General features: G+C 63.5%; 60 protein-coding genes and 1 pseudogene (2 of these 61 only partly in view). 44 read left to right on the top strand and 17 right to left on the bottom strand.

Translation table 11 applies throughout. The features are described 5' to 3' along the window. The 37 genes and pseudogenes from flgF to ACLKMW_RS12805 all read left to right on the top strand — a co-directional run. Positions 1 to 294 carry the final stretch of a flagellar basal-body rod protein FlgF gene (gene flgF, locus ACLKMW_RS12985; protein WP_415724878.1) on the top strand. It extends 429 nt beyond the left edge of the window, so the window shows 294 of its 723 coding nt (coding positions 430–723); its start codon lies off the left edge, out of view; it ends in the stop codon at positions 292 to 294. Positions 295 to 307: 13 nt separating this feature from the next. Continuing rightward, positions 308 to 1720: a flagellar protein export ATPase FliI gene (fliI, locus tag ACLKMW_RS12980; protein ID WP_415724877.1), complete on the top strand. Its 1413-nt coding sequence runs from the start codon at positions 308 to 310 to the stop codon at positions 1718 to 1720. Continuing rightward, positions 1701 to 2336 (top strand): hypothetical protein, encoded by a 636-nt coding sequence (locus ACLKMW_RS12975; protein WP_415724876.1) that lies wholly within the window; start codon positions 1701 to 1703, stop codon positions 2334 to 2336. Before fliI ends, ACLKMW_RS12975 begins: the two co-directional genes overlap by 20 nt. Positions 2337 to 2420: 84 nt before the next feature. Next, positions 2421 to 2801 carry a flagellar basal body rod protein FlgB gene (gene flgB / locus ACLKMW_RS12970; protein WP_415724875.1) on the top strand — a complete coding sequence of 127 codons (381 nt, stop codon included), beginning with the start codon at positions 2421 to 2423 and terminating at the stop codon, positions 2799 to 2801. A 4-nt stretch (positions 2802 to 2805) separates the two neighbouring features. Beyond that, on the top strand, positions 2806 to 3222 hold the full coding sequence (flgC, locus tag ACLKMW_RS12965) for a flagellar basal body rod protein FlgC (protein ID WP_415724874.1): 417 nt from the start codon (positions 2806 to 2808) through the stop codon (positions 3220 to 3222). Further along, positions 3222 to 3548, top strand: coding sequence for a flagellar hook-basal body complex protein FliE (locus tag ACLKMW_RS12960; protein WP_415724873.1), 327 nt, complete (start codon positions 3222 to 3224; stop codon positions 3546 to 3548). Before flgC ends, ACLKMW_RS12960 begins: the two co-directional genes overlap by 1 nt. A gap of 12 nt (positions 3549 to 3560) precedes the next feature. Next, positions 3561 to 4349, top strand: a complete 789-nt coding sequence (flgG, locus tag ACLKMW_RS12955; RefSeq protein WP_415724872.1) for a flagellar basal-body rod protein FlgG — start codon at positions 3561 to 3563, stop codon at positions 4347 to 4349. 4 nt (positions 4350 to 4353) lie between these two features. Continuing rightward, the gene (flgA, locus tag ACLKMW_RS12950; protein ID WP_415724871.1) at positions 4354 to 4827 is read left to right on the top strand and encodes a flagellar basal body P-ring formation chaperone FlgA; all 474 of its coding nucleotides are present in this window, start codon (positions 4354 to 4356) and stop codon (positions 4825 to 4827) included. Next, complete coding sequence (locus ACLKMW_RS12945) at positions 4824 to 6029, top strand: flagellar basal body P-ring protein FlgI (RefSeq protein ID WP_415724870.1); 1206 nt, start codon at positions 4824 to 4826, stop codon at positions 6027 to 6029. The genes flgA and ACLKMW_RS12945 overlap by 4 nt, the downstream gene beginning before the upstream one ends. A 10-nt stretch (positions 6030 to 6039) precedes the next feature. Beyond that, positions 6040 to 6561 (top strand): MotE family protein, encoded by a 522-nt coding sequence (locus ACLKMW_RS12940; protein WP_415724869.1) that lies wholly within the window; start codon positions 6040 to 6042, stop codon positions 6559 to 6561. Next, positions 6558 to 7259, top strand: coding sequence for a flagellar basal body L-ring protein FlgH (gene flgH, locus ACLKMW_RS12935; protein WP_415724868.1), 702 nt, complete (start codon positions 6558 to 6560; stop codon positions 7257 to 7259). The genes ACLKMW_RS12940 and flgH overlap by 4 nt, the downstream gene beginning before the upstream one ends. Positions 7260 to 7263: 4 nt before the next feature. Continuing rightward, positions 7264 to 7752 (top strand): flagellar basal body-associated FliL family protein, encoded by a 489-nt coding sequence (locus ACLKMW_RS12930; protein WP_415724867.1) that lies wholly within the window; start codon positions 7264 to 7266, stop codon positions 7750 to 7752. Further along, positions 7749 to 8492 (top strand): flagellar type III secretion system pore protein FliP, encoded by a 744-nt coding sequence (gene fliP, locus ACLKMW_RS12925; protein WP_415724866.1) that lies wholly within the window; start codon positions 7749 to 7751, stop codon positions 8490 to 8492. The genes ACLKMW_RS12930 and fliP overlap by 4 nt, the downstream gene beginning before the upstream one ends. Positions 8493 to 8671: 179 nt before the next feature. Continuing rightward, positions 8672 to 9064: pseudogene (locus ACLKMW_RS12920) on the top strand (flagellin N-terminal helical domain-containing protein); the annotation flags it as partial. Between the two features lie 339 nt (positions 9065 to 9403). Further along, positions 9404 to 9925, top strand: coding sequence for a flagellin (locus ACLKMW_RS12915; protein ID WP_415724936.1), 522 nt, complete (start codon positions 9404 to 9406; stop codon positions 9923 to 9925). A 128-nt stretch (positions 9926 to 10053) separates the two neighbouring features. Next, positions 10054 to 11685, top strand: a complete 1632-nt coding sequence (fliF, locus tag ACLKMW_RS12910) for a flagellar basal-body MS-ring/collar protein FliF (RefSeq protein ID WP_415724865.1) — start codon at positions 10054 to 10056, stop codon at positions 11683 to 11685. Then, on the top strand, positions 11685 to 12323 hold the full coding sequence (locus ACLKMW_RS12905) for a hypothetical protein (RefSeq protein WP_415724864.1): 639 nt from the start codon (positions 11685 to 11687) through the stop codon (positions 12321 to 12323). The genes fliF and ACLKMW_RS12905 overlap by 1 nt, the downstream gene beginning before the upstream one ends. Further along, positions 12320 to 13558, top strand: coding sequence for a MotB family protein (locus tag ACLKMW_RS12900; RefSeq protein WP_415724863.1), 1239 nt, complete (start codon positions 12320 to 12322; stop codon positions 13556 to 13558). The genes ACLKMW_RS12905 and ACLKMW_RS12900 overlap by 4 nt, the downstream gene beginning before the upstream one ends. Next, on the top strand, positions 13555 to 14781 hold the full coding sequence (locus ACLKMW_RS12895; protein ID WP_415724862.1) for a chemotaxis protein MotC: 1227 nt from the start codon (positions 13555 to 13557) through the stop codon (positions 14779 to 14781). The genes ACLKMW_RS12900 and ACLKMW_RS12895 overlap by 4 nt, the downstream gene beginning before the upstream one ends. Continuing rightward, positions 14778 to 16052, top strand: coding sequence for a flagellar hook-length control protein FliK (locus ACLKMW_RS12890; protein ID WP_415724861.1), 1275 nt, complete (start codon positions 14778 to 14780; stop codon positions 16050 to 16052). Before ACLKMW_RS12895 ends, ACLKMW_RS12890 begins: the two co-directional genes overlap by 4 nt. Next, positions 15991 to 16578, top strand: coding sequence for a transglycosylase SLT domain-containing protein (locus ACLKMW_RS12885; protein ID WP_415724860.1), 588 nt, complete (start codon positions 15991 to 15993; stop codon positions 16576 to 16578). The genes ACLKMW_RS12890 and ACLKMW_RS12885 overlap by 62 nt, the downstream gene beginning before the upstream one ends. Before the next feature lie 144 nt (positions 16579 to 16722). Continuing rightward, on the top strand, positions 16723 to 17394 hold the full coding sequence (locus tag ACLKMW_RS12880) for a response regulator transcription factor (protein WP_415724859.1): 672 nt from the start codon (positions 16723 to 16725) through the stop codon (positions 17392 to 17394). A gap of 76 nt (positions 17395 to 17470) precedes the next feature. Then, positions 17471 to 18787 carry a flagellar hook protein FlgE gene (locus tag ACLKMW_RS12875; protein ID WP_415724858.1) on the top strand — a complete coding sequence of 439 codons (1317 nt, stop codon included), beginning with the start codon at positions 17471 to 17473 and terminating at the stop codon, positions 18785 to 18787. A gap of 31 nt (positions 18788 to 18818) precedes the next feature. Continuing rightward, positions 18819 to 20285 (top strand): flagellar hook-associated protein FlgK, encoded by a 1467-nt coding sequence (gene flgK, locus ACLKMW_RS12870; protein ID WP_415724857.1) that lies wholly within the window; start codon positions 18819 to 18821, stop codon positions 20283 to 20285. A gap of 4 nt (positions 20286 to 20289) precedes the next feature. Beyond that, positions 20290 to 21342: a flagellar hook-associated family protein gene (locus tag ACLKMW_RS12865; protein ID WP_415724856.1), complete on the top strand. Its 1053-nt coding sequence runs from the start codon at positions 20290 to 20292 to the stop codon at positions 21340 to 21342. 21 nt (positions 21343 to 21363) lie between these two features. Then, complete coding sequence (flaF, locus tag ACLKMW_RS12860) at positions 21364 to 21711, top strand: flagellar biosynthesis regulator FlaF (protein WP_415724855.1); 348 nt, start codon at positions 21364 to 21366, stop codon at positions 21709 to 21711. Beyond that, positions 21708 to 22139 (top strand): flagellar biosynthesis repressor FlbT, encoded by a 432-nt coding sequence (gene flbT / locus ACLKMW_RS12855; protein WP_415724854.1) that lies wholly within the window; start codon positions 21708 to 21710, stop codon positions 22137 to 22139. Before flaF ends, flbT begins: the two co-directional genes overlap by 4 nt. Positions 22140 to 22143: 4 nt before the next feature. Beyond that, positions 22144 to 22554 carry a flagellar hook assembly protein FlgD gene (flgD, locus tag ACLKMW_RS12850; RefSeq protein WP_415724853.1) on the top strand — a complete coding sequence of 137 codons (411 nt, stop codon included), beginning with the start codon at positions 22144 to 22146 and terminating at the stop codon, positions 22552 to 22554. Beyond that, the gene (gene fliQ, locus ACLKMW_RS12845; protein WP_415724852.1) at positions 22551 to 22817 is read left to right on the top strand and encodes a flagellar biosynthesis protein FliQ; all 267 of its coding nucleotides are present in this window, start codon (positions 22551 to 22553) and stop codon (positions 22815 to 22817) included. Before flgD ends, fliQ begins: the two co-directional genes overlap by 4 nt. Positions 22818 to 22955: 138 nt before the next feature. Next, the gene (locus ACLKMW_RS12840; protein ID WP_415724851.1) at positions 22956 to 24599 is read left to right on the top strand and encodes an MFS transporter; all 1644 of its coding nucleotides are present in this window, start codon (positions 22956 to 22958) and stop codon (positions 24597 to 24599) included. A 325-nt stretch (positions 24600 to 24924) separates the two neighbouring features. Continuing rightward, entirely contained in the window at positions 24925 to 27012 is a 2088-nt protein-coding gene (gene flhA, locus ACLKMW_RS12835; protein ID WP_415724850.1) for a flagellar biosynthesis protein FlhA, read from the top strand. Between the two features lie 65 nt (positions 27013 to 27077). Then, a complete protein-coding gene (gene fliR, locus ACLKMW_RS12830) occupies positions 27078 to 27761 on the top strand; it encodes a flagellar biosynthetic protein FliR (RefSeq protein ID WP_415724935.1) in 684 nt (227 codons plus the stop codon). 2 nt (positions 27762 to 27763) lie between these two features. Continuing rightward, a complete protein-coding gene (locus ACLKMW_RS12825) occupies positions 27764 to 28153 on the top strand; it encodes a hypothetical protein (RefSeq protein WP_415724849.1) in 390 nt (129 codons plus the stop codon). A gap of 65 nt (positions 28154 to 28218) precedes the next feature. Next, complete coding sequence (locus ACLKMW_RS12820) at positions 28219 to 28776, top strand: rod-binding protein (RefSeq protein ID WP_415724848.1); 558 nt, start codon at positions 28219 to 28221, stop codon at positions 28774 to 28776. An 18-nt stretch (positions 28777 to 28794) separates the two neighbouring features. Then, a complete protein-coding gene (locus ACLKMW_RS12815; protein ID WP_415724847.1) occupies positions 28795 to 29211 on the top strand; it encodes a hypothetical protein in 417 nt (138 codons plus the stop codon). Continuing rightward, positions 29208 to 29726, top strand: coding sequence for a hypothetical protein (locus ACLKMW_RS12810; RefSeq protein WP_415724846.1), 519 nt, complete (start codon positions 29208 to 29210; stop codon positions 29724 to 29726). Before ACLKMW_RS12815 ends, ACLKMW_RS12810 begins: the two co-directional genes overlap by 4 nt. 240 nt (positions 29727 to 29966) lie before the next feature. Then, positions 29967 to 30248, top strand: coding sequence for an SCP2 sterol-binding domain-containing protein (locus tag ACLKMW_RS12805; RefSeq protein ID WP_415724845.1), 282 nt, complete (start codon positions 29967 to 29969; stop codon positions 30246 to 30248). Between the two features lie 56 nt (positions 30249 to 30304). Here the strand turns inward: ACLKMW_RS12805 and ACLKMW_RS12800 are convergent, their stop codons facing one another. Continuing rightward, complete coding sequence (locus ACLKMW_RS12800; protein ID WP_415724934.1) at positions 30305 to 30856, bottom strand: GNAT family N-acetyltransferase; 552 nt, start codon at positions 30854 to 30856, stop codon at positions 30305 to 30307. 190 nt (positions 30857 to 31046) lie between these two features. Further along, positions 31047 to 32180: an ornithine/lysine decarboxylase gene (odc2, locus tag ACLKMW_RS12795; protein ID WP_415724844.1), complete on the bottom strand. Its 1134-nt coding sequence runs from the start codon at positions 32178 to 32180 to the stop codon at positions 31047 to 31049. A gap of 585 nt (positions 32181 to 32765) precedes the next feature. On the opposite strand from odc2, the gene ACLKMW_RS12790 reads away from it, so the two are divergent. From ACLKMW_RS12790 to ACLKMW_RS12780, 3 genes are all read left to right on the top strand, one after another. Then, positions 32766 to 33665 (top strand): LysR family transcriptional regulator, encoded by a 900-nt coding sequence (locus ACLKMW_RS12790; RefSeq protein ID WP_415724843.1) that lies wholly within the window; start codon positions 32766 to 32768, stop codon positions 33663 to 33665. 74 nt (positions 33666 to 33739) lie between these two features. After that, positions 33740 to 34405, top strand: a complete 666-nt coding sequence (locus tag ACLKMW_RS12785; protein ID WP_415724842.1) for a DUF1007 family protein — start codon at positions 33740 to 33742, stop codon at positions 34403 to 34405. 3 nt (positions 34406 to 34408) lie between these two features. Continuing rightward, positions 34409 to 35461, top strand: coding sequence for a nickel/cobalt transporter (locus ACLKMW_RS12780; protein ID WP_415724841.1), 1053 nt, complete (start codon positions 34409 to 34411; stop codon positions 35459 to 35461). Positions 35462 to 35482: 21 nt separating this feature from the next. Here the strand turns inward: ACLKMW_RS12780 and ACLKMW_RS12775 are convergent, their stop codons facing one another. Genes ACLKMW_RS12775 through ACLKMW_RS12765 form a run of 3 tightly spaced genes read right to left on the bottom strand, consistent with a single transcriptional unit; the run spans position 35483 to position 37327 of the window. Further along, on the bottom strand, positions 35483 to 35686 hold the full coding sequence (locus tag ACLKMW_RS12775) for a hypothetical protein (protein ID WP_415724840.1): 204 nt from the start codon (positions 35684 to 35686) through the stop codon (positions 35483 to 35485). Then, positions 35686 to 36633, bottom strand: coding sequence for a cation diffusion facilitator family transporter (locus ACLKMW_RS12770; RefSeq protein WP_415724839.1), 948 nt, complete (start codon positions 36631 to 36633; stop codon positions 35686 to 35688). The genes ACLKMW_RS12775 and ACLKMW_RS12770 overlap by 1 nt, the downstream gene beginning before the upstream one ends. A 10-nt stretch (positions 36634 to 36643) precedes the next feature. Further along, entirely contained in the window at positions 36644 to 37327 is a 684-nt protein-coding gene (locus ACLKMW_RS12765) for a GNAT family N-acetyltransferase (RefSeq protein ID WP_415724838.1), read from the bottom strand. A gap of 85 nt (positions 37328 to 37412) precedes the next feature. Here ACLKMW_RS12765 and ACLKMW_RS12760 point away from each other — a divergent pair, with 85 nt between their 5' ends. After that, on the top strand, positions 37413 to 38609 hold the full coding sequence (locus tag ACLKMW_RS12760; protein ID WP_415724837.1) for a pyridoxal phosphate-dependent aminotransferase: 1197 nt from the start codon (positions 37413 to 37415) through the stop codon (positions 38607 to 38609). Between the two features lie 16 nt (positions 38610 to 38625). Here ACLKMW_RS12760 and ACLKMW_RS12755 read toward each other — a convergent pair whose 3' ends face one another. From ACLKMW_RS12755 to trhO, 10 genes are all read right to left on the bottom strand, one after another. Continuing rightward, complete coding sequence (locus ACLKMW_RS12755) at positions 38626 to 39036, bottom strand: RidA family protein (protein ID WP_415724836.1); 411 nt, start codon at positions 39034 to 39036, stop codon at positions 38626 to 38628. Positions 39037 to 39130: 94 nt separating this feature from the next. Then, positions 39131 to 39817 carry an ABC transporter ATP-binding protein gene (locus ACLKMW_RS12750; protein WP_415724835.1) on the bottom strand — a complete coding sequence of 229 codons (687 nt, stop codon included), beginning with the start codon at positions 39815 to 39817 and terminating at the stop codon, positions 39131 to 39133. Further along, positions 39814 to 40563, bottom strand: a complete 750-nt coding sequence (locus ACLKMW_RS12745) for an ABC transporter ATP-binding protein (RefSeq protein WP_415724834.1) — start codon at positions 40561 to 40563, stop codon at positions 39814 to 39816. Before ACLKMW_RS12745 ends, ACLKMW_RS12750 begins: the two co-directional genes overlap by 4 nt. Beyond that, entirely contained in the window at positions 40556 to 41527 is a 972-nt protein-coding gene (locus ACLKMW_RS12740; protein WP_415724833.1) for a branched-chain amino acid ABC transporter permease, read from the bottom strand. Before ACLKMW_RS12740 ends, ACLKMW_RS12745 begins: the two co-directional genes overlap by 8 nt. A 9-nt stretch (positions 41528 to 41536) precedes the next feature. Then, entirely contained in the window at positions 41537 to 42457 is a 921-nt protein-coding gene (locus ACLKMW_RS12735; RefSeq protein WP_415724832.1) for a branched-chain amino acid ABC transporter permease, read from the bottom strand. Between the two features lie 174 nt (positions 42458 to 42631). After that, on the bottom strand, positions 42632 to 43768 hold the full coding sequence (locus ACLKMW_RS12730; protein ID WP_415724831.1) for an ABC transporter substrate-binding protein: 1137 nt from the start codon (positions 43766 to 43768) through the stop codon (positions 42632 to 42634). A 127-nt stretch (positions 43769 to 43895) separates the two neighbouring features. Continuing rightward, positions 43896 to 44729 (bottom strand): tryptophan 2,3-dioxygenase, encoded by an 834-nt coding sequence (gene kynA / locus ACLKMW_RS12725; protein ID WP_415724830.1) that lies wholly within the window; start codon positions 44727 to 44729, stop codon positions 43896 to 43898. Positions 44730 to 44920: 191 nt separating this feature from the next. Beyond that, positions 44921 to 45676 carry an SDR family oxidoreductase gene (locus ACLKMW_RS12720; RefSeq protein ID WP_415724933.1) on the bottom strand — a complete coding sequence of 252 codons (756 nt, stop codon included), beginning with the start codon at positions 45674 to 45676 and terminating at the stop codon, positions 44921 to 44923. Between the two features lie 190 nt (positions 45677 to 45866). Next, positions 45867 to 46571 (bottom strand): tellurite resistance TerB family protein, encoded by a 705-nt coding sequence (locus ACLKMW_RS12715; RefSeq protein WP_415724829.1) that lies wholly within the window; start codon positions 46569 to 46571, stop codon positions 45867 to 45869. 113 nt (positions 46572 to 46684) lie between these two features. Beyond that, entirely contained in the window at positions 46685 to 47611 is a 927-nt protein-coding gene (gene trhO, locus ACLKMW_RS12710) for an oxygen-dependent tRNA uridine(34) hydroxylase TrhO (RefSeq protein ID WP_415724828.1), read from the bottom strand. A 133-nt stretch (positions 47612 to 47744) separates the two neighbouring features. Between trhO and ACLKMW_RS12705 the strand changes: the two genes are divergently transcribed. Together ACLKMW_RS12705 and ACLKMW_RS12700 are read left to right on the top strand one after the other, a co-directional pair. Beyond that, positions 47745 to 48536, top strand: a complete 792-nt coding sequence (locus tag ACLKMW_RS12705) for an N-acetylmuramidase family protein (RefSeq protein ID WP_415724932.1) — start codon at positions 47745 to 47747, stop codon at positions 48534 to 48536. 73 nt (positions 48537 to 48609) lie between these two features. After that, on the top strand, positions 48610 to 49266 hold the full coding sequence (locus tag ACLKMW_RS12700; RefSeq protein WP_415724827.1) for a 2-dehydro-3-deoxy-phosphogluconate aldolase: 657 nt from the start codon (positions 48610 to 48612) through the stop codon (positions 49264 to 49266). A gap of 63 nt (positions 49267 to 49329) precedes the next feature. On the opposite strand, the gene ACLKMW_RS12695 is transcribed toward ACLKMW_RS12700, so the two are convergent. Further along, on the bottom strand, positions 49330 to 51135 hold the full coding sequence (locus ACLKMW_RS12695) for a DUF882 domain-containing protein (RefSeq protein ID WP_415724826.1): 1806 nt from the start codon (positions 51133 to 51135) through the stop codon (positions 49330 to 49332). Between the two features lie 303 nt (positions 51136 to 51438). Further along, complete coding sequence (locus tag ACLKMW_RS12690; RefSeq protein WP_415724825.1) at positions 51439 to 52947, bottom strand: sigma-54-dependent transcriptional regulator; 1509 nt, start codon at positions 52945 to 52947, stop codon at positions 51439 to 51441. Positions 52948 to 53106: 159 nt separating this feature from the next. Between ACLKMW_RS12690 and ACLKMW_RS12685 the strand changes: the two genes are divergently transcribed. Further along, positions 53107 to 54547, top strand: partial view of a M3 family oligoendopeptidase gene (locus ACLKMW_RS12685; protein ID WP_415724824.1) — the 5' portion only. The gene runs 395 nt beyond the window's last position; only the first 1441 of its 1836 coding nucleotides appear in the window; it begins with the start codon at positions 53107 to 53109; its stop codon lies off the right edge, out of view.

The following is a 54547-nucleotide window of genomic DNA, read 5'->3' as shown; positions in this document are numbered from 1 at the left end:
ATCCGCCAGGACGGCCAACTGATCGGCGCCATCGGTCTTTATGAGTTCAATCCCGGCCCGAACTTCGTCCGCTATGGAAATTCCGGTGTCGTTCCCTCGGGCCAGCCGCAACCGATTGTCGACCGCATCGACGCCGGTGTCGCGCAAGGTTTCGTCGAGGAATCCAACGTCAACCCGATGCTGGAAATGACCCGGCTGATCGCCGTGCAGCGGGCGTTCGAGAACACCTCCGCCCTGGTCCGCAAATCCGACGAGACCTTCAGCCAGGCCGTCCGCACGCTTGGCTCGAAATAGGGCCTGATCCTCGATGACTTCGCCCGCACCCGAAGCGGCCAATCCGCATGAACCGCCTGGCCTGCCGCGTGAAAACCGGCTGGCGGTGCTGGAGCGGACCTACCGGCGCTTTGCCGAGGAACGCGCCATTCTCAGGCGGGGCGGCCACATAACCGAGGTTTCGCCGAGCCATTACAATGTGCGCGGCCTGTCCGGCACGGCAAGGCTGGGCGACATTGTCGAACATCGCAGCCAGAACGGCACCCGCCGCGGCGAGATCGTGCGCATCGGGCCTGATGACGTCATGATCGCGCCCTTCGAGCAGACCGCCGATGCCGGTGTTGGCGACGCCGTGTTCAACTGCGGCCCGTTCGTTGTCGCCCCGCACGTCTCGTGGCGCGGCCGCGCCATAGATTCTCTGGCCCGGGCCATTGATGGTGGTGCGGTGCTCATCGACGGCGACCCACGCGACAATGCCGGCGCGACGCCGCCACCGGCACTTGCCCGGCAACGCGTCGGCACCCCGTTCCGCACCGGGGTGCGCGTCATCGATATCTTCACGCCGATCTGCTTCGGCCAGCGGCTCGGCATCTTCGCGGGTTCCGGCGTCGGCAAGTCGACCCTGCTTGCGATGCTTGCGGGAGCGGCCGCCTTCGACACCGTCGTGGTAGCGCTGGTCGGCGAGCGCGGCCGCGAGGTGCGCGAATTCCTGGAAGACACCATAGGCGAGGCCGGCATGGCCAAGACCATCGCCGTGGTGGCGACCAGCGACGAAAGCGCCATGATGCGCAAGCGCGCGCCCGACACGGCGATGCGCGTTGCCGAGCATTTCCGCGAGCGCGGCGACCGAGTGCTTCTGGTACTCGATTCGATCACCCGCTTTGCCCATGCACTGCGCGAGGTCGCCATCGGCGCCGGCGAGCCGCCGATCGCGCGCGGCTATCCGGCATCGGTCTTCACCGACCTGCCGAAACTGCTCGAGCGCGCCGGCCCCGGCAAGGAAGGTTCGGGCTCGATCACCGCGATCATTTCGGTGCTGGTCGATGGCGACGACCACAACGACCCGGTGGCCGATTCGGTGCGCGGCATCCTCGACGGCCATATCGTGCTCGACCGCGCCATCGCCGAACAGGGCCGCTATCCGCCGGTCAACCCGCTTGCCTCGATTTCGCGGCTTGCGGCCAAGGCCTGGAGCAATGACGAGCGCGCGCTGGTGACGCGGCTGAAGTCGATGATCTCGCGCTTCGAGGACACGCGCGACATCCGCCTCCTCGGCGCCTACCAGCCTGGCGCCGACGCCGAGCTCGACACCGCCGTCCGGCAGGTTCCGGTGGTCTATGAGGTGCTGACGCAAGCCCCTTCGGACCCGCCCTCGCCCGATCCGCTTGCCGATCTCGCCCGTCACCTCAGAGCCAAGGAAAGCCCGAATGCAGCCCAGCCGACTTGAGCGCATGCGCCGCGCCGTGTTCAAGCGGCGGCAGGCGAGCCAGGACCCCGAGGACCGGCTGCTCTCGCACCTGTTCCCGCAGCAGGCGCAGGCGCTCGCCTCCGACCAGGCATTGCGCATCCGCGACCGGCGCAGCGACCTGATTGTCGCCGGCCTCGGCATTGCGCTCGGCCTCGTCTGTGCGCTGTTTCCCTGGTACATTTTTCTCCACCAGGAAAAATTCGGCGTTCGTGCCCTGCAGTTCAGCGGCGGCAAAAGCCAGGCCGGCCGTTCCGGCCCGCTGGTCACCGGCTTCCCAGACGGCCAACCCGATGAAGAGCGCGACGGCGCGCTCGCGCTTGAACAGCTCGATCCTTTCGCCACCGGCGCGCTGCCGCCCAGAAATCGCGTCCGCCCGGTCATACCTACCGAGCAGCCTTTCCCGGCCGCGGAGGTAGAATTCCGCCTCGTCCACGTCGCCAATGGACGCGCCATGATCGCCGATGATTCGGGGCTCTGGGTGGTGCAGCGCGGCTCTACCCTGCCTGACGCCAGCCGTGTCGCGCGCATCGAAAAGCGTGGCGAGAAATGGGTGCTGGTCACCACCGCCGACCGGATCCTTGAAATAACGCAGTAGCTCCCTCGGCCCCGAGACTGACTTCGGCGCAAGGCCCGCGCAAGACTGGCTGCCTACAGTTGCGAAATCTGCCCGGAGATTTCTATGCAGCCCGTCAACCTGTTCCATCTCGCATCCCGCCAGTCGCAATGGCTTGCCGTGCGCCAGTCGGCGATTGCCGGCAACATCGCCAATGTCAACACGCCGGGCTACGGCACGGCCGAGATCGAGCCGTTCGAAAAGGTGCTGGACCAGCGCCGCGTTGCGCTCGCCGCCACGCGCGAGGGCCATTTCGCCGCCGGCGTCACGGAAGCCGCCTTCCAGGTCCGCAATGAAGACGGCGGCAATTCGGTGCTGCCTTCGGAAAACACCGTCGTTCTGGAGAACGAACTGATGAAGGCCGGCGACGTGCGCCGCTCCTTCGAGCTCAATACGGCAATCGTCAAGGCGTTCCACCGCATGATGATGCTGAGCGTGAAGGGCTGACCGGATGGACGCGCTATCCGCCACGCTCAAGGTTGCCGCTTCCGGCCTCACCGCGCAGTCCGAAAGGCTGCGCATCGTTTCGGAAAACCTCGCCAACGCCCAGTCCACCGGCGACACGCCGGGCGCCGATCCCTATCAGCGCAAGACCATCACATTTTCGGCCGAACTGGACCGCTCGATCGGCGCCTCGACCGTCGACATCATGTCGATCAACCGCGACAGCTCGGCCTTTCCGACCGAATATCTGCCCGGCCATGAGGCCGCCGACGAGGCCGGCTTCGTCAAGATGCCCAACGTCAATGTGCTGATCGAAATGGCCGACATGACCGAAGCCAACCGCTCCTACGAGGCCAATCTGCAGGTCGTGAAGCAGGCGCGCGATCTCATTTCCATGACCATCGACCTTATGAGGGGCCAGTAATGATCACCGGCATCGGCGCGATCGACCCGCAGCTTTCGCAAATCCGGACCGACGGCGTTTCCGGAATTTCCTCAGGCACATCGGCTCCCGCATCCGGCGTCGATGCCGGAAATTCCTTCGCCGAGATGGTTTCTGAGGCCGCGACGCGAACGATCGGGACGCTTGAACAGGCCGAGCAGGTTTCGGTTCAGGCGCTGCAGGGCGACGCCGACATGCGCCAGGTGGCTGATGCGGTGATGAGCGCCGAACAGGCGCTTCAGGCGGCGGTCGCCATCCGCGACAAGATCGTCAGTTCCTATCTCGAAGTCAGCCGCATGGCGATCTGAGGAGCCCGGATCATGAAAGCACTCGCCATCGCCGCTACCGGCATGAACGCGCAGCAGACCAATCTCGAGGTCATCGCCAACAACATCGCCAACATCAACACCACCGGCTTCAAGCGCGCCCGCGCCGAGTTTTCCGACCTGCTCTACCAGGTCGACCGACTGCAGGGCGTTCCCAACCGCGCCAACGCCAACATCGTGCCGGAAGGCGTCTCGATCGGGCTCGGCGTCAAGACTTCGGCCGTGCGCAACGTCCATGTCCAGGGTGGCCTGACCAGCACCGGCAACAAGCTCGATCTGGCGCTGACCGGCAATGGCTGGTTCCAGATCGAGGGTGCCGACGGAGAAGCGCTCTACACCCGGGCGGGCTCGTTCAACACCAACGCCACGGGCCAGCTTGTCACCGTCGATGGCTTTCCCGTCCAGCCGGCAATCATCGTGCCCGCCGATGCGATCGAGGTCGTCGTCAACAAGTCCGGCCAGGTTTACGCGCTCATCGAAGGGCAGGTCGAGCCCGAGGAACTCGGCCAACTGACGCTGGCGACTTTCGCCAATGAGGCGGGTCTGGCGCCGCTCGGCGACAATCTGTTCCAGGAGACGCCGGCCTCCGGCGCGGCCAATATCGGCGTTCCCGGCGACCCCGGCTTCGCCACGGTGGAACAAGGCTATCTGGAAAACTCCAATGTCGACCCGGTGAAGGAGATCACCGAGCTGATCTCGGCCCAGCGCGCCTATGAGATGAATTCCAAGGTCATCCAGGCGGCGGACGAGATGGCTGCCGTGGTCTCCAAGAACATAAGGTAACGAAATGGCCTGGCGCGCACTCCATAGTCTGGCGCTGGCGGCAACCATCGGCGCGCCGCTTCTGGCAGGCGCTGGCGCAGCTTTTGCCGCCGAGACGGTGGTGGTGACCAACCGCGTCGTCTATCCCGGTGAAACCGTGGAAGCGGCGGCGCTGAGGGAGGTCGTTCTGAGGCAGGGCAAGCGGGCGCCCGACGCCGTGGCCCTCTCGGCATCCGATATCGAAGGCCGGGTGGCGCGCCGCACATTGCTGCCCGGCCGCTACATTCCGCTGTCATCGGTGCGCGATGCCTATGTGGTCGAGCAGGGCGCGGCGGTACAAGCCGTCTTCGCCTCCGGCGCGCTCACCATTTCGGCCACCGCGGTAACACTCGAGCCGGGCGCGCCCGGCGACCTCGTGAAGGTGCGCAACATCGACAGCGGCAAGGTGCTTTCCGGCACTGTGATGGCGGACGGCTCGATCAGGATCAGCGCTCCATGATCCGTGCCCTGACGATGGTTCTGGCGATCGCCGTAATGCTTCTTCCGGCAAGAGCCGACGGCCCCGAAGGTCGGTTGCCCGGCGAAATGCTCGACGGGAAGGCCTTCGCCGCAGTCGGCGGGCTCGACGGGCACGGCGACATCGCCGGACCGCGCGGGCCGGTTTCGCGCATCAAGGATGTCGCCGACCTGCAAAGCGCGCGCGACAACCAGCTCGTCGGCTATGGCCTGGTCATCGGTCTGCAAGGGTCTGGCGACAGCCTGCGCAACTCGCCCTTCACCGAGCAGTCGATCCGCGCCATGCTGGAAAATCTCGGCATCGCCAGCGAGGGCGGGCGGGCGCGCGCCAAGAATGTCGCCGCCGTCATCGTCACCGCCAACCTGCCGCCCTTCGTACGTTCGGGCGCGCGTATCGACGTCAGCGTCTCCTCGATGGGTGACGCTGTATCGCTTGCCGGCGGCACGCTGATCATGACGCCGCTGAAGGCCGCCGATGGCGAAATCTATGCGGTCGCACAGGGGCCGGTGTTCATTTCCGGCTTCGATGCGCAGGGCGAAGCAGAGAAGCTCACCCAGGGCGTCCCCACCGCTGGCCGCGTGCCCAACGGCGCCATCGTGGAGCGGCAGGTGGAAGCGCTGCTCGGCGACCAGTCGCTGCTGACGCTGCAGCTTCGCAACGCCGATTTTTCGACCGCCGTCCGGATCACCGATACCGTCAACGAATATGCGCGCCAGCGCTTCGGCAAGCGTGTCGCCAATGAGCAGGATTCGCGTACGGTGGTGCTGCGCAAGCCCGACGGCATTTCCGCCGCGCGCTTCTTCGCCGAGATCGAGAACCTGCCGATCGCCGCCGACGCACCGGCCCGTGTCGTGGTCGACGAGCGCACCGGCACCATCGTCATCGGTCAGGATGTGCGCATCTCGCGCGTCGCCATCAGCCATGGCGCGCTGACGGTTCGCATCACCGAAATGCCAACGATCGTGCAGCCCGAGCCCTTTTCGCGCGGCGTGACCGCGGTGGAGCCGTCCACCGCCATCTCGGTCGGCCAGCCGGATGCCAAGGTCGCCATGCTCGACGGGCCGAACCTCGAAACGCTCGTCCAGGGCCTCAACCGCCTGGGCGTCAAGCCGTCCGGCATCATCGCCATCCTCCAGGGCATCAAATCCGCCGGCGCCCTGCAGGCCGAACTCGTGCTGCAGTAGGAACCCGCCGATGCTCGCGCAAATTTTCCGACATGAACGCGGCATGAAGGCCTCGTGCCTGGTTGGCGCAATGATCGCCCTCACAGGCCCTTCCCTTGCGCAGACGACGCGCTCGGTGACGCCGGTGGAGAATTCCGCCAACGAGGTCGAGCGCTTCTGCACCAACATCGCCGACGCCGCGCGCGACCGCCGCTATGCGCTGCAGGCGCAGGAACTGGAAACGCTGCGCAAGGATGTCGACAAGCGCATCGAGCTTCTGGAGAAGAAGCGTGCCGAGTATGAGGACTGGCTGAAGCGGCGGGAGGATTTCCTGTCGAAGGCCGAGGACAATGTCGTCGGCATCTACGCTGCGATGAAGCCCGACTCGGCAGCCGAGCGGCTGGCCGAGCTCGATATCATGCTGGCCGCCGGAATCCTGATGAAGCTCGAGGCCCGCAAGGCCGGCGTCATCCTCAACGAAATGGACCGCAAGGCGGCCGCCGCCGTGACCGGCATCATGGTTCACGCCACCCGCAAGGAAGACCCGACATGATCAGAATTGGCCTTCTTGCTCTGGCGGCAATTGCACTTTCCGGCTGCGCCACGCGCATGGACGAGATCGGCAAGGAACCGGCCATGTCGCCGGTCGGCTCGGGGCTCGCCTCGCCGCAGACCGCCTATCAGTACCCGCAGCAGTCAGCGCGTCCGGTCAAGCGCTTTTCGCTTTGGGACGACCGCCAGAAGCGGCTGTTCACCGATCCGCGCGCGCTGGCGGTCGGCGACATTCTTACGGTGCAGATCGAGATCAACGACCGCGCGCGCTTCAAGAACGAGTCCGAGCGCGACCGCAAGGTTGCCCGCTCGCTCGGCCTTGGCGTGGATTTCGGCTGGGACGGCGCTTCGCATGGCGGCTCCTTCGATGCCGACGTAGGTTCCAACACCTCGACCAAGGGCACCGGCGCCACTTCGCGTTCCGAAAACATCGACCTGTTGGTGGCGGCGGTCGTCGGCGAGGTGCTACCCAACGGCAATCTCGTCATCAGCGGCTCGCAGGAGGTGCGGGTCAATGCGGAACTCAGAATCCTCACCATCGCCGGCATTGCGCGCCCGTCCGACATCGGCCCCAACAACACCATTTCCTATGAGCGCATCGCCGAAGCCCGCATTTCCTATGGCGGTCGCGGACGCCTGACCGAGGTCCAGCAGCCGCCCTACGGTCAGCAGATCCTCGACAACGTACTGCCCTTCTAGCACCATGGCGATCACCGAAGAAACCGCTCCCCAGCCTCCCAAGGGCCCGTCCCTGGTCATCCAGATCGCGGTGCTTCTGGGGCTGACGGCTGTCGCGGTCGGACTTGGCTGGGTCTCGGGGCAGTATCTCAACAGCCGCGCGCCGGAGACAGCGGCTGCGGCCGAGCCCGGCGATGCGCCTGCCGAGCACGATACCCCCACCACGGTTCGCAACACGGAAGTGCTGCTTGCGCCGATCACCACCAATCTCGCCGCGCCGACGGAAACCTGGGTGCGCCTGGAGGCCGCGATCGTGCTTGACGAGCCGCAGCCGCAATCGCTCGCCGACGACATCCATCAGGACCTGCTCGCCTTCCTGCGCACCGTCAAGCTGCACCAGATCGAGGGCGCCAGCGGCTTCCAGCACCTGAAGGCCGACCTCGAGGAGCGGGCGAAAATCCGCAGCGAAGGGCACGTCAAGCAGTTGCTCATACGGACGCTTCTCTTCGAATGAAAAAAATCCTTCTCACCCTCTTCGCGCTGGCGCTGACGGCTCCGCTCGCCCATGCCCAGACGCTGGATTTTGGCGCAATCGGGGGCGCCCTCGGCCAGGCCGACGGCGCGACCGTCGGCTACATCATCCAGATGTTCGGCCTCCTGACGGTGCTGTCGATTGCGCCGGGCCTGCTGATCATGGTCACGAGCTTCACGCGCTTCGTCATCGCCTTCTCGATCCTGCGCGCCGGCATCGGCCTGCAATCGACGCCGGCCAACCTCATTCTGATCAGCCTTTCGCTGTTCATGACCTTCTATGTCATGAGCCCGACCTTCGATCAGGCGTGGAGCAACGGCGTGCGCCCGCTGATGAACAACGAGATCGGCCAGGAACAGGCGCTGGAGCGGATTTCCGATCCGTTCCGGCAGTTCATGGCCAAGAATGTGCGCGACAAGGATTTCGATCTTTTCGCCGACCTGGCGCGCGAGCGCGGTCAGACGGTGGCACGCGAAACGGTCGATCTGCGCGTGCTGGTGCCTGCCTTCATGATCTCCGAGATCAGGCGCGGCTTCGAGATCGGATTCCTGATCATCCTGCCGTTTCTGGTCATCGACCTGATCGTCGCCACCATCACCATGGCGATGGGCATGATGATGCTGCCCCCGACGGTGGTGTCGCTGCCGTTCAAGATCCTGTTCTTCGTGCTGGTCGACGGTTGGAACCTTTTGGTCGGCAGCATGGTGCGGTCCTTTACTTGAGCAAACGAATCGATTCTACGTTTCGGAATTATCCTTTTGGTAGGAATTGCCCTCCATAAAGGCATGCATTGAGGACGGGTGATCCCATCTGCGGATCATAGGCATGATGCCGCTCCGTCCTTGCCGGTAGTCCTCCGGCATGTCCCTCGAAAAAATCAGATCACAAAGGGGCAGGACCTATGTCCAGCATTCTCACCAACGCGTCCGCAATGACGGCGCTGAAGACGCTCGCACAGACTAATAAGAACCTCTCCACCACGCAGGGTCGTATCTCGACCGGCTTGCGCGTGGCCGAAGCTTCCGACAACGCCGCCTATTGGTCGATCGCCACCACCATGCGCTCCGACAACAAGGCCCTTTCGACCGTGAAGGACGCGCTTGGTCTCGGCGCCGCCACTGTCGACGTCGCCTAAACCGCGATGAACGCCACGAAGGACATTCTGGACAATATCAAGACCAAGCTGGTTGCTGCCAAGCAGCCGGGTGTCGACAAGTCCAAGATCCAGGCCGAAATCACCCAGCTCCAGGAACAGCTGCAGGGCGTCGCCTCGGCGGCAACCTTCTCGGGCTCGAACTGGCTCTCCGTCGATTCCAGCGCAGCCGGTTACAACGGCACCGAGAAAGTTGTCGCCTCTTTCTCGCGCGGCAGCGACGGCACGCTTGCCATTGGCACCATTGACGTCGATGTATCGAAAGTCGCCTTGTTCGATGCCGGCGCGACGGCAAATGGTCTTCTCGAGTCCGGCACCTCGGCGTCCGGGACGTCCGCCGCCTTTAGCTGGACCAAGGGCAACCTCGACGCCGGCAGCACGCTCACTGTCAGCGTGGCGGTTGATGGCGGAGCGGCACAGGATATCGACATCACGGTTGCCGATCCGGACAATTTCACGCTGGACGATGTCGTCGCCGGCATGAACGCGACGACCGGTGGCCTGAGCGGCGCAACGGCCAGCAATGTCGACGGCAAGCTGGTCATCACGTCGAAGACCACGGGCACTTCCTCGTCGGTCGAGGTTACCGGCGTTGCGTCGACGCTGGCCGACGGCACCACGGCCGGCACCGCGAGCATCGGCTTCACGACTGTTGCCGAGGTGACCGGTGCGGCGACCGGCGGTGGCGTGATGGCCATCAACATCTCCAGCGCAACCGAAGCGCAACTCGACAGCTTCATCAGCAACATCGATACGATGGCTCAGTCCGTTACTACGGCCGCATCCGACCTCGGCGCCGTCAAGAGCCGCATCGGCATGCAGCAGGACTTCGTCAAGGACCTGAGCAATGCCATCGACCGTGGCGTCGGCGCTCTTGTCGATGCCGACATGAACGAAGAGTCGACCCGCCTCCAGGCGCTGCAGGTTCAGCAGCAGCTCGGCATCCAGGCGCTGTCGATCGCCAACGGTTCCGCGCAGCAGATCCTGTCGCTGTTCCGCTAAAACCATCCACCGTCACTTTGACGGGACAGTTCGGGCCGCGCTTCCTCGGGAGTGCGGCCCGATTTCATTTTCGCACAAGCTTCGGCGTCTAGTCTGCCCGCGGACTGTTACCCTGGAGCCGTCGATCCGTGCCGCAGCAACTTCAAACCATCCTCTCGAACCTGCAGAGTTTCGGCCCGCAGCGGCTCGCCATCATGGCCGGCGTCGCCGCCCTGGTGATGACCGTCATCGGGGTTGCCGCCTTCTATCTCAACAGGCCCGCCTATGAGACGCTCTATGTCGGGCTGGAGCGCTCCGACGTGAACCAGATCGGGCTGGTGCTCGGCGAGGCCGGCATCGGCTTCGACGTCGCCTCCGATGGCACGACGGTGCTGGTTCCGGTCGGGCAGACCGCCAATGCCCGTATGCTGCTTGCCGAAAAGGGCCTGCCGACAAGCGCCAATGCCGGCTACGAGCTGTTCGACAATGTCGGCTCGCTCGGCCTCACCTCCTTCATGCAGCAGATCACCCGCGTGCGCGCGCTGGAGGGCGAGATCGCCCGCACCATCCAGTCGATCAACGGCATTCGCGCCGCCCGGGTCCACATCGTCATGTCGGAGCGCGCCAATTTCCGCCGCGAGGAGCAGCAGCCCTCGGCCTCCGTGGTCATCCGCGCTTCCGGCGTCGACGCCGTCAAGAGCGCCCAATCGATCCGCCATCTGGTTGCCGCCGCGGTTCCCGGTCTCAATGCCGAAAAGGTAACGGTGCTCGATTCGAGCGGCACACTGCTTGCCGCCGGCGACGATCCGATCAATGGCAGCGCCAGCCGCTCCCTTGGCGTTGAGCGCACCGTCGAAACGCAGATCGAGGAGAACATCCGCCGCGCCCTGACGCCCTATCTCGGTCCCGACAATTTCCGCGCCAGCGTCAAGGCGGATGTGAACACCGATTCGCGCCAGACCGAGGAAACCATCTTCGATCCCGAATCCCGGGTCGAGCGCTCGGTGCAAGTGGTGCGCGCCAATGAGAACGCCAACCGCCGCTCGGCCGCCTCCCCCGCCACAGTCGAGCAGAACTTGCCGGAAGCCGATCTTGCTCCGGCCAACGGGCCGGAATCGTCCGAACAGAGCGAACGCAAGGAAGAAACGACCAATTACGAGATGAACTCCAAGCGCATCGCCACCGTCAGCAACGGCTATCAGGTCACGCGCATGTCGATTGCGGTCGTCGTCAACCAGGAACGGCTGGCGGCCATTCTCGGCAAGGATGCGACGCCGGAGATGTTTGACGCACGCGTCGCTGAAATCCAGAAAGTCGTGGGTTCGGCTGCCGGCTTCGATCAGGCACGCGGCGATGTCATCAACGTGTCGGCGGTCGAATTCGTCAACGGCCTCGATGGCGTCGAAATCGAAGAGCCGGGCATTTTCGAAAGGATCGGCCGACATGCCGGCACGCTGATCAATGCCGCCGCCTTCATCGTCGTCGTCTTCCTGGTCGCCTTCTTCGGCCTGCGGCCGTTGGCCTCCTCGCTGGTCAAGCCGGTGGAGGCGCTGGCGGCGCCGAGCTTCGAGGAGGTGCAGCGCTCGCTGCCCAACCCGCAATCGGCCGATGCGGAGGCGGTGACCACCGAAGGCGTTTCACGCCCGACGAACCCGCTCGACGACCTTCGCCGCAAGATCCGCCCGGCGCCGCAGGAGCGGCTTGCCCGCATGGTCGACCTCAACGAGGAACGCACCGCGCTCATCCTGCGCAAATGGGCGCATGAAGAAGTCGCAGCCTGATGGCGGCATTGGCGCTTTTCGATCTACTGCCGGATTTCGGCGCCGCTCCCACGGTGGCGCCCGGCGCCGTTTCCACGGTCGGGGCGAGGCAGGAGCTCGCGCCTGCCGTTGCCCAATCCGTGCCTCAACCGGATATTTCGCACATCATACGCGCCGAGGTCGAACGCGCCGAAGCAGAACTCGAGGCACGGCTGGCCGAGGTCCATGCGGCCGCCCTGACCGCCGAGCGCGAAAGGCATGCGGTTGAAATCGAAGCTTTGATGCAGCGCTTCGGCTCGGAGACGGCCAACCTCGTCGAGCAACGCTTCGCGCAAATGCAGGCGCAGGTGAGCGATCTCGCGACCACCGGGGCGGCGCGGCTCCTCAGCGGCATCCTGAGCGAGGACCTGCGAACCAAAGCGCTCGACAGCCTCGCCGGCGCGATCCGCGAGGCGACGGCCGACCGCGAGGCAGTCCGCATTCGCGTCCGCGGCCCGCGGTCTCTGTTCGAAGCGCTGTGCGCAGCCCTTCCCGACCAAGCCGCGCGCTTCGACTACGCCGAAGACCCCGGCCTCGATCTGACCGTCGTCATTGACGGCGACATATTCGAAACGCGTCTTTCGGAGTGGTCTGCGGTGATTTCGGAGATACTTGCGTGAACACCGTCGACATCGAACACGTCAAGCATCAGATCATCGTCGTCAGGCGCCCGCATAACGAGGAGGACGCGCATCACGGCGGCGTCTGGAAGATCGCCTTCGCCGATTTCATGACGGCGATGATGTGCTTCTTCCTCGTCATGTGGCTGATCAGCGCCACCGACGAAAAAACCAAGGCGGCGGTGGCCAATTATTTCAATCCGGTCAAGCTGATGGACAAGAATTCCAGCCGCAAGGGGTTGGAAAGCATCGGCGACGGGCCGAATGCGGTGGGGCTGACCGCCGAAGACCCGCAGGACGCCAGCAACAAGGATGGCGGCGTCGACGGGCGCGGCAATGCAGGCCCTTCGACCGAGCAGAATTCGGCTGCCTCGCTGGATGAGGTGCGTCATTCCGATGAGCATCTGTTTGCTGATCCCTATGCGGTGCTTGCCGAGATCGCCGCCGAAACCGGTACGCGGCAGAATGTCAGCGACAAGGGCGAAGGCGGCGCGCAGGAGTCGGGCCCGGCTACCGGGGCGTCGGGCGGCGAGTCCTACCGCGATCCGTTCGCCCCCGATTTCTGGACCGAGCAGGTCGCAACGCCGCTCGCCGCCGAGGCGAGCGCCGAGCGACCGAAGCCCGAGGCCAAAAAGCCGGAGGAGCAGACCTCGCAGGCGCCGAGTGAGGAGCCGGCAAAAGCCGATACGGCAGGCAAGGCCGAGCCCGAGGCGCGGCCGGAGCAGGCCAAGGCGGATGCGCCGGCACCCAAGACCGATGAACCCGCTGCTTCGACCGTGCAGGCAGCCAGGCAGATCGAACAGGAACTTGCCCGCGCCTTCCAGCCCGGCGACAAGCTTCATGACGGTATTTCCGTCACCGCGACCGACAAGGGCGTCACCATCTCGATAACCGACCAGCTCGATTTCGGCATGTTCGAGATCGGCTCCGCCATGCCGCGCCGCGAACTCGTGCTGGCGATGGAAAAGATCGGCAAGGCGCTGATAAGCCAGCCCGGAAAGATCTCCATCAGCGGCCACACCGACGCCCGGCCGTTCAAGAGCGGCACCTACGATAACTGGCGGCTGTCGGGAGCACGCGCCCAGTCGGCCTATTACATGCTGGTGCGCGCGGGACTGGACGAGCAGCGCGTCATGGAGGTCGGCGGCTTCGCCGACCGCAAGCTCAAGGATGCCGCCGATCCGTTCGCCGCTGCCAACCGGCGCATCGAGATTCTGCTGGAGACCGGCGGATGAGGAAAGCCCGGGCGCTATATGGACTGGCCGGCCTGGCGCTGCTTGCGGCCTCGTTGCCGGCACCCTTGCGCGCCGAAAGCGCGGGGCAACTGGCGCCATTCCAGATGGTGCGCTCGCTGCAACTCGTACAGGACCGCATTGCCGCTGGCGACCATGCGGCCATGCCGATGCAGCGCAAGCTGCTCGAAATGATCGACGCACGGCTGATTGCCGCCGACAAGGAAATTTTCGACGAACCGCGCAACTATCGTGCGCTGCTGGTCTACGGCATGAGCGGCGGCAACCCGGCGACAATCGAAAAGGTGCTGTCGCGGCTCAACCTGGATGAAGAAAAGCGCGGCATCGGCAGGGGCGTTCTCGACTATCTCAACGGCCAGACGATCAGCGCCCGCTCGACGCTCGGGCCGATCGATCCGATGAAGCTGGAGCCCGGCCTCGGCGCATTCCTGGCGCTGGTGAAGGGCTCGGTGGCGAGTGCCGAAAATCCGCAAGCCGCGCTGAAGCTGTTCGACACGGTGCGCCTGCTCGGCCCCGGAACGCTCATCGAGGAAGCCGCCCTGCGCCGCTCGATCGACCTGGCGGCCGGCCTGGGCGAGACCGAACGTTTCACGCTTGCCTCCACCCAATATGTCAATCGCTACCTGCTGTCGCCCTATGCGGCCCAGTTCGCCGATTCCTTCGTATCCGGCGTGGTCACCCTTCAAGCCTCCGTCGACCTGGAAAGAATTGCCGACATCACCGCGATGATGGATGCCGAGCGCCGGCGCACCATCTATCTGCGCATTGCGCGCCGCGCCGCGATAGAGGGCTTCAAGGATCTCGCGGCATTCGCCTCGGCAAAAGCGGAGGAAAGCACACCTGCCGGAACGAAGGATCCGCGTGCCCTGCTCTACGCCAGCCTTTCGTCGGTGACCTCCGGAACGGCAAGTGAAATCAATGCGCTGCTTGAAGACATTGATCGCCGCAAGCTGTCGCAGGGCGACCGCAAGCTCTACGACGCGGTTGCCGCCGTCGCGGCCAAGCTCACGAGCGCGCTGCCGGCGACCGGGCCGGCCACATCACCAGCGGTGCAGGAGATCGAGGCACCGGAGGCTCTGATCCCGGCCGCGCCCGGGCCCGGCGCCGACGCCAAGGCCAGCGCCGATCCGATAGAAGCCGAGCTTACCGAAGCACGCCGGAAGCTCGACGAAATCGACAAATTGCTTGCGGAGGATGTTCAATGACGCTCATCATCGGCAACGCGACGACGCTCGCAAGCAACGCCAATATCGGCAAGTCGCGCGCCGACGCCCGCGGGGAAGACGGTGAGTTCAGCGCGAAGCTCGATTTTGTCGAGCCGCGCAAGTCCGGAACTCGCCATCCGCCTGCCATACCGGCGAAAGATATCCCTTCCAAGGTGCGCCCCGACCCGTCGGCCGATGTCGATGCAGATAGGGCGGATCAGCCTATGATCGACATGCCGGCGGATTCCGCCGTCGAACCGGCATCGGCGCTCAGCCTGTTGAACGAGCTTGTCGCGAACGGGAAAGGACCACCTCCGGAAGACGGCAGGTCGAAGCCGAGACACCCCAACGACACCGGAGGCGCGCGGAGTGCGCCCCTAGACAGTGGCCGAAATCTTTTGGTCACGACAGGCGCCGGTTTCGCTGCGGCCGCCACGGCGCTGGCCACGGCCGGCCATGCAATCGATGACGTCAGGGGCGCCAAGGACGCGACTGCCACCCCTGCCACCCCTGCCACGATCCGATTGCCCGATTCCCCGATGGTGACGCTCCCGCCAGCGCTGTCGGTGCAATCGCATGACGATCCCGCAACTGCGGCAATGATCGACATTGCGGGCAACGATGCCGAGGCAAAGACGACGGTAGACATAGCGCCGTCTGCAGTCGCGGGCAGACGGCCCGAGCCGAAAGGCAATCCTGTCACTGTCCTTTCGCAGCAGAACATACCGGCGCCGGTGGCACAGCCCTCGGGTTCGACCGCCTCCGTCCTTGTCGGCATGATCGCCGGCGACGCAAGCTGGCGCGAAGCCGCTGCCCCGACCTTCCGGCCGCTGCCGGCGCAGGCCGGCCTGTCCTCGGCGCACGCCCTGAAAATCCAGTTGCACCCGGCCGAACTCGGCATGGTGACGGCCAATTTGCGACTCGCCGGCGAGCAGCTGACCGTGGAACTGCGCGTCGAGACGCGCGACGCCTATCAGCGCCTGACCGCCGACAGCGATACGATCGTCAAATCGCTGCGCGCGCTCGGCCTCGATGTCGATCAGGTCACGATCCAGCAGCCGCAGACGGCGAATTCGCCGCAAGCGCGCACCGAGGCCAGTGCGTCTTCGGCAGGCTTGAACGCCCGCGACCAGAACCAGCCCGGCTCCGGCGGCGGACGCGACCAGCAGTCGGCCGGGCAATCGAGAAGCAACGGAAACGAGAATTCCCATGGCTCAAAACCGGCGGCTTCGGCGCCCTCCGATCGGGCTGGCGGCGGCCTTTATATCTAGTGCTTCCATATCGAGCATCTCGGCGACACAGGCCTTCGCCAATCCGTGTGAGCCGGAAATCCTGCGCGCCGCCGATCGCTATCAGGTTCCGGTCGGCATCCTCTATGCCGTCGGCCTGACGGAAACCGGCCGCAAGGGCAGCCTGCAACCCAATGCGCTCAACATCGAGGGCAAGGCAGTGTTTCCCGCCTCACGCCGGGAGGCGGTGCTGGCTGTCGAGCGCGCCCGTCGCAACGGCGCCAAGCTGATCGATCTCGGCTGCATGCAGATCAATCATCACTACCACGCCGAGCATTTCCGCAGCATCGACGACATGCTCGACCCGCGCCGCAACGTCGACTATGCCGCCCGCTTTCTGGTGAAGCTACACTCCCGACACGAAACCTGGTCGATGGCCGTCGCCCGCTATCATGCCGGACCCGACAACGACCCCGCGCAAAAGCGCTATGTTTGCCGCGTCATCGCCAATATGGTCGCCACCGGCTTCGGCAAATGGACCAGCAACGCGCGGGCATTCTGCGGATAACAGGCTTCCGCGGCCCCCACTTTTGCCGGCCCCATGATTTTTGACTCCCCAAAAAATACCCACAAGAATTGATGGTTTTTCAGGATTCATCGCAGCGTTTACGACTTGTCCGTCAGACATTTCAGCTGATTCGGAGCGGGGCCGATGATCGTGATCGTGGACGAGCGAAAACTCGTTAAAGACGGATTCCATTCACTTTTCGATCGGGAGGGCGTGGCAAGCGCCGGCTTCGGATCGAGCGATTTCGGCGAGTGGGTGGAAAGTGCGGCCGAGGCCGATCTCAAATCCGTCCAGGCGTTCCTGATCGGCGATTGCAGCGACGATTCAATCTCCCCCCGGCGGCTTCGCGACCGCACCGGCGCGCCGGTGATCGCGCTCAGCGACCAACATTCGCTCGAAAACACGCTGAAGCTGTTCGAGGCCGGCGTCGATGACGTTATCCGCAAACCGGTTCATATCCGCGAGATCCTGGCGCGCATCACCGCCATCCGCCGTCGCGCGCATGAAGAAACGAACTTCACCGAGATCGGACCGATGCGCATCTTCCTCGACGGGCGCGATCCCGAAATCGACGGCGAGCCGCTGCCGCTGCCGCGCCGCGAGCGCCGCATCCTCGAATATCTGGCGAGCAACAGTGGCCGCCGCGTCACCAAAACCCAGGTTTTCAACGCCATATACGGTATTTTCGACGAAGAGGTCGAAGAGAACGTGGTGGAAAGCCACATCAGCAAGCTGCGCAAGAAACTGCGCGAGCGGCTCGGCTTCGATCCGATCGATTCCAAGCGTTTCCTGGGCTACCGGCTCGTCATCCAATGAGCCTTGTCGCCGCCAGCCTCGCGCAAGCAAGCAAAGCTAGCCTGTCGAGCGGTCTGAAAACCCAGGAGACGCTTCGATGAGCTTGTACGGAATGATGCGAACCGGCGTGTCCGGCATGAATGCGCAGGCCAACCGCCTGTCCGCCGTCGCCGACAACATCGCCAATTCCAGCACCACCGGCTACAAGCGGTCGAGCACGGAATTTTCCTCGCTGATCATTCCCACCGCCGGCGGCAACTACACGTCGGGTGGCGTCACCACGACGGTGCGCACCTCGATCAGCCAGCAGGGCGACCTCAGATACACCACTTCCGGCAGCGATCTCGCGATCAATGGCAGCGGCTTCTTCGTGGTGAAGAACGCCAGCGGCTCGCCGGTTCTGACCCGCGCCGGCTCGTTTGTGCCCGACAGCCAGGGGCGTCTCATCAACGCCGCCGGCTACCAGCTCATGGGCTACAGCTACGCCAATGGCGTGCCAAGCGCTGCCGCAAACGGCTTCGGCGGCCTGGTGCCGGTCACCATCTCGCAGCAGGAACTGACCGCCGTTCCCTCCACATCCGGAGTGTTCACGGCCAACCTGCCGGAGGACGCCACAATCGTCGGCGCATCCGCGGTGCCGCCGACGCAGCCGGCGTCGAGCAACGCTGCCGGCGCCGTCTATTCGGCTAAATCGTCGCTGCTGACCTATGATTCGCTCGGCGGCGAAGTGCTGCTCGATGTCTATTATACCAAGACCGGCGACAACACCTGGGAAGTCGCGATCTACAATCAGGCCGATGCCGCGCCGGACGTCTCCTTTCCCTATGGCGGCGATGGGCGGATCGGGCTCCAGACCCTGACTTTCGACCCCACGAACGGCAAGCTTACCACCACGCCGCTCGACGTCACCGTGACCATTCCGGGCACGCCGGCCATCCCCGGACCTCCGCCGATTCCGGCCAAGCCCGACCAGGATATCGTCATCGATCTGTCCAAGATGACCCAGCTCGACACCAGCTACACGGTGATCGACGCCAAGGCCAACGGCAACGCGCCAAGCGGCATCGCCGGCGTCCAGATCAGCGAGGACGGCACCGTCTACGCCCAATACGAAAACGGCACCTTCAAGCCGATTTTCCGCATTCCCCTTGCCGACGTGCAAAGCCCCGACCAGTTGACGGTGCTGCCCGGCAACGTGTTCGTGCCGAACGGCGAGTCCGGCTCGGTGCAGATGGGTTTCGCCAATGAGGGCGGCAGGGGCAAAGTCGTCGCCGGCGCGCTTGAAAGCTCCAACGTCGATATCGCGCAGGAACTCACCGACATGATCGAATCGCAGCGCAGCTACACGGCGAACTCGAAAGTGTTCCAGACCGGAGCGGACCTGATGGACATTCTGGTGAACCTCAAGAGGTAACCCGCACGGGCGGGTTCAACGGAAATAAGGCATGTCGTTATCCACTGCACTGAACATCGCGCAATCCTCGCTGCTGAACACCAGCCGTCAGACCAGCGTTCTTTCGCGCAACGTCATGGATGCGGGTAACGCGGACTATTCGCGGCGCAGCGCCGTACTTTCCAGCCTGGCTCCGGGCGCGCGCGTCGTCGAGATACACCGCGCCACCAACGAGCAGCTCTTCCGTCAGAACCTCTCAGCCATTTCCTCCTGGAGCGGGCAAAGCACTCTCTATTCGGGCGCGGAGCGGCTCGGCTTTACGGTGAACGGCGTCGACGACGCCACCTCGCCGGCAAAAATGCTCGGCGCGTTGCAGGAAGCCCTGCAGACATATTCGGCTGCACCCTCGAACCGCCTGCTTGCCGACAACGTCGTCAACACGGCCCGACAGGTGGTGCGTACGCTGAATGACGGCACCGCGGCCATACAGAAATTCCGCGTCGAGACGGATCAGGAAATAGCCGCCGCCGTCAACGAATTGAATGGCTTGCTCAGCCAGTTCCACGACGCCAACAAGGCAGTCGTCAACGCCGAGCGGACCGGCCGCGACCCTTCCGACGCACTCGATCGGCGCGACGCGCTTTTGAAGAAGATTTCGGAATATGTTCCGGTTTCCACCTTCACGCGCGCCGACAACGACATGGTCGTCATGGCCGCCGACGGCACGACATTGTTCGAAACGGTGCCGCGCAGCATCAAGTTCGAACCGGCAGCGGGTTACGCGGCGGGTGCGGCCGGCAACAAGGTGCTGGTCGACGGTGTCCCGGTGACGATGGGCGCGGGCGGCAACACCGACGCCGCCGGCAAGATCGCCGGCCTGATCCAGTTGCGCGACGATGTCGCGCTGACCATGCAGAGCCAGATGGACGAGATCGCGCGCGGCCTGATCGCGGCCTTCGCCGAAACCGATCCGGCGGTACCCGGCACGCTGCCCGATGCGCCCGGCCTCTTTACCTGGCCCGGCGCCGGCAACCCGCCGCCGAACAACATGCCGGCTGCCGGCACGCTGATCAACGGGCTTGCCGGCACGATCAGCCTAAACGCTGCCTTTACCGCAAATCCGGCACTGCTACGCGACGGCGGCGCCAATGGCGCCGGCTATGTCGCCAATCCGGGCGGCGCTTCCTATGCCGATCTGCTGATCTCCTACAGCAACCGCTTCGATCAGCCGATGGACTTTGACGCCGCCGCCGGCATCGGCATCAGAACGAGCCTCAACGGCTATTCGGCCGATTCGGTAGGCTGGTTCCAGGGCTTGAGACAGGAGGCCTCCCGCGCCGCCGAATCGAAGGAGGCCATGGCCGTGCGCACCGCCGAGGCGCTGTCCAACGAAACCGGCGTCAATGTCGACATGGAAATGTCGCTGCTTCTCGACCTGGAGCACTCCTACCAGGCGTCGGCGCGGCTCATCTCGGCCGTCGACGAAATGATGGCCGCCCTGCTTGCGGCGGTAAGGTGACGCGATGAAGACTTCTTTCGTTTCCTCGTCGGCCATTTCGCAGGCGATGCGCTATTCCATGATGCGCAACCAGGCCGCACTGGTCACCGCGCAGAAGGAATCCAATACCGGCTTCGTAGCCGACAAGGGCTTGGCCCTCGGCACACGTACGACCCAGTCGATCTCCTTCATGCGCGAGCTCGACCGCATGAAGAACATTGTCGATACCAACGCACTCGCCGCGTCGCGCCTGTCGGTCACTCAATCGGCCATCGGCCAGGCAGCGGACGCCGCCCAGTCGCTGCTGTCGGCGCTGACGGTCCATACCGCCGGCCGCACGGACTTCACCATCACGAAGGATGCCGCCGAGAAGACCCTGGCGACGCTTACCGCGCTCCTCAACACCAATGTCGCCGGCGAATATATCTTCGCCGGCATCAACACCGACGCCAAGCCGATCGGCGATCTCAGCTTCACTGCTCCGGGTGCGGCGAAAACCGATTTCGATGCAGCGTTTCTCGCCCATTTCGGCGTGGCGCCGGACGACCCTGCCGCCGCATCGATAGATACGGCCGCAATGGAATCCTTCATGACCACCGTGGTCGAGCCGCAATTCGTCGATGCCGGCTGGCCGGCGCTCTGGTCGAGCGCGTCCGACCAGCGCATCGTCAGCCGCATCGCGCTCAATGAAACGGCGGAAACGTCCGTCAGCGCCAATGAAATCGGCTTCCGCAAGATTGCCGTGGCAGCGGCGACGCTGAATGCCCTTCTGTCGAGCAACATTGGCGACGAGGCCCGCGCGGCTCTCAGCGAGCGCGCCGCGGTGATGGTCGGCGAGGCGCTGGGCGACCTTGCCAATCTGGAGGCCCGCACCGGCATTGTCGAAACCCGCATCGCCGACGCCACCAAGCGCCTCGAGGGCCAGTCGGACCTGTTTCAGAAACACATCCTGAAAACCGAAGGCGTCGATCCTTACGAGGCGGCCACACGGGTGTCCGATCTTCTCGGCCATATCGAGACCTCCTACGCGCTGACGGCGCGCATTCAGCAGCTCAGCCTGCTCAGATTCATAAGCTGAACGGCATAGACGGGGCGCACGATGTATCAATTTTCCTATGCCGACGTTCAGACCGACTCGATCGCCGACGCCAAGGACCGCGAACGGCAGTTGCTTACCCGCTCGATCGAGATGCTGACGGCGGCCAGAGCCGCCGGCGCCAGGTCGACCGAGGCCATCGAGGCGCTGCATTTCACCAACCGCGTTTGGACGACCTTCATCGAGGACCTCGGCAGCACGGAAAACGCCCTGCCCAACGAGCTTCGCGCCAACCTGATCTCGATCGGCCTGTGGCTGCTCAGGGAAAGCGACGAGATACGCCAGGGAAGATCGGAGAATTTCGAAGGCCTGATCGAGATTTCGCAGATAATCCGCGACGGAATTCAATGAAGACGACGCTGAAGATCTCCCTGAAACCCAACGAAAAGATCTACATCAACGGCGCCGTCATCAAGGTCGACCGCAAGGTCACGCTCGAATTGCTCAACGATGTGCAGTTCCTGCTCGAAGGCCATGTGCTCCAGCCGGACGAAGCTTCGACCCCGCTGCGCCAGCTCTATTTCATGATCCAGATCATGCTCATGGAACCGGCGGGCGCGTCTCAGGCGCGCGAGATGTTTCGCCAGTCGCTGCCGCTTCTCCTGGCGAATTTCGCCGACGAACACATCCGCACGACGCTCAAGCAGGTCGACCGCATGGTCGGAGAAGGCCGCGTCTACGAGGCACTGAAGGCGGTGCGCTCGCTCTATCGCCTCGAAGAGCAGGCGCTTTCATTTGAACCCGCCGCCGCGCTACGTCCCATCGCTGTAGGAGAATAGACCGATGACCATGACCATTGGCTCCACCCCTGCGCCCAATGCCAATGTCTTGACCGACAAGCCGTCGAAGACGCAGGTCGACTACCAGTCCTTCCTGCGCCTGCTCGTTGCCGAGATGAAGAACCAGGACCCCACCAATCCGATGGATTCGACACAGTACGTCGCCCAGCTCGCTTCGTTCTCGCAGGTCGAACAGTCGGTGCAGATCAACACCAAGCTCGACCAGTTGCTCCAGGCCTCCAGCCTGTCGCAGGCCGGCGCGCTGATCGGGCGAACGGTCGCTTCCGCCGATGGCACGCTTTCCGGCAAAGTCGCGGAAGTCCGGATCATGTCGGACGGCATCGTCGCCGTTCTGGACAATGGCGAGAGCGTCGTCATGGGCCCGGGCGTGGTGATCAAGCCGGGCGAAGCGTGAACGAGGCCGATGCCCTCGATCTCGTCCAGTTCGCGATCTGGACGGTCCTGACCGCCTCCGGCCCGGTGGTGGCGGCGGCGATGCTGGTCGGCGTTGCCATCGCGCTTGTCCAGGCGCTGACGCAGATCCAGGAAATCACCCTCACCTTCGTGCCGAAGATCGTCGCCATCATGGTCGTGGTGGCCTTTACCGGGCCGTTCATCGGCGCCCAGATTTCAGCGTTCACCAATGTGATCTTCGAGCGCATCGAAGCCGGCTTCTGACGGGCGAACGCGCTTTCGACCGCCGTCTGGACCGCTCTGTGGCGGCGGCAGGCTGGTTCCCTCCGGACGTTTGCTGCTCTACTCTGGCCGTATGACAAGCTGCGAGTCGCATCATCTCGAGCCGACGGGCTCGCAACCATGAACCATGATATGGCCAACGATCGAAGCTCGCCGCTGGCCCCGTTCAGGAATAGCACTTTCCGCGCGGTATGGACGGCGAGCCTCGCATCGAATTTCGGCGGCCTGATCCAGACCGTCGGCGCCGCCTGGATGATGACCTCGATCGCCACCTCCTCGGATATGGTGGCGCTGGTGCAGGCATCCACCTCGCTGCCGATCATGCTATTTTCGCTGGCTTCCGGCGCCATCGCCGACAGTTTCGACCGCCGCCGCATCATGCTTGCCGCGCAGACCTTCCTGCTCATCGTTTCCGCGCTGCTAACGCTGTTTGCCTATCTCGGCTTCATCACGCCTTGGCTGCTTCTCACCTTCACCTTCCTCATCGGCTGCGGGACCGCGCTGAACAACCCGTCCTGGCAGGCTTCCGTCGGCGATATGGTGCCGCGTGCCGACATGCCGGCCGCCGTGGCGCTGAATTCGATGGGCTTCAACGCCACGCGCAGCGTCGGTCCGGCCATAGGCGGCGTCATCGTCGCGGCGGCCGGGGCAGCGGCGGCCTTTGCGGTCAATACGCTGAGCTATGTGCCGTTGATCTTCGTGCTTTTCAGGTGGAAGCCGAAGCTGCCGGAAAGCACCCTGCCGAGGGAAACGTTGGGAGCGGCGATGACCGCCGGCATTCGCTATGTCGCCATGTCGCCTGATATCGGCAAGGTGCTGCTGCGCAGTTTCTCTTTCGGCCTGACGGCAAGCGCCATATTGGCCTTGCTGCCGCTGATCGCGCGCGACCTCGTGCATGGCGGGCCGCTCACCTACGGCGTCATGCTCGGGGCGTTCGGCGTCGGCGCGGTCGGCGGCGCGCTCTCCAGCAGCCGCATCAGGCGCGTGCTTTCCGGCGAGACCATGGTGCGGGTCGCCTTCCTCGGCTTCGCCTTCTGCGCCGGCATTGCCGCCCTCAGTTCCAGCGCCTGGTTGAGCTCGATCGGGCTTTTGATCGGCGGCGCCTGCTGGGTGCTGGCGCTGTCGCATTTCAATGTCACCGTGCAGATGTCGACGCCGCGCTGGGTGGTCGGCCGGGCGCTTTCCATCTATCAGACCGCCACTTTCGGAGGCATCGCCCTTGGAAGCTGGCTCTGGGGCCTGACCGCCGAAACCTACGGAGCCGATGTCGCCCTGATTGCGGCAGCCGTCGCCATGCTCGGCGGCGCGGCAATCGGCCTGGTCATTTCGCTTCCGCCGCATCCCGAGCTCAACCTCGATCCGCTCAACCGCTGGACCGAGCCGCATCTGTCGCTCGATCTGAAGCCGCGCAGCGGCCCGATTTCGATCTCCATCGAATATGTCATCAAGGAAGACGACGTGCCCGCATTCATGGAAGCAATGGCCGAGCGCCGGCGCGTTCGTCGTCGCGATGGCGCGCGCAACTGGACGTTGGTGCGCGACCTCGGCGATCCTCAACTGTGGACCGAGAGCTACCAGACCCCGACCTGGCTCGAATATATCCGCCACAACAAACGCGCCACCCATGCCGATGCGATCGTCGGCGAACGCCTGAGGGCTCTTCACAGCGGCACGGAGCCGCCGCGCGTGCGGCGCATGATCGAGCGCCCGCCGACCCGCGCCGTCGCCATCGTGACGCCCAAAGGCCCAATCGACCTGCATTGATAGGGATGCAATCGCGGCGATTTGCCGTTGACCTCTTCACCTTTGAGCGCTTGAGGCGGCCGGTTCGGGTACGGCATGCATCCTCGGGTCAGGCCCGAGGATCCATGCCGTGACCGATGAAGGAGGCAAAGGCCGGTGCAGGATATTCGCCAGACGGCGCAAAACCAACACCGGCAATGAAGAGTCGTACTCTAGCCTCCTCTGCAGGCCAGGAGACCACGACCAGCAGACGAAAAGTTCGGCTCGCTCCCATGTTCGCGCAAGCTTGGGCATCTAGGGTGCAACCGCCCGAACCGCGCGTGTCGGGAACGAGCTTGGGGAAGAGATGGCGATCACCGAAACAATGGCCGCAGGCGGCGCATCCAAAAGCGGACGCGATGTGTTTTTCGCGCTCGGCATCGTCGTCATCCTGGCCGTGCTGTTCCTGCCGATCCCGGCATTCCTCATCGACATCGGGCTTGCCTTTTCGATCGCGCTATCGGTGCTGATCCTGATGGTGGCGCTGTGGATACAGAGGCCGCTCGATTTCTCCTCGTTCCCGACGATCCTGCTGATCGCGACGATGCTGCGCCTGTCGCTCAACATCGCCACCACGCGCATGATTCTTTCGGAGGGCAACGTTGGCACCCACGCTGCCGGCTATGTCATCAGCGGCTTTTCGCAACTCGTCATGAGCGGCGATTTCGTCATCGGCCTGATTGTTTTTCTGATCCTGGTCATCGTTAATTTCATCGTCATCACCAAGGGCGCCACCCGTATCGCGGAGGTCGGCGCGCGCTTCACGCTCGACGCCATTCCCGGCAAGCAGATGTCGATCGATGCCGATCTTTCGGCCGGCGTGATCGACGACAAGACCGCGCAGCTGAGGCGCCGCGAACTGGAGGAGGAAAGCTCCTTCTTCGGCTCGATGGACGGCGCGTCCAAATTCGTGCGCGGCGACGCCATTGCCGGCCTGATCATCACCGCGATCAACATCGTCGGCGGCATCGCGATCGGCTATTTCCGCCACGATATGGGCATGGGTGAAGCTTCCGACGTCTTCATAAAGCTGTCGGTTGGCGATGGCCTCGTCACCCAGATCCCGGCGCTGATCGTGTCGCTTGCGGCCGGCCTGCTGGTTTCCAAGGGCGGCACGCGAGGCTCGGCCAACCAGGCCGTGTTCGGGCAGCTCGGCGCCCATCCTCGCGCGCTCCATGTCGCCGCCGTGCTTCTGGTTGTCCTGGGCATGATGCCAGGGCTGCCGCTGTTCCCCTTCCTGGCGCTCGCCGGGGCGATGGCCGCCGTCGGCTACATCATCCCGCGCCGCCAGTTGCAGCGCGAGGCCGAGGCCAGGGAACTCGAGAAACAGGCCCAGACCAGCAAGGAGGAAGACGAGAAGAACTCGGTGAAGGCCTCGCTCAAGACGGCGGAGATCGAGCTCCTGATCGGCAAGCAGCTTTCGACGAAGCTTGTCGTGTCGCATCAGGAACTGGCCTTCCGCATGGGCAAGATGCGCAAGAAGTTCGCCACGCAATACGGCTTCGTCGTGCCGGAAGTGCGACTGACCGACGATCTGACAATTCCGAGCAAGAGCTACCAGATCAAGATCCACGGCACCGTGGTCGCCGAGTACCAGATGCGCGTCGGCGAAATCATGGTGCTGCTCGGCACGCGCGACATTCCCGACATTCCAGGCGAGGAAGTTCGCGAGCCCGCCTTCGGCATGCGCGCCTATTCGGTGCCGGAAATGTTTGCCGAAGACCTCAAGCGCCAGCAATACGCCTCGGCCGACAACATGTCGGTGCTGCTGACCCATCTCAGCGAAGTCATCCGCAACAACCTGCCGCAGCTCCTGTCCTACAAGGACATGAAGGCTCTGCTCGAACGGCAGGACCCCGAATATCGCAAGCTCGCGGATGAAATCTGCACCTCGCACATCTCCTACCCCGGCCTTCAGGCGGTGTTGAAGCTGCTGCTCGCCGAACGCGTTTCGATCCGCAACCTGCATCTGATCATCGAGGCGATCGCCGAGATCGCGCCACATGTGCGCCGCACCGAGCAGATCGTCGAACATGTGCGCATCCGCATGGCGCAGCAGATCTGCGGCGACCTTTCCGAGGGCGGCGTTCTCAAGGTGTTGAGGCTCGGCAACCGCTGGGATCTCGCCTTCCACCAAAGCCTTAAGCGCGACGCCAAGGGCGAAATTCGCGAATTCGACATCGACCCGCGCCAGCTCGAGGAATTCGGCGAGGAAGCCTCCAAAGCCATCCGCGGCCATCTGGAGGCGAGCGAGCGCTTCGTCATCGTCACCGCGCCGGATTCGCGCCCCTATGTGCGCATGATCATAGAACGGCTGTTTCCGACGCTGCCAGTGCTGAGCCATGTCGAAATTGCCAAGGGCGTGGAAATCCGGGTGCTCGGGACGATTTCGTGACGGTCCCGGCCGAAAGCATCGTGCTTGCGGCATTCATCGCGTTTTGCCGCATCGGTGGCTGTTTCATGGTGATGCCGGGGTTTTCCAGCGCGCGCGTGCCGATGCAGGTGCGGCTGTTCATCGCCGTTGCAGCGACCGGCGCGCTGCTCGTCCATCTGTGGGACCAGATCGTCCCCTTCGTCGACCGCCGTCCGCAGGTGCTGCTGCCGATGATCGCCTCGGAGCTGCTCATCGGCTCGCTGATCGGCCTTCTGGCGCGCATCTATGTGCTGGCGTTGGGCTTCATCGGCGCAGGCATGGCCATGCTGATGGGGTTTGGCGGCATGGCTGGAGCGGCAATCGCGGAAAACGAACCGGAGGCGGCGCTGACTGCGCTGATATCGTTTTCGGCGCTGCTCCTGCTGTTCGTGTTCGATTTCCACCACGACATCGTCAAGGCACTGGTTGCCTCCTACCAGGTGGCGCCGCTCAACGTGTTCTTCAACGCCCGCGCCGCCCTGGTGGATGTCGCCGATACTCTGGCGGAATCCTTCCTGATCATGCTGCGGCTCGGCAGTCCCTTCATCGCCTACGCCATTCTGGTCAATCTGACGATCGGCTTCGTCAACAAGCTGACGCCGCAAATCCCGGTCTACTTCATATCGCTGCCGTTCCTGATCGCCGGTGGCCTGATCCTGTTCTATTGGGCGGCCGGAACCTTCCTCAGACTGTTTGCGGACGGCTTCTTTGCCGCCACCATCGGGAGATAGATTTGACCTCGCGAAAGGAACGCCTGCAGAAGCTGGTCAAGGTACAAGGGCAGTTGAAGGCGCTGCATGAAACACGGCACGCCGCCTATCTGGTGACGGCGACGGCGGCCGGCAGGGAAGCAGCCGAACTTGCCGACCGGTTCGACGCCGAAGGGTCGCTTTCGGCAATGTTTCCGGAAATCTATCATGGCCGCATCGGCAAGGCGCTTGCCCGCAGGCAAGAGAATACCGCGCTGGCCAGGCTCGAAGCTGAGAAGCTCGCCGCCGCCACCGCCCGCACCAACATGGTCGAAAAAGCCTATCGCCAGGCGCGCCGCCGCGACGAGCGCGATAGTGCCGATCGCGAACGCCTGGACATCATCGAGCGCAACGCCGCGCAGGACGACCGGTAAGGTTGCCACAAGCTTGTTGGTCCAGGATGAACGCTATCGATAAGGTAGGATAGGGAACGGTTTCCTTGGCGATTTCTCTCCCCAGCGACATTGTCCTGGACGTCGCCCGTGCGGTCGAGCCGACCCGCATCGAGACGGCGCGGGCCGAGCTTGCCAGGCGCGGCGGCAGCGCCGGTGAGACTGGCGTCGCCGCTTTCTCGCTGGGCGAAATTGCCGGGCCGAAAGTGACCGCCAACGCCGGATCGGCCAAATCGCCGGAGGCGTTCAAGCGCTTCGAGGCCATGGTATTGCAGACCTTCATCCAGAACATGCTGCCGAAGGACGCCGAGAACGTCTACGGCAAGGGGTTGGCAGGCGACATGTGGAAATCGATGATGGCCGGGCGCATCGCCGATGTCATGGCAGAGCGCGGCGGCATCGGCATTGCCGACCGGGTGCTTGGCCCACACTACGCCGACGCAGGAGACAAGGCCGCGATCGACGCGGTGTCCGGCGGCCCCGGAATGGCGGAGGCGGACGAACAGGCCAGGCTGTCGCAGGCGCTGGTTCAGGAAATGCAGCGCAGGATCGCGCAGACCCTGTTCGAGGACAGGGCAGCCACGACTGCTACCCCAAAATCCTAAGGAATTCAGGAACGTTTGATGACCACCGACCGGACACCGACCAATAAGAACCTGCCGGGCCAGGGCAAACGTCCCGAAGCAGCGGCGCGGCTCGGCAATCTGCCTGGCATCATCGAGCGCATCTCGCAGACCGTTGATGAGGAGACCGCCGCCATTCGCGCCGGCGGCGACTTCGACCTCAAGACCTCCAACGCGCGCAAGAGCCGCTATCTCTACGAGCTTACCCGGGCGACCAAGGGAATAGAGGATGCCGAGCTGTTGTCCGAGCACCGCGCCGGCATCGAGCGCCTGCGCGAGAAGCTCGCCAGCAACGAAGCGGCGATCCGCGCCCATATGAGCGCTGTCGGCGAGATCGCCGCGCTGATGCAGGACGTGATCCAGCGCGCAGAGACGGACGGCACCTATACCGCCGGCGAGTTCGGGGGGAGGCCTTGATCAAGTTCATCGGCGCGGCCGCCTGGATCTGCGTCGTAACGCTGGCGGCGGTGTTCTATGCCTTTCAGTCATCGGCCGGCAAACCGGAAGCGGATGCCAAGCCGGCGCTGTTCGGCGGGTTGGACTATGTGCGCACCGATGTGATCTCGGTGCCCATCGTCAACCGCGCGACGGTCGACGGCTATTTCCTGACGCGGCTGGTCTATACGGTCGAGCCCGGACAAGCCGAAAAGCTGTCCGTGCCGGTCGAGTCGCTCATCACCGATCAGGTCTATACCTATCTCTACGCCAATCCGCAGATCAACTTCTCGAAGCGCGAGGAACTCGATCTGGACGTTTTCAGGAACGGCATTCGCGACAGTATCAACACGCGGGTCGGCGAGAAGCTCGTTCACGAGGTCATTATCGAGCAGATCGACTTCCTGAGCCGGGCCGAAACCCGCGACAACGCGGTGCGCTATCGAGAGGCCCAGCCGGTCGAGGAGGCCGTGCCCGAGCCGGAAACGTCTCACTGACCTTCGCGAAGGTGGCTACAGCACCGGACCGAAAAGTGGAAATCCGGTTTTCGGAAAATTCCGACGCTCCAACAAAGAGATCGATCGACAATATATGCGTCCGTCAGGTCGCACGTCGATCTAAGCAGATTGACGTTTACGTCAACAAGAGGCTATACGGATTTCGACAGTCCGTTATCCTGCCGGCCTTCCGCGACCGAGCGCGGTCGCGCCGCCATGTCCAAAAAAGGAACCATCGTCATGGGAATCGAAGCAATCGTCGACAAGATTCGGAACCGCGTGGAAAGCTCCGGTTTTGACAGGTCGGTCAAGTTCGACACCGGCGACGATGGCGTCATCGTCATTGACGGCGCCTCGATCTCGACCGCCGATGCACCAGCCGACTGCACCTTCAAGCTCTCGCTGGACGACCTCGACTCGCTGGTAAGCGGCGACCTCAGCCCGACGACAGCGTTCATGACCGGCAAGATCAAGGTCGAGGGTGACATGTCGGTTGCCATGGCGCTGAGCCAGATCATCTGACAACGAACTCCACCACTTGAAAAGCCCGGGCGAACAGATAGTTCGCCCGGGCTTTTTCATGCGGCAAGCGCCAGCCTTGCCGGCTTCTGCCTGCGACCGCAGGACCTGAGTATGCCCTGGGCGCCATCCAGCGCGCCATCAACAAGTTCGAGCGCCAGGAAGCGATGCCGCTCATAGGGGCCGGGCATGGCTAGCGCGCCGGTCTTCTCAGCCGAAAACCCGAAACGGGCGTAGTACGGCGCGTCGCCGACCAGCAGGATCGCGCCATGGCCAAGCCGGCGCGCTTCCGAAACCGCGTGGCGCATCAGCGCTGAGCCGACCCCGCCATTCTTCATCGCCGGATCGACAGCCAAGGGTCCCAGAAGCAGCGCCCGCGTGCCACCCTCGCCTACCCGCACGTCCCAAAGACGCACCGTACCGATGACGTGGCCATCGGCATCGCGTGCCACGAAGGCGAGGCCCTCCGATGGCCGCCGCCCGCGCCGCAGCTTCTCGGACGACTTCTTGCGGCGCTTCGGACCCATGGCTCGGTCGAGCAGTGCCTCGCGTGCCGCTATGTCGCTGCAGGCTTCGGCAGTGATGATGAAGGATGGCGCAGCACCGGGCATCTCTCCTTTAGACGAGGAGAGCAGCCAGTCTGCAGCTTTGCCTTTTTCAGCAGTTCCAAAGAGAGCTTTCATTTCCGCGATCCTTCACGAGCGGAGTTTTCCACAAGCGAGTCCGTCGCCGGCGCGAACGCCGGCGGCGGAGTGATCTGGCGACTCGATCGAAGCGTCGAACGGGTCCGGCGCCGAGCCGTCAGATCACGTAGGATCGGAGAGGCTCGAAGCCGTTGAAGGCGACCGCCGAATAGGTGGTCGTATAGGCGCCCGTGCCTTCGATCAGCACCTCGTCGCCGATGGTCAGCGACAGCGGCAGCGGGTACGGCGTCTTCTCGTACATCACGTCGGCCGAATCGCAGGTCGGGCCGGCGAGCACGCAGGGAGACGCCTCGTCGCCGTCGCGCGGCGTGACGATGGGATAGCGGATCGCCTCGTCCATGGTTTCGGCCAGACCGCCGAACTTGCCGATGTCGAGATAGACCCAACGCACATTGTCGTTGTCGGCCTTGCGCGAGATCAGCACCACTTCCGACTTGATGACGCCGGCATTGCCCACCATGCCGCGACCAGGCTCGATGATGGTACGCGGAATGTCGTTGCCGAAGTGCTTGCGCAGCGCTTCGAAGATGGCTTCGCCATAGGCGCAGGCCGCCGGCACGTCCTTCAGGTAGCGGGTCGGGAAGCCGCCGCCCATATTGACCATCTTCAGCACGATGCCTTCCTCCGCGAGTTGCGCAAACACCGACTTGGCATCGCCCAGCGCGCGGTCCCAGGCCGACAGATCGACCTGTTGCGAGCCGACATGGAACGACACGCCATAGGCATCGAGCCCGAGCGACTTCGCATGGCGAAGCACGTCGACCGCCATGGCCGGCACGCAGCCGAACTTGCGCGACAGCGGCCATTCCGCACCTTCGCCGTCCGTCAGCACGCGGCAGAAGACCTGCGAGCCCGGAGCTACACGCGCGATCTTCTCGACCTCCTCGACGCAGTCGACGGCAAACAGCCGGATGCCCAGATCATAGGCGCGCGCGATGTCGCGCTCCTTCTTGATGGTGTTGCCGAAGGAGATGCGATCCGCGGGCGCACCGGCATCCATCGCCATTTCGACTTCGGCCACCGAAGCGGTGTCGAAGGACGAGCCCAGCGAGGCGAGCAGACGCAGGATCTCGGGCGCGGGGTTGGCCTTCACCGCGTAGTAAATGCTGGAATCCGGCAGCGCCTTCTGAAAGGCGTTGAAATTTTCGCGCACGACGTCGAGATCGACGATCAGGCAGGGGCCTTCGGGACGTCGGGCGGCAAGGAAATCGATGATGCGCTGCGTGGCCATAGGTCTCTCCAAAGCGCGTTTCAGGCGCGCGCGATCAGGCTGCGGGACGGCCATATCGGCCGCTGAACCGCGGATGGACAAAGACGCGATCAGAGTTCCATGATGCCAGCCGGTGGAGACCCCGGAATCATGAACGCTTGACCGCGCCGCGGTGAACTGAAGCCTTGCCCGGCTCCGGTTCGCTTTGTCTGCCTTGGCTTGGATTGGGAGGCCCGTTCCGCACTGCCGGCAATGAGGGTGTGCCTCTTCAGTAACCCCGGTTTTTGGACAACCGGCAGAACACCAGAAAGGCCCGCACCGTCGTTGCTTCAGGCGTCCTCGATTTGGCGGTTGGCCGCCAGACCGACTGGAGGATCGGCTCCAGTTACCTTACCGATTGCCCTCACCATTCGAGGATCGGCGGACACCCACAGGCACGTGCGACTTTGGGCAAGCGGCATATAGGAGCGACGGTCGTCATAATCAACAAAAATCGGCGGCCGGCTTGTAAAATTTTCATTGCCCGAACAAAGCTATGCAAACGCTGGTGAATCATCGAACAATGGCCGTAAACAGGCTTGCTAAACATCGGAAGAAGGCAGCGCCATGGATACGCTGACACGCATGCGTGGCTTCATCGATGTGGTTGAAGCGGAAGGCTTTTCCGCCGCCGCCCGCAAGATCGGCCGCTCCAAGGCGCTGCTGTCGAAATATGTGCGCGAACTGGAGGACGAACTCGGCGCGCTTTTGCTCAACCGCACCACCCGACAGTTCTCGCTGACCGAAGCCGGCCACACCTATTACCGCCGCGCCACCGAGATCGTTCGGGAGATCGACAGCCTCGCCGACGACGTGCGCGAATCATCGACCGACGTCCGCGGCCGCATCAAGCTGTCGGCGCCACGGACCTTCGCCGACGCGCCGATCGGCCAGTCGCTGATCGACTTCGCCAAGGCGCATCCGGACATCGTCCTGGAAATCCATCTCGACGACCGCTTCGTCGATCTTGTGGAAGAAGGCTTCGACCTGGCGATCCGCATATCGCGCCTTGAGAACTCGTCGCTGATCGCGCGCCGGCTGGCGCCGTTTTCGGTACGCATCTGCGCTTCCCCCGAACTGATTGCCACCCACGGCACGCCGAGCCGGCCCCAGGACCTTGCCCGCCTCCCCTGCATCATCGACACCAATGGCCGCTGGCTTTCCAACTGGCCGTTCCTTGGCGACGACGGCGAAACGATCAGCGTTTCGGTTTCCGGGCCGTTGGAGGTGAACAGCCCGCTTGCAACGCGCGCCGCCGCGCTTGCCGGCCTCGGCTATGCGGTCCTGCCCGACTTCATTGCCGCGCCCGCCATTGAACGCGGCGAGCTGGTGCCGGTGCTCGACAACCGCATCGTGCCCGGCGGCGGCATATTCGCAGTCTATCCGCATCGCCGCTACCTGCCGGCCAAGGTGCGGGTATTCGTCGATTTTCTCGTGCAGTGGTTCAAGCAGCGCGAGCAGAGGTGATCCCTCGGTCCCATTTTCGCCGGGTTTCTGGTAAGGCTCGCCAACTTGAATCGAAGCAGGAATGCGGTCGGCATATGTCTGGAAAACTACACACAGCGATGCTGGCCGGTGCCACCGCCATGCTGCTTGCCTCCACCGCCCCGGCGTGGGTTCATCCGCATGTCTTTGCCGAGGCGCGGCTGGACGTGATGGTCAATGCAGACCAGACGGTGAAATCGCTGCGTCATCTTTGGCGTTTCGACGATCTGTTTTCGAGCACGGTTCTGATGGAGTTCGACAAGAACTCCGACCTGAAGCTCGACGATGCGGAACTGAAAGAGGTCTCCGACACCGTCCAGGCCTCGCTTGCCGAATTCGGCTATTTCCAGATCGTGACCCTTAACGGCAAGGACGTCGAGATGAAGCCGCCAGCGCAGCTGATGGCCAACTATGAAGACAACCAGCTCATCATCCTGTTTGAATCCGAGCCCAAGGCGCCGCTGAAGCTGGACGGCAAGATCGGCTTCGGCGTCTACGACCCGACCTTCTACACGGCGATCGATTTCGTCGAGGACGAGAACATGAGTGTCGCCGACCTGCCGTCGACCTGCACGCGAAGCGTCATTCGCCCCGATCCTGACGAAGCCCTTGCGCAAAATCAGTCGACGCTGACAGAGGCCTTCTTCAATGACCCCGCCGGCACCGATATGAGCAAGATTTTCGCGACCCGCCTCGAACTGAACTGCCCCGCCAAAGGATAGACCGTGAAGAAGAAGACGATCCGGTTGATTTTCGCCACATTGGCGGCGGCGTATGTGCTTACCCACTTCCTGCAGGTTGCGCACGCGCAAAGCTCGCTCGGCATCGGCACCAATGAAGCGATGGCGCCTTCCACCGGACTTTTCGCCGGCTGGATGAACTGGATCAACCTGCAGCAGCAGGCCTTCTACCGCTCGCTGACCGGCGCGCTGAAGACGATGCGCGACGAAGGCGGCCATCCCTGGCTGCTGGTCGGACTTTCCTTCGCCTATGGCGTCTTTCATGCCGCAGGACCGGGTCACGGCAAGGCCGTCATCTCCTCCTACATGCTGGCCAATGAGGTGACGCTGCGGCGCGGGGTTATGCTCTCCTTTGTCTCGGCGATGCTGCAGGCGCTGACGGCAATCGCCATGATGGGGTTGCTGTTCCTCGTGCTGCGCGGCAGTTCGATTTCGATGACCAACGCCACCTGGTTCATGGAGGTGGCAAGCTACGCTCTGATCACCGCGTTCGGTGCCTGGCTCCTGTGGCGCAAGGCTGCATCGCCGATGCTCGTTGCGTTCGGGCGCCAGCCGGTTCGCAGCCTCTCGGCAGCGCACACTCAGCCCCATTCACATGCGCATGACGATCATGCACATCATGGTCACGAGCATCACACACATGCTCACGCGCCGGGCGAGGTCTGCACGAGCTGCGGCCACGCCCACGCACCTGATCCGACGCTGATTTCCGGCGACCGCTTCAACTGGAAGACGGCCTGGGCAGCAGTCGGTGCGGTCGGCCTGCGGCCGTGTTCGGGCGCGCTGATCGTGCTCACCTTCGCTTTTTTGAACGGGCTTTGGGCAGGTGGCGTTCTCTCGGTCTTCGCCATGGCCTTGGGCACGGCGATCACCGTCTCGGTGCTTGCCACGCTTGCGGTCACCGCCAAGAACTGGGCAGTCGCCATGGCCGGAGACGGCCGCGCCGGCAACCGAATGCATTCAGCCATCGAGATCGCGGGTGCTGCCCTGGTGTTTCTGCTCGGCCTGGCGCTGCTTGGCGCGAGCCTCAACGCCTGAAGCCGAACCTCTGGACCAGCGTTACTTGTCGCCCCTGCGGGACTTTCCGCGAAGCCAGAACAGCACGAACAATGAAACGATGAACAGGATCGTGATCGCGCCGGCTGCCACGGTCGAAATCTTGCCGATCGCCAGCATGATGGTCGGAATGTAAAAGGCGACAATGCCGAAGATCAGCATGATCGTAGCCGCGGCGATCGCGCTGTTGCGGGTATTGGGGTCCATCAGCTTGCGGCCGTCCTGTGCTCGCGGTGGTCGTGATCGTGGTCCAGATCGGCGCAGTGCCCGAATTCCGGCTCGACCGTCGCATGCTCTATGCCGTGCTCCGAGGCAAGGCGACGCTTGATCGCACTCACCGCGGCATGAGCATCCGCCCCCTCGATGAGGCAGGCATGAAGAGTGGCCATATTGCGGGCGCCGTCCAGCGACCAGACGTGCATGTGGTGCACCTCGCGCACACCATCGATATGGGCTTCGATGTCCCTGGCGATCAGGTCGCGGTCCAGGCTGGAGGGCACCCCCTCAAGCAGGAGATGCCCCGCCTCCCTCACCAGCGACCATGCGCTCTTGAACAGAAGCAGCGCGACCAGCACCGAAAGCAGCGGATCTATCAGCACCCAGCCGGTGAGCAGAATGACAAGCGCAGCGACCAGTGCGGCAACCGATCCGAGCAGGTCGCCGATGACGTGCAGGATCGCGCCGCGCATGTTGAGATTGTCCCTGTCGCCGCCATGCAGCGCAAGGAAGGCTGCGACATTGACAAGGAGGCCGACGAGCGCCACCACCAGCATCGGGCCGCCGAGAACGGGGGACGGTTCGCTCAGCCGGTGCCAGGCTTCATAGACGATCCACAGACCGATGACGAACACCGCCAGGCCGTTCGTATAGGCAACCAGCGTCTTGACCCGGTCGAAGCCGTAGGTCATGCGCGCCGTCGCCGCGCGTCCGGCGAGATGGAAGGCGTACCAGGCAAGCGCCAGCGAGACCGAATCGGTCATCATGTGCCCGGCATCGGCAAGCAGCGCCAGCGAACCGGTGAGCACGCCGCCAATCGCCTCTGCAAACATGAAGCCGCCGGTAAGGCAGGCGGCGATCAGCACACGGCTCTTGTCGGTGTTGCCATGGACATGAGCGCCGCCGCCATGGCCATGATGATGGTGGTCGTGCGCCATCGGTCGCCCTTCAGCTTTGGACGGCGCGAAAATCCTCCAGCCGCCGTCTTTGCCTGCCGTCTGCGTCGAAATTAGCCGGATCGAGCCAGTTCTCATAGGCGCGTTTCAATGCCGGCCATTCCGAATCGATGATCGAATACCACGCCGTGTCGCGATTTGCGCCCTTGGCGACCATGTGCTGGCGAAAGATGCCCTCGAACTGGAAGCCGAAGCGCTCAGCCGCCCGCTTCGATGGCTGGTTCTCATTGTGGCATTTCCATTCGAAGCGACGATAACCGAGTGTCTCGAAGGCATATTGCGCGAAGAGGAAAAGAGCTTCCGTGGCCGCCGGCCGGCGCGCAACGAGCGGTCCCCAATAGATGCTGCCGATCTCGATGAGGCCATGGTTCACGTCGATGCGCATCAGCGCCTGCCGCCCGGCGATGCGGCCGCTTTCCCGGTCGATCACCGCGAAGAACAGCGGATCCTCGCTATTGGCCGCCTTATCCAGCCATGGCTGCAAGGCCGCGCGGCTTTGCGGCGCATATTCGAACAGATAGCGAAAGCGTGCCTCGGCATCGGGAACGCAGCAGGCTTCATAGAGCCCATCGCCATGGCGCGCGGCATCCAGCGGCTCGAGCCGGACATAGCGGCCTTCCATGGGCGCGCGCTTCGGTCGCGGCCTCGGCTGCCAATTTTTCAGCTCTTCGGACATAAGGCCAACTCCGTGGCAATTGACTTTCCCGGTTTATCCCTCACAAAACCCGATTTGCTGCGAAAGAACCAGACGGACCGGAAAAATGCTCCAAACGATTGCCGCCTTCGATCGCCTTGGCGAGGAAAATGCCTTTGCCGTGCTGGCGCGGGCTACGGCCCTTGCCCAGCAGGGGCGCGACATCGTCAATCTCGGCATCGGCCAGCCGGATTTCAGCACGCCCGCCCATATCGTCGAAGCCGCAATCAAGGCGCTGCGTGACGGCCACCACGGCTATACGCCCGCGAACGGGCTTTTGGCGACGCGCGAGGCGGTGGTGCGCCGCGTTCTGGCAACGACCGGCGTGGAGGTCTCGCCCGAATCCGTGATGATCATGCCGGGCGGCAAGCCGACGATGTTTGCCGCGATCCTGATGTTCGGCGAACCGGGCGCGGAAATTCTCTATCCTGATCCCGGCTTTCCGATCTATCGCTCGATGATCGAGTATACCGGCGCGACGCCTGTTCCCGTGCCGATGCGCGAGGCCAACGGCTTTGCGTTCTCGGCGGAAGAAACGCTGTCGCTGATCACGCCGAAGACGCGGCTGCTGATCCTCAACTCACCCGCCAATCCGACCGGCGGCGTTACGCCGCGCACCGAAATCGAGAAGCTGGTGAAGGGGCTGGAAGTGCATCCCCATGTCGCCATTCTGTCCGACGAGATCTACGACGTCATGACGTATGACAGCGAGACGCATTGCTCGCTGCTGCAATTCCCCGAAATCCGCGAGCGGCTGATCGTGCTCAATGGCTGGTCGAAGACCTGGGCGATGACCGGCTGGCGCATGGGCTGGTCGATCTGGCCGAACTCGGCCGAGAGCGGCCATCTTTACGACAAAGTTCGCAAGCTGGCGGTCAATTGCTGGTCCTGTGTCAACGCGCCGAGCCAGTTCGCCGGCATCGCGGCGATCGACGGTCCGCAGGACGAGGTGGAAAAGATGATGCGTGCCTTCGACAGCAGGCGAAAGCTGGTGGTCGCGGGACTGAACGAACTGCCCGGCGTTTCCTGCATCACGCCGAAGGGTGCGTTCTACGCTTTCCCGAACATCGAGAAGACCGGCTGGAAGGCCAAGAAGCTTGCCTCCGCCCTGCTGGAGGAGGCCGGAGTGGCGCTGATCGGCGGACCGGATTTCGGCATTCTCGGCGAAGGCTATATCCGTCTTTCCTACGCCAACTCCGAAGAAAACATCCTGCGGGCGCTGGAAAGGATAGGCAATTTCCTGGCGGCCGGAAGCAAGGAATAAGCCAGAGCCTTTCGTCTCAGTTGGGCAGCACGGCGACGGCCTCGATCTCGACCTTCGCCTCGTCCTCGATCAGGGCCGCCACCTGCACCATGGCCATGGCCGGGAAGTGCTTGCCCATGACGCTGCGATAGGCGTCGCCGACCGCCTTCAGATTGGCGAGATAGTCGGCTTTGCTGATGATGTACCAGGTCATCTTGACGATGTGCTCCGGCCGGCCGCCGGCTTCAGCCACGATATCGACGATGTTCTGCAGGGTCTGGCGGGTTTGCCCGGCGAGGTCCTTCGCCTCGAATATCTGGTCGCCGGTCCAGCCGATCTGCCCGCCGACATAGACCGCGCGGCCTTCCGCCAGTATGCCGTTGGCATAGCCCTTGGCGGGTTTCCAATTGGCCGGATGGAGTAGCTGATGAACGGTCGGTGTGGTCATGGGGATGATCTCCGATTCCTGAATTCCAGGGGTTATTTTCTTTGTTTGAGCATGATCTTCTCCGAAAACCGGCGACCACTTTCGGGATCATGCTCTAGACGCCGAGATAGCGGTCCTGCAGCTCGGCGGTCAGCGCCGCCGGAAGACCCGAAAAGACCGTGCGGCCCTTCTCCAGCACGAAGCACCGGTCGGCCACGGGCAGCATTTCGCTTAGCGTCTTGTCGACAACGAGGATCGACTGGCCTTCGCGCTTCAGACGGCGGATTGCCGCCCAGATGTCCTGCCGGATGACCGGAGCAAGGCCTTCGGTCGCCTCGTCAAGAATGAGGAGCTCGGGATTGGTCATCAGCGCGCGGCCGATCGCCAGCATCTGCTGCTCGCCGCCGGAAAGCGTATTGGCATATTGGGCGTGGCGCTCTTCAAGCCGTGGGAAGAGCTCGTTCACGCGCTTGGCAGTCCACCTACCGGGGCGCGCGGCGGCAACGAGATTCTCGCGCACCGTGAGATTGGGAAAGCAGCGCCGCCCCTCCGGCACCAGCCCGACGCCAAACTGGGCAATGCGGTGGGCGCGCATGCCCGCCACCTCGCGTCCCGCAAGACGGATCGAGCCGTTGCGCGGCCGGATCATGCCGAGAATAGAGCTGATCGTCGTCGTCTTTCCCATACCGTTGCGGCCCATCAAGGCCACAACCTCGCCTTCGGCGACGACAAGCTCCACACCGAACAGCGCCTGCAAGGCGCCGTAAAACGTCTCCAACCCGCTCACTTCAAGGAGGCTCATGACGCCTCCCCAAGATAGGCGCGGCGAACCTCCGCATCGTTGCGGATTTCATCGACCGTGCCGGTGGCGATGATCCGCCCATAGACCAGCACGGAAATGCGGTCGGCGAGTGCGAAGACCGCATCCATGTCGTGTTCGACCAAAAGGATCGGTGCTTCCTGACGCAAACCGTCGAGAAACACCGTCAGCCGTTTCGATCCCTCCGGGCCCATTCCCGCCATCGGCTCGTCGAACAGAAACGCCTTTGAGCCGAGCGCCAGCGCGATGGCAATCTCAAGCTGGCGGCGTTCGCCATGCGACAGCTCCGCCGCCGGCAGATGTGCGCGCGCGGCAAGGCCGGTGCGTTCCAGCATCGCCATCGCCGGTTCGGTCAGCGTTGCATCGCGCATCACCGGGCGCAGGAAGCGGAAGCTCGAGCCCTGCCGCGACTGCACCGCCAGCATGACATTGCGCAGCGCCGAAAACTCAGGCGCCAGCGACGAGACCTGGAAGCTGCGGCCGAGCCCGAGCCGGGCACGCGCGGCCACGCCGAGCGCGCTGATATCCTGTCCGAGGAAGCGGATCGTGCCGTGGTCGGGGCGGATCGAGCCGGCGATCTGATGGATCAAGGTGGTCTTGCCGGCCCCGTTGGGGCCGATGAGCGCGTGGATTTCTCCCGGACGCAGGTCGAAGCTGACGCCATCGGTCGCCTTCAACGCGCCGAAGTTCTTGCGCAAATCCTTCACGACAAGCACCGCCTCAGCCATGACGCGCCTTTCCGGCGAGAAGGCCGATCAGCCCGCCCCGTGCAAACAGCACGACGCCAAGCAGCATCAGTCCGAGAAAGAATTGCCAGCGCTCGGTCCAGCCGCCAAGCACGAATTCGATCAGCACGAACAGCACGGCACCGGCAACGGGTCCGAACAGGCGGGCCGTGCCGCCAAGAATGATCAGCACGATCAGTTCGCCCGACATGTGCCAGGACAGCATCGACGGACTGGCAAAGCGATTGAGATCGGCAAACAGCGCCCCGGCAAGGCCGGTGATGGCGGCCGACATGGCAAAGGCGGCCAGCCGGATGCGAAACGGCTCTATGCCGACCGAAGCGAGCCGCACCTCGTTTTGCCGCGCCGCCTGCAGGGCCGCGCCGAAGCGCGAATTGCGCACCAGCCAGAAGACGCAAAGCGCGGCCATCAACAACGCATAGCAGATCAGGAAGAAGCCGAGCGGGCTTGCGGTGTTGACACCTGGAAAGGCATTGCGGGTGAGGATGGAAAGCCCGTCCTCACCGCCATAGGCCGGCCAGGAAACGGCGAAATAATAGATCATCTGGGCAAAGGCCAACGTGATCATGATGAAGTACACGCCAGATGTCCGCAGGCTGATGGCGCCGATCGGCAGGGCGATGAGGGCGCTGATCACAAGGGCGGCAAGCCAGATGACCGGCATCTGGTCGCTGCCGGAAAATCCGAAAAACATCGGCTGCTGGTTGAAAGCATGGCTAGCGAAGATGCCGGCGACATAGCCGCCGATACCGAAGAAGGCCGCATGGCCGAAGGAGATCAGCCCGCCGAGCCCAAGCGCCAGATTGAGACCGACGGCTCCCAGCGCCAGAATTGCCATCCGGGTAGCGAGCGTGACATAGAATGGCTCGCCTGCGGAGACGGCGGCAAGCGGCAGCGCCAGCAGCGCCACGGCAAGCACGGTGTTGATGAGGGTTTCGCGGCTCATGCCACTGCCTCACGTATTGGCCGCGAACAGGCCTTTGGGCCGGAACGCCAGAATAAGCGCCATGACGATGTAGATCAGCATCGAGGCAATCGCGGCGCCAGTCGTCGCGCCGGCGGCCGGCCCCATGAAAACCGCGAACAACTTGGGCAGCAGAAAGCGGCCGAGCGTGTCCACCACGCCGACGAGAACCGCCCCGACCAGCGCGCCCTTCACCGAGCCGATGCCACCGATGACGATCACCACGAAGGCGAGGATCAGCACCGGCTCGCCCATGCCGACCTGCACCGACTGCAACGCGCCGACCAGCGCGCCGGCAAGGCCGGCAAGCGCGGCACCGAGCGCAAAGACCACCGTGTAGAGCGTGCCGATATCGACGCCGAGGGCCGCAATCATCTCGCGGTCGGACTGACCCGCGCGGATGCGCATGCCGAGCCGCGTGCGCGAGATCAGCACGTAAAGGCCGGCTGCGACAACCACGCCGACGCCGATGATGGCAAGCCGGTAGAGTTGGTAGCGGCCGCCGCCCGGCAGTTCGACCGCGCCAGAAAGCACGTTCGGGATGTTGAGATAGAGCGGGAACGAGCCGAACAGCCAGCGCGTGCCTTCCGAAAAAATCAGGATCAGGGCGAAAGTCGCCAGCACCTGATCGAGATGATCGCGGTCATAGAGCCGGCGGATGACGGCGACCTCCACGAGGGCGCCGGCTGCGGCAGCGGCCGCGAGACTGGCGGCGAGCCCGAGCCAGAACGAGCCCGTCGCCGCCGCAACCGCCGCGCAGGCAAAGGCACCGAACATATAGAGCGAGCCATGCGCCAGGTTGATGAGGCCCATCACGCCGAAGATCAGCGTCAGCCCCGCCGCCATCAGAAACAGCATGACGCCGAATTGCAGACCGTTCAGCAATTGCTCGATGAGGAGCGCGATGGACAAGGATCAGGTTTCCATTGTGCCTGGATATTGCGGTTTCCGATGCCCCCTCATCCGCCCTCGCTGCGGTCGGGCACCTTCTCCCCGTCGGGGAGAAGAGGAGCGGACATTGCCACCGATCTCCTCTCCCCTCGGGGAGAGGATGGCCGCGAAGCGGCCCGGTGAGGGGGATGACGACTACAACTTGCAGTCTTTGGCGTAGGCGTCCTGGTGGTCAGTGAAGGCGGTGCCGATGATCTTGTTGGTCAGAGCATCGCCTTCCTTGACCACCTCACGCACATAGATGTCCTGGATCGGGTGGTTGTTGGTGTTGAACTTGAACTTGCCGCGAACCGAATCGAACTTCGCCTCCTTCAGCGCGGCGCGGAACGCATCGGCATCCTTGACGCTCGCCTTGGCTGCCGCCGCCACGATCAGGCTGCCGGTGTCATAGGCCTGTGCCGCATAGACCGAAGGCAGACGGCCGTATTCGGCCTGGAAGGTCTCGACGAACTTCTTGTTGGCGTCATTGTCGAGGTCCTTCGACCAGGAGGCTGAATTCTTCACACCCAAGGCCGCATCGCCGATCGCGCCCAGAACGTCCTGGCTGAAGGAGAAGCCCGGCCCGAGCAGCGGAATGCCGACGCCCGACTGCGCATATTGCTTGGTAAAGGCAATGCCCATACCGCCCGGCAGGAAGATGAACACCGAATCGGCACCGGAAGCGCGGATCTGCGCGATTTCCGCCGCATAGTCGGTCTGGCCGACCTTGGTGTAGACCTCGCCAGCCAGCTCGCCCTTGTAGTAGCGCTTGAAGCCGGTCAGCGCGTCGGTGCCGGCCGGATAATTGGGCGCGAGAATGAAGGTCTTCTTGTAGTCCTTGTTGGCATATTGCCCCATCGCCTCATGGAAATTGTCGTTCTGGTAGGCGACGTTGAAGTAATTCTTGTCGCATTTCGCGCCGGCCAGCGCCGAAGGTCCTGCATTGACTGAAAGGTAGAACTTTCCTTGCGCCACGGCATTGGGCACCACCGCCATGGCCAGATTGGACCAGATGATGCCGGTGAGTATGTCGACCTTGTCGCTCTGGATCATCTTGTCGGCGATCTGGACGGCGAGTTCCGGCTTCTGGGCATCGTCTTCCGTCACCACCTCGATGTCGGCGGCACCGGCATTCTTGAGCGCCAGCATGAAACCGTCACGCGCGTCGATGCCGAGACCGGCGCCGCCGCCCGAAAGCGTGGTGATCATGCCGATCTTGACCGGCTCGGCGAAAGCCGCTCCGGACGTCGCCAACGACAAGCCCAGCAGGCTTGCGGCAAGAATTTTCCTCATCTGTGTGCTCTCCCTTTTGTTCCGAGGGGGGCGAGCGTTCCCGATGAAGCCACCCCACCACCTATCCCTTCGTTGTCGCACCGGATTCCAAGCCGTTGTCCGATGCCGCTCGACTGCCGAGGCGATGTCAAAGCTCGGTTCGAACTTTCCAGAGTTCCGGAAACAGTTCAACCTCCAGCATCTTGCGCAGATAGGATACACCCGAAGTTCCTCCGGTTCCGCGCTTCAGCCCGATGATGCGCTCGACCGTGGTGACGTGATTGAAGCGCCAGCGCCGGAAATAGTCCTCGAAGTCGACCAGCTTCTCCGCCAGCTCATAGAGAACCCAGTGCTTCTCCGGCTCCTTGTAGATGTCGCGCCACGCGGCCTGCACCTGCGCATTCACCGGCCGCGTTTCGTGCCAATCGGTGCGGTGGGCATCCCGCCCGATGTCGAAACCCCTCCGCGACAGGAGAAGCAGAGCCTCGTCATACAGGCTGGGTTCGGCCAGGATCGCCTCCAGTTCGGCCACCACTTCCGGCCTGTGCTCATGCGGCTTCAGCATCTCGGTGTTGCGATTTCCGGCCAGGAACTCGATGGCCCGGTACTGATAAGACTGAAAGCCGGATGATTCGCCGAGAGCCCCGCGAAACTCCGTGTACTCGCTCGGCGTCATCGTGCGCAGCACGTCCCAGGCATTGTTCAACTGCTCGAAAATACGCGCCACCCGGGTCAGCATCTTGAAGGCCGGTTGCGGCTGGTCCTGCCTTATGGCGAGAATGGCCGAGCGCACCTCGTGGATGGCAAGCTTCATCCACAGTTCCGAAGTCTGGTGCTGAATGATGAACAGAAGCTCGTCATGCGCGGTGGAAAGCGGCGCCTGCGCATCGAGCACCTTTTCAAGCTGCAGGTAGTCGGCATAGGCCATGCGACCGCGAAATTGCATCTGCGCGCCTTGCGCGGGATTGTCAGCTTGCGTCATGCGCACGCCCCTGTTGCCGACGCAGAATTGCACCGCGGACAACCCATTTCAAGCATGAAATTTTATGATTAAAATATCCAGAGCATCGGACCGAGAAGTGGAATCCGGTTTTCGCAAGAATCCGATGCTCCAACAAAAAGATGGATCGACAATATGCGTCCGTCAGGAACGCGCGTCGATCCAGCGGCAGCTTAGCCGCGCCCGACAAAGGGCATATTCGTGGCCATCACCGTCATGAACAACACATTGGCATCGAGCGGCAGGCTGGCCATGTAAAGCACGGCTTCCGCCGCGCGCTGCACGTCCATGACAGCCTCGGGGGCGATACGGCCGTCGGCTTGCGGAACGCCTTGGGTCATCGGCACGGCCATCTCGGTAAGCGCATTGCCGATATCGATCTGGCCGCAGGCGATATTGAACGGCCGCCCGTCCAGCGCCAGCGTCTTCGTCAGCCCGGTGATGGCATGCTTGGTGGTCGTGTAAGGCGCCGAACCGGGCCGCGGCGCGTAAGCCGATACCGAGCCATTGTTGATGATGCGTCCGCCCTGTGGCTGCTGACCTCGCATGGCCGCGAAGGCCGCGCGGGCGCACAGGAACGAGCCGGTCAGGTTGACGCCGACGACATCGTTCCAGACTTCGATCGGAATTTCATCGATCAATGTCGACCTGTAGCCCATGCCGGCATTGTTGAAGAGGAGATCGACGCGCCCGAAAGTTTGCGCCGCTTCGCCGAACAGCGCCTCGACCTGATCGGCCCTGGAAATATCGCATGTCACCGCGAGCGCTTTCGCTTCCGTCGCGCCTGCCTCTTCAATGGCTGCGTCGAGCAACTGCCCGCGCCGCCCGCAAAACACCGTGTTCCAGCCGGCCTGCAGAAGTGCTGTCGCCGCCGCCTTGCCGATGCCGGTGCCGGCACCGGTTACGATTGCTGTCTTGCCATTGGCCATCACGCCGCTTCCTCTGCAAAGAAGCCTGGCATTGCAGATGAGAATTCCTGTGGCAAGCTCCCCACCGAAAAGGGCGGCCATTGGCGACCGCCCTTCTGATCTGAATCGCGCTTGGGAGGAGGATAAAGCGGATCCGACTGCAAAAATGATGCGCCCGAAGCGTTAACGAATCCTTAACGCGCCTTTTGCGCTACGCGCCGTGCCTCGACTCGGCAATGGTGGCCTCCACATGCTCGACCAGCGCCTGGGGCAGCTTCAGCCTGCCGGCGAGCATGTCGAGATAGCCGCGCTCGCTGCTGGTATCGGGATCGATAGCCAGGCGCGATGCGGTGTAAAGCTCGACCTTCTGCGCATCGGTTTGCGCCTCGGCGACAAGCAGGTCGACATCCAGCGGTCGCTCGAGTTCTGTCCGCAGGAATTCCTCCGCCTCGCTGTCGATGCCGGCAAGACTGAGCCGATCGACGACCTTGCGGCGTTCGACGTCGTCGATCCGACCGTCTGCCCTTGCCGCCGCGATCATCGCCCGCACCAGGGTCAGCGCGAATTCAGCCTCCCCTTGCGGGGCCTGCGACGGGTGGAAAGTGGTTTCGGCCGGCGGCGGCAGCAACTCGGGTTCGCCCGCGCCAGGCTGCGCCGGCTGGTTGCCGGCCTGGTAGTTCTGATAGGCCTTGTATGCAATCCCGGCGATCGCCGCGAGGCCGCCCAGCTTCAACGCCGATCCGGTCAGTCCGCGCCCGGCTTTGGTGCCAAGCAGCACGGCGGCAATCGCACCGGTGGCGATCGGATTGTCCTTGGCAAGCTGCGTCATCTGATCGGCCTTGTCGCGAACGGTGCTTTCAGTGCCGGGCACCTTGGAGCCGAGCAGATCGTCAAGCAGTTTCCTGGGATCGAACATCACCACCTCCGCGATTGTGGCCCGGCGTCGCCGCCCGGCTGGGTTCAAGTGGAAATGAGGTAGGCAGCAGAAATCGTCTTTACAATGACCACGAGCCGGTTCCGGCAGGCGGGTCAGCTCCCGATGTGGCGGGAGCCGCGCCGCGCGGCAAGTTCGACCTGGCGCTGGCGTTCGGCATAGCGGGCGCGGTCGGTTTCCGAACGTGCCTCGTGGCAGTGCGGGCACGAAACTCCTTCGGCGAAATGCGGCGACTGCCGTTCGTCAGGCGTCAAGGGATGCCGGCAAGCCCGGCAAAGCGTGGCCTCGCCCGGTTCGAGGCCGTGAGAAACCGCCACGCGCTCGTCGAAGACGAAGCATTCGCCTTGCCAAAGGCTGTCGCCGGCCGGCACCTCCTCCAGATATTTCAGGATGCCGCCCTTGAGGTGGAAGACCTCTTCGATGCCAAGCGACCTGACATAGGCGGTGGCCTTTTCGCAGCGTATGCCGCCGGTGCAGAACATGGCGACCTTGCGCCCTTCCAGCGCCTGCCGGTTCCCGGCCACCCACTCTGGAAACTCGCGAAAGCTCTTCGTCCGGGGATCGATCGCGCCTTCAAAGCTGCCAATGGCCACTTCATAGTCGTTGCGGGTGTCGATCACCACCGTGTCTGGATCGGAGATCAGCGCATTCCAGTCCTTCGCCTCGACATAGGCACCCGCCCCTTCGAGCGGATCGATGCCCTCGACGCCCATTGTCACGATTTCCCGCTTCAGCCGCACTTTCATGCGGTGAAACGGCATTTCGGTCGCATGGCTATATTTGACTTCAAGCCCGGCGAGTTCCGGCCGGTCTTCCAGAAATGCAACGAGTTCGGAAATCGCGGCCTCGGTGCCGGCAACGGTTCCGTTTATGCCTTCGCGGGCAAGCAGCAATGTGCCCTTGATGCCGCGCGCACGACAAAATCCGGCAAGCGGCGCGCGCAATTCCTCGAACGCATCCAGCCGGCAGAACCGGTAGAGCGCGGCAACGCGGAAAGGCGGCAAGGGCGTTGATGAAATCATCGCCACGCCACTAGCGTTTCGAGACCGCGCTTTCAAGACCGCCGAATTCCGCCAACGAATTCAGTTTGTTGGTCAGCGGCATCTCGCAGATCCAACTCCAGCCGGCAGGCGGCACCCCGCGACTTTGTCCACCATGCTGACGTTGTGGCGAAAATCGGCGACGACAAACAGGACGCCAAAGCATGACCTTCACCAGCCAACCCTCCGCGAAATCTCGATCGTCGCAAAAGAACTCGGCATAGAAACCGCCGCCCTGCTTGCCGTGGCCGAGATCGAAAGCGGCGGCAAATCCTTTGCCGTCATCAACGGCCGGCAAGAGCCACTGATCCGTTTCGAGGCCCACTATTTCGATCGGCGGCTTTCCGGACCGAACCGGCAGAAGGCGCGCGCCCTTGGCCTTTCCTCGCCGACCGCTGGTGCAATCGCCAATCCGAAAACGCAAAGCGCGCGCTGGAAACTTCTGGCGAAGGCCGCCGCCATCGACCGCAAGGCGGCATATGAATCTGTCTCCTGGGGGCTCGGACAGGTCATGGGTGCCCATTGGGCATGGCTTGGCTATGCCAGCATCGACGCGCTCGTGGATGAGGCGCGCGGTAGCGTTGCCGGGCAGGCACGGCTGATGGCGCGTTTCATCGACAGAAGCGGCCTTGCCCACGCATTGAAACGCCGGGATTGGGAGGCGTTTGCGCGCGGCTATAATGGCCCAGCCTACAAGCGGAATGGTTACCACACCAAGATTGCGGCGGCTTATGCTCGCTACACAAAAGCCGCTGAGGACGGCGATCTCGACCCGAGGGCAGCCGATATACGCCCGTCCATCGCCATTCCCGGCAAGGCACCCGCTGCGAACCGGGCCGGCATCGCCGCCTGGATTAGGTTGATTGGAACAATAGTCGGCTTGGTGGGTAGTGTATTACGGCGATAGCGGAGTTTGCGTGGACTCATATGCAGGGCTCTGCTAAATCGGTTTAAATCTCATAGTCCTTCCGAGCGCAACGATGTCAGCCAAGACCCAGCAGCTTGTTTCCCTTTTTGACGGCCAGCCGGTCATTCCGGTGCTGAAGATCGAAAACGTGGCGGACGCTGTGCCGCTGGCGCGCGCTCTCGTGCGCGGCGGCTTGCCTTCGATCGAGGTGACATTGCGGACGCCTGATGCGCTGGAAGCTATCCGGCGCATCGCCGGCGAGGTCGAAGGAGCGATCGTCGGAGCCGGAACTATCCTCGACGCCAGGCAGTTTCACGACGCAGCGGCGGCCGGCTCCAAATTCATCGTCAGCCCCGGCCTGACGCGCGAAGTGCTTGATGCGGCATCGGCGAGCGAAGTGCCGCTTCTGCCCGGCGTGATCACGCCCGGCGAAATCATGACGGCGCGCGAGGCGGGGCTCCACTTCCTGAAATTTTTCCCGGCCGAGCAGGCTGGGGGCGCGGCCTTTCTCAAATCCCTGGCTTCGCCGTTCGGTGGCATGAAGTTCTGCCCGACCGGCGGCATCACCGCGAAAAACGCCGGCTCATATCTGGCGCTGCCGAATGTGATTTGCGTCGGCGGCTCCTGGGTCGCGCCCGACGATCTGGTGAAAGCCGGAAACTGGGATGCGATCGAAAGACTGGCGCGCGAAGCGGCGCGACTGCGCCAGGCCCACGGCGCCGGGAACTGACAGACCCGAAAACGAAAAAGCGCCGGCATGTCCGGCGCTTTTTTGTTTGGTGGTTGACGGATATCAGTTGGTCTGGAAGCGGGCCACTGACAGGAACTTCACCGCCTTGCCGGAGAAGCGGTTGGCGTCAGCCAACTGGTTCTCGGCCTGGAAGCCGGCGGTATAGACTTCGCGCGGCGCTGTCCTGACGATATTGTAGGCGAAGGAAGGTGCCCTCGTGCCCGCCGAAGCCTTGGTCACATAGTCGGCGCTCAGCACCCAGCGCGCGGCCTGCGGCTCGGCGGCAACAACAACCGGCTTGGGATCGGGCTTTGAATCCTGGGCGCTCGGACGGGCCGTCTTGCGGGTAGTCTTGACGTTCGAGCCAATGGCCGCAACCGGATCCGATCCTGCCGGCCGCTCCATCACCGCCTGACGAAGGGTCGCGTTGTTGGACAGGTTGGCGACACGCGCCTCGCCTTCCTTCACCGCGGCTGCCACTGCCGCAGCGGCATCGGCCGCCTGCGCCGGCTCATTCACCTGCGGCAGGCTTGGGCGCGTCTCAGGCAGCGCCGCAACCACCATCTCGGAGTCAGGCTCGGAGCTGGACGCCGTCGGCCGGTGTTGCGGCAGCGGAATAACCATATCGGTCGCCTTCGCGTCCTGCTCCTCCGATTGCGCCAGCGCCAGCAGGATCGCGTCCTGCGCCGGCTGTGGCGCCAGTTCGGACGGCGGCCTGAAGTCGGGGCGACGGGTCGGCAGCGGCACGTTCATGGCAACTTCCGCCGAAGGTGCCGAGGCCGTCTCGTCGGTGGGAGCCGCAGCCATGCCGAACGGCACATTGACTGGCTCTTCGGCAGCCGCTGCGGCAATCAGGCCGCCGACCTCCGCCTTGGGCCGGGGCGCAAGCACGGGAAGCGGCACGCTACGCGCCGGCAGTGCGGCAATGATGGTCTCGGGCGTGTCGTCACGCGGCTGCTCGGCATCCGCGATCTGCGGGATCTCGGCGCGTTGCGCCTCCTCCGGCGACAATATCTGAATGCCCGGCTGCGGCTCGCGCTTCGCCGGCGCTTCGCGGACAGCCTTCTTCGGCGCGGGCGCGGCAACCGCGGCCACGGCTGCATTGCTGCTGTCTTCCTCGTCGTCGGCTCCACCGCCACCACCGAAGAGGGCGGCCAACAGACCACGCGATTTCTTGGCGCTGCCGCCGGCGCTGGCGAGGGCGAATTCGCCGCTGCTCCTGCGCGACTGATATGCGGCGACCGCCTGCTCAAAGCCAGGCAAGGGTTTGCCGTCGCTCGGCACATGCAGCGTCTTGCCGTTCGGGAAGACCGCAACCAGTTCCTTGCGGCTCATGCGCGGCCAATGGCGCACATTGCCCACATCCAGATGCACGAAGGGTGAACCCGAGCGCGGATAATAACCGACGCCGCCGCCCTGCATCTTCAGGGCCGTATTGCGCAACGTCCTCAGCGAAACGCCCGGTATATAGAAATCCATCGCCTTGCCGAGCATGTGCTGGCTTTTCTTGGCGACACCCTTGCTGCGGCCGCGCAGCATCGAATTGGTCGCTGGGGAGCGATAGGCGGACACGACGTGGATGTAATCGCGAGCCCCGACGGCGCGATACGTCTCCCAGACCAGGTCGAGAAGATGCGGATCCATCTTGGTCGGCTCGTTGCGGCGCCAGTCGCGCAGGAACCGGTTGATCTGGCGCAGGCCGGACTGATCGTAGCGGCCGTTACGCTTGAAGGTGATCTCCGCCTTCTCCTTGGTGTGGATGAAGTAGAGCTTGAGCGTCCTGGTCTCGGCCTTTGCCGCCGACGACGCTACAGTGAGAAAACCGAGGGCGATCATCACTGCCGCCAGCATGCGCTGCCAGCCGGACATGTCGAGTTCTCGCCGGTTTATGGGTCGCTCGATACTAATCAAATCGAAGGCCTTACAAGACTGCCGTTTGTCCCCGGGCATGAGTCGCGGACGGTGGATGTGAGGTCCGAATATCGATCCTAATGGTTAATCACTGCTTATTGAAGTTGAATTGCGGTAACACCGTGGCGATATCCCGGCAAAAAAGCGTAGCCGCGTTCTTGGTAAACCGCGCGTATATAAGCTGTGGCTTGCGTGGCGCTTGTTAAGAATTGTCATGCGTTCGGTTTCGCACGCATCAATTCGGATGTGCTTCACTCAGGCTCAGGACAGTTCCATGCGCTCGGCCCGGCCGGTTTCGGGATCGATGCCGTATTCCTTCAGCTTCCGGTAAAGCGTCGAGCGGCCGATGCCGAGCCTGCGAGCGACCTCGCTCATCTGGCCGTTGTAGTGGCTGATGGCCATCTTGATCATGTCCATTTCCACTTCGGCCAGCGAGCGCATGTTACCGCGATCGTCGAGCGCCTTGAGGATGCCGAACAGCATCGGGGGGGCGGAGACGGCTTCCGCCGCACCCCTCGGCATTTCCACTGCCGGCGCGGGCGAAAGCGCGGGTGCCTGGCTTGAACTCCGGTCCAGCGCCGCGACGCCTTCAACCTGGGCTCGTATCTGCGGAAACTCCTCCTCGGTCAGCATGTCGCCTTCGCACAGCACCGAAGCCCGGAATACCGCGTTCTCAAGCTGCCTGATGTTGCCCGGCCAGTCATAGGCCTGGAGCAGGTTCAACGCCCTGGCCGAAATGTCGATCAGCCTGCCGCGCGAGCCGCTCGGCGTGACGCGCGCCATGAAATGGCGCACCAGATAGGGAATGTCCTCGCGCCGGTCACGCAACGGCGGCACGAAGATCGGATAGACATTCAGCCGGTAGAACAGGTCCTCGCGGAATTTTCCATCCTTCACCTGTTGCAGCAGGTTGCGGTGCGTGGCCGAGATCAGCCTGATGTCGACCTTCACGGTCGAGCGCCCGCCGACCGGATCGACCTCCCCTTCCTGCACCGCGCGCAGCAGTTTGACCTGCACGTCGAGCGGCAGATCGCCGATCTCGTCGAGGAACAGCGTGCCGGTGTGCGCTTCCACGAACTTGCCGGCATGCTTCTCGGTCGCGCCGGTAAAAGACCCCTTTTCGTGGCCGAAAAGAATGCTTTCGACCAGGTTTTCGGGTATCGCGCCGCAATTAACGGTCACGAACGGCTTCGAGCGACGAGGGCTTACGCCCTGGATGGCTCTGGCGACGAGTTCCTTGCCGACGCCGGACTCGCCTTCGATGAGGATCGGAATGTTCGAGGCCGCCGCCTTCTGCCCAAGGCGGATGACCCGCTCCATCGCCGGGCTTTTCGTCACCATGTCCTTGAACGTCAGCACGCCGCCCGAGCGCGCGGTGCGTTCTGGCCTGCCCGCCGCCTCGACCTTCAAGGCGTTGGCGATTGCGGTGCGCAGCCGCTCGGGAGAGGCAGGCTTGACGACGAAGTCGAACGCGCCTTGCCGCATGGCCGAAACCACAGTCTCGATACCGCCCTGCGCGGTCTGGACGATCACCGGCAATGAGATGCCGCGCTCGCGCATGGCGCCGAGAACGCCGAGCCCATCCAACCCGGGCATGACGAGATCGAGAATGACCGCCGATATGCCGCGCGCATCGCCGCTTTCGAGCAGGCGCAGCGCCGCCTCGCCATTTTCCGCGACAAGCGTCTCATGGCCGATTTTCGTGACGATCGCGTCCAGCAGCCGGCGCTGTACCGGATCGTCATCGACTATGAGAATGCAAGAAGACATGAATATTCTTGAGAATCTCGGTAGAGAGCTTGATTGCCGTCTGGATCAGACTGGCACAGGGTTCTAAATAAGGCTTCAAAAAAGCCGGTGAACGAAGTCTTTAGGCGCACCGGCTTTTTCGTTCCGGCCTGAAAGGTTCAGACATTGGAAGACAACGCGATGCGCATCCTCCGGCAGCAGAATGCCGCTCCGCTGGCTTCAAGCCAGGCCCTGCGTGACCTGGGCGAACTGCCTGAGTGGGATCTGAGCGACCTTTATTCCGGCATGGAAGCGCCCGAGTTGAAGCGCGACCTGGAAAGAGCGGCCGAGGAAGCGATTGCTTTCGAGGAGCGCTGGAAGGGCACGCTCGCCGCCGAAGCGAAAAAAGGCGCTGAAGGTCGGCTCGGCGAAGCACTCCGCGCCTATGAGGCGATCGAAGAGTTGATCGGCCGCATCGCGTCTTATGCAGGGCTGGTCTATGCCGGCAACACCGCCGATCCGCAGCGCGCAAAGCTCTATGGCGACATTCAGGAAAAGATGACGGATGCCAGCGCGCATCTCTTGTTCTTCGCGCTCGAGCTTAACCTGGTCGACGACGCCGACATCATGGACGCGCTGGAGAAGGACGCCGGTTTCGGTCACTATCGGCCATGGGTGCTCGACCTGCGCAAGGACAAGCCCTACCAGCTCGAAGACCGCATCGAGCAGCTATTCCACGAGAAGTCGATCACCGGGCGCGGTGCCTGGAACCGCCTGTTCGACGAGACGATGGCCGATCTGCGCTTCGAGGTCGACGGCGAGGAACTGACGCTTGAACTCACCCTCAACCACCTGCAGGACGCCGATGGCAACGTGCGGCGCAAGGCCTCCGAGGCATTGGCCCGGACCTTCAGGAAGAACCTTCGCACTTTCACGCTGATCACCAATACGCTCGCCAAGGACAAGGAAATCTCCGACCGCTGGCGCGGCTTCGACGACATCGCCGATTCACGCCATCTCGCCAACCGCGTCGAGCGCCCCGTAGTCGATGCGCTCGCCAGCGCCGTTCGCGATGCCTATCCGCGCCTCTCGCACCGCTATTACGCGATGAAGGCACGCTGGCTCGGCATGGAGCAGATGAACCATTGGGACCGCAACGCCCCACTGCCCGAAACCCCGCAGGCGACGATCCGCTGGGACGAGGCGAAAAACACGGTGCTCTCGGCCTATCATCGCTTTTCGCCCGACATGGCCGATATCGCGCGCAAATTCTTCGACAAGCGATGGATCGACGCACCGGCGCGGCCGGGCAAGGCGCCGGGCGCCTTCGCACACCCGACCGTGCCGGCGGCGCACCCCTATGTGCTTCTGAACTATATGGGCAAGCCGCGTGATGTGATGACGCTGGCGCACGAGTTGGGCCACGGCGTGCATCAGGTGCTGGCCGGCGGCCAGGGAGCGCTGATGGCCTCTACCCCGCTGACGCTGGCCGAGACCGCATCGGTGTTCGGCGAGATGCTGACCTTCCGCTCTCTCCTTGAACAGACCAGGGACCGGCGCGAACGCAAGGCCATGCTCGCGCAGAAGGTCGAGGACATGATCAACACGGTCGTGCGCCAAATCGCCTTCTACGAATTCGAGC

The sequence above is a fragment of the Borborobacter xinjiangensis genome (genome assembly GCF_047739745.1).
Classification (GTDB): Bacteria; Pseudomonadota; Alphaproteobacteria; order Rhizobiales; family Rhizobiaceae; genus Pseudaminobacter.
This window is presented reverse-complemented; position numbering and strand designations above follow the sequence as displayed.

What these genes read in the sequence shown, in the direction of transcription:
- ACLKMW_RS12875 (WP_415724858.1), top strand. Translation starts at nt 17,471, where the DNA reads ATGAGCTTGTACGGAATGATGCGAACCGGCGTGTCCGGCATGAATGCG.
- ACLKMW_RS12700 (WP_415724827.1), top strand. Translation starts at nt 48,610, where the DNA reads ATGTCAGCCAAGACCCAGCAGCTTGTTTCCCTTTTTGACGGCCAGCCG.
- flgC (WP_415724874.1), top strand. Translation starts at nt 2,806, where the DNA reads ATGGACGCGCTATCCGCCACGCTCAAGGTTGCCGCTTCCGGCCTCACC.
- flhA (WP_415724850.1), top strand. Translation starts at nt 24,925, where the DNA reads ATGGCGATCACCGAAACAATGGCCGCAGGCGGCGCATCCAAAAGCGGA.
- flgH (WP_415724868.1), top strand. Translation starts at nt 6,558, where the DNA reads ATGATCAGAATTGGCCTTCTTGCTCTGGCGGCAATTGCACTTTCCGGC.
- ACLKMW_RS12770 (WP_415724839.1), bottom strand. Translation starts at nt 36,633, where the DNA reads ATGGCGCACGACCACCATCATCATGGCCATGGCGGCGGCGCTCATGTC.
- ACLKMW_RS12895 (WP_415724862.1), top strand. Translation starts at nt 13,555, where the DNA reads ATGAGGAAAGCCCGGGCGCTATATGGACTGGCCGGCCTGGCGCTGCTT.
- ACLKMW_RS12775 (WP_415724840.1), bottom strand. Translation starts at nt 35,686, where the DNA reads ATGGACCCCAATACCCGCAACAGCGCGATCGCCGCGGCTACGATCATG.
- ACLKMW_RS12940 (WP_415724869.1), top strand. Translation starts at nt 6,040, where the DNA reads ATGCTCGCGCAAATTTTCCGACATGAACGCGGCATGAAGGCCTCGTGC.
- kynA (WP_415724830.1), bottom strand. Translation starts at nt 44,729, where the DNA reads ATGACGCAAGCTGACAATCCCGCGCAAGGCGCGCAGATGCAATTTCGC.
- ACLKMW_RS12945 (WP_415724870.1), top strand. Translation starts at nt 4,824, where the DNA reads ATGATCCGTGCCCTGACGATGGTTCTGGCGATCGCCGTAATGCTTCTT.
- ACLKMW_RS12705 (WP_415724932.1), top strand. Translation starts at nt 47,745, where the DNA reads ATGCTGACGTTGTGGCGAAAATCGGCGACGACAAACAGGACGCCAAAG.
- ACLKMW_RS12740 (WP_415724833.1), bottom strand. Translation starts at nt 41,527, where the DNA reads ATGAGCCGCGAAACCCTCATCAACACCGTGCTTGCCGTGGCGCTGCTG.
- ACLKMW_RS12755 (WP_415724836.1), bottom strand. Translation starts at nt 39,036, where the DNA reads ATGACCACACCGACCGTTCATCAGCTACTCCATCCGGCCAATTGGAAA.
- flgD (WP_415724853.1), top strand. Translation starts at nt 22,144, where the DNA reads ATGACCATGACCATTGGCTCCACCCCTGCGCCCAATGCCAATGTCTTG.
- ACLKMW_RS12785 (WP_415724842.1), top strand. Translation starts at nt 33,740, where the DNA reads ATGTCTGGAAAACTACACACAGCGATGCTGGCCGGTGCCACCGCCATG.
- flbT (WP_415724854.1), top strand. Translation starts at nt 21,708, where the DNA reads ATGAAGACGACGCTGAAGATCTCCCTGAAACCCAACGAAAAGATCTAC.
- ACLKMW_RS12915 (WP_415724936.1), top strand. Translation starts at nt 9,404, where the DNA reads ATGAACGCGACGACCGGTGGCCTGAGCGGCGCAACGGCCAGCAATGTC.
- ACLKMW_RS12960 (WP_415724873.1), top strand. Translation starts at nt 3,222, where the DNA reads ATGATCACCGGCATCGGCGCGATCGACCCGCAGCTTTCGCAAATCCGG.
- ACLKMW_RS12690 (WP_415724825.1), bottom strand. Translation starts at nt 52,947, where the DNA reads ATGTCTTCTTGCATTCTCATAGTCGATGACGATCCGGTACAGCGCCGG.
- ACLKMW_RS12930 (WP_415724867.1), top strand. Translation starts at nt 7,264, where the DNA reads ATGGCGATCACCGAAGAAACCGCTCCCCAGCCTCCCAAGGGCCCGTCC.
- flgG (WP_415724872.1), top strand. Translation starts at nt 3,561, where the DNA reads ATGAAAGCACTCGCCATCGCCGCTACCGGCATGAACGCGCAGCAGACC.
- ACLKMW_RS12815 (WP_415724847.1), top strand. Translation starts at nt 28,795, where the DNA reads ATGACCACCGACCGGACACCGACCAATAAGAACCTGCCGGGCCAGGGC.
- ACLKMW_RS12890 (WP_415724861.1), top strand. Translation starts at nt 14,778, where the DNA reads ATGACGCTCATCATCGGCAACGCGACGACGCTCGCAAGCAACGCCAAT.
- ACLKMW_RS12730 (WP_415724831.1), bottom strand. Translation starts at nt 43,768, where the DNA reads ATGAGGAAAATTCTTGCCGCAAGCCTGCTGGGCTTGTCGTTGGCGACG.
- ACLKMW_RS12840 (WP_415724851.1), top strand. Translation starts at nt 22,956, where the DNA reads ATGAACCATGATATGGCCAACGATCGAAGCTCGCCGCTGGCCCCGTTC.
- fliR (WP_415724935.1), top strand. Translation starts at nt 27,078, where the DNA reads ATGGTGATGCCGGGGTTTTCCAGCGCGCGCGTGCCGATGCAGGTGCGG.
- odc2 (WP_415724844.1), bottom strand. Translation starts at nt 32,180, where the DNA reads ATGGCCACGCAGCGCATCATCGATTTCCTTGCCGCCCGACGTCCCGAA.
- ACLKMW_RS12865 (WP_415724856.1), top strand. Translation starts at nt 20,290, where the DNA reads ATGAAGACTTCTTTCGTTTCCTCGTCGGCCATTTCGCAGGCGATGCGC.
- ACLKMW_RS12765 (WP_415724838.1), bottom strand. Translation starts at nt 37,327, where the DNA reads ATGTCCGAAGAGCTGAAAAATTGGCAGCCGAGGCCGCGACCGAAGCGC.
- ACLKMW_RS12975 (WP_415724876.1), top strand. Translation starts at nt 1,701, where the DNA reads ATGCAGCCCAGCCGACTTGAGCGCATGCGCCGCGCCGTGTTCAAGCGG.
- ACLKMW_RS12750 (WP_415724835.1), bottom strand. Translation starts at nt 39,817, where the DNA reads ATGAGCCTCCTTGAAGTGAGCGGGTTGGAGACGTTTTACGGCGCCTTG.
- flgA (WP_415724871.1), top strand. Translation starts at nt 4,354, where the DNA reads ATGGCCTGGCGCGCACTCCATAGTCTGGCGCTGGCGGCAACCATCGGC.
- ACLKMW_RS12760 (WP_415724837.1), top strand. Translation starts at nt 37,413, where the DNA reads ATGCTCCAAACGATTGCCGCCTTCGATCGCCTTGGCGAGGAAAATGCC.
- ACLKMW_RS12885 (WP_415724860.1), top strand. Translation starts at nt 15,991, where the DNA reads ATGGCTCAAAACCGGCGGCTTCGGCGCCCTCCGATCGGGCTGGCGGCG.
- flgB (WP_415724875.1), top strand. Translation starts at nt 2,421, where the DNA reads ATGCAGCCCGTCAACCTGTTCCATCTCGCATCCCGCCAGTCGCAATGG.
- fliI (WP_415724877.1), top strand. Translation starts at nt 308, where the DNA reads ATGACTTCGCCCGCACCCGAAGCGGCCAATCCGCATGAACCGCCTGGC.
- flgK (WP_415724857.1), top strand. Translation starts at nt 18,819, where the DNA reads ATGTCGTTATCCACTGCACTGAACATCGCGCAATCCTCGCTGCTGAAC.
- ACLKMW_RS12790 (WP_415724843.1), top strand. Translation starts at nt 32,766, where the DNA reads ATGGATACGCTGACACGCATGCGTGGCTTCATCGATGTGGTTGAAGCG.
- fliP (WP_415724866.1), top strand. Translation starts at nt 7,749, where the DNA reads ATGAAAAAAATCCTTCTCACCCTCTTCGCGCTGGCGCTGACGGCTCCG.
- ACLKMW_RS12805 (WP_415724845.1), top strand. Translation starts at nt 29,967, where the DNA reads ATGGGAATCGAAGCAATCGTCGACAAGATTCGGAACCGCGTGGAAAGC.
- ACLKMW_RS12695 (WP_415724826.1), bottom strand. Translation starts at nt 51,135, where the DNA reads ATGTCCGGCTGGCAGCGCATGCTGGCGGCAGTGATGATCGCCCTCGGT.
- ACLKMW_RS12715 (WP_415724829.1), bottom strand. Translation starts at nt 46,571, where the DNA reads ATGTTCGATCCCAGGAAACTGCTTGACGATCTGCTCGGCTCCAAGGTG.
- trhO (WP_415724828.1), bottom strand. Translation starts at nt 47,611, where the DNA reads ATGATTTCATCAACGCCCTTGCCGCCTTTCCGCGTTGCCGCGCTCTAC.
- ACLKMW_RS12800 (WP_415724934.1), bottom strand. Translation starts at nt 30,856, where the DNA reads ATGCCCGGTGCTGCGCCATCCTTCATCATCACTGCCGAAGCCTGCAGC.
- ACLKMW_RS12880 (WP_415724859.1), top strand. Translation starts at nt 16,723, where the DNA reads ATGATCGTGATCGTGGACGAGCGAAAACTCGTTAAAGACGGATTCCAT.
- ACLKMW_RS12905 (WP_415724864.1), top strand. Translation starts at nt 11,685, where the DNA reads ATGGCGGCATTGGCGCTTTTCGATCTACTGCCGGATTTCGGCGCCGCT.
- ACLKMW_RS12720 (WP_415724933.1), bottom strand. Translation starts at nt 45,676, where the DNA reads ATGGCCAATGGCAAGACAGCAATCGTAACCGGTGCCGGCACCGGCATC.
- ACLKMW_RS12745 (WP_415724834.1), bottom strand. Translation starts at nt 40,563, where the DNA reads ATGGCTGAGGCGGTGCTTGTCGTGAAGGATTTGCGCAAGAACTTCGGC.
- flaF (WP_415724855.1), top strand. Translation starts at nt 21,364, where the DNA reads ATGTATCAATTTTCCTATGCCGACGTTCAGACCGACTCGATCGCCGAC.